The sequence below is a fragment of the Phaeovulum vinaykumarii genome, assembly GCF_900156695.1.
Classification (GTDB): domain Bacteria; phylum Pseudomonadota; class Alphaproteobacteria; order Rhodobacterales; family Rhodobacteraceae; genus Bieblia_A; species Bieblia_A vinaykumarii.
Genome location: NZ_FTOM01000002.1, coordinates 729368 through 785545 on the forward strand (window position 1 = coordinate 729368; position 56178 = coordinate 785545).

The window sequence follows — 56178 nt, forward strand, 5'->3', positions numbered from 1 at the left end:
GCGTGCGCGCCAGCGCCGCGCGTTGCCGCTCGCCCCCCGACAGCGTCGCAGGCCGCCGCCCCGCCCGATGCGCGATCGCGCACAGATCCAGCGTCCGGTGGATGCGCGCGGTCTGCTCGCGTCGGCTCAGCCCCGAAAAGAGAAGCGGAAGCCGCAGGTTGGCGGCCACGCTCAGATGCGGGAACAGATGCAGATCCTGGCTCATGTAGCCGATCCGGCGGGCATGGGGCGGCACGCCGGTCAGGTCGCGCCCGGCGAAGATCACCCGCCCGCGATGCGGCAGAAGGCCGGCGATGATCTTCAGCAGCGTGCTCTTGCCCGCGCCAGAGGGGCCAAGGATCGCCAGCGCCTCGCCCGGCGCCAGGCTCAGGTCCAGCGGCGCCAGAACCGCGTTGGACACGGCCTCAAGCTGCAATCCGTGCATGGGGATCCTCGTCGTGCAGGGGGTCGGGTTTCTCGGCGCTGAGCAGGCGCAGCGCCAGCAACAGCGCAAAGGCCAGCGCCAGCAGCACCAGCGCACAGGCAATGGCGATGTCGATGCGCCCGCTGGCCATGTTCAGATAGACCGCCATCGGCAGGGTCTCGGTGTGCAGCCTTGTCGCCCCGGCGACCATGAGCGTCGCGCCGAACTCGCCCAATGCGCGCGCCCAGCCCAGCACCGCCGCCGCCATCAGCGCGCGCCCCGCGATCGGGATCTCGACCAGAAGGAACCGCCAGAAGGGCGGCACGCCCAGGGTGGCGGCGCTGTCGCCATAGCCGCGGTCGACCGCGCCGAAGGCCGCGCGCGCGGCCCGCACGATCACCGAGGTGGCGATATAGGTCTGGGCCAGGATCACGCCCGCGGGCGAGAACAGGATCTCGACCCCCAGCCCCGACAGCGCGCGGCCTGCCGGGGCCTCGTGGCCCAGCAGAAGCATCAGCCCGATGCCCGCGACCAGGGGCGGCGTGACCATCGGCAGGTCCAGCACCGTCTCGACCAGCGCCTTGCCGCGAAACCGCCGGCGCGCGATCAGCCAGGCCGTGGGCACCCCCAGCAGCAGCGCAAGCCCCAGCGCCGTCAGCGAGGCCCGCAGCGACAAGCCGACCGCAAAGCGCGTCTCGGGGGCGGCCAGCGCCTCGATCAGGCTGGCGGGTGGCAGCTCGGCGATCAGGGCGCCCAGCGCGCCCAGGATCGTGGCCACCACCGCCACCAGCGGCACCCAGACCAGAAGGGCCAGCCCTGGCATCGGCCTAGTCCGCCGGCGCCGCAAAGCCTGCCGCGGCAAAGGCGGCCTGCCCGCGCGGCGAGGCCAGGAAGGCCACGAATTCCGCCGCCCGCGCGGGGTCGGTCGCGCTGGACAGGACGCCCGCGGTGATCTCCTCGGGGGTGTAGCAGGCCAGCGGGATGGCCACGATCCGGATCTTGTCGCCATGCGGGCGCGCGGCCGAAACCGACAGGATCGCGGCATCCACATTGCCTTGCGCCACATGCAGCGCCAGCTGTTGCAGCGTGGTGGTGCGCACCACCGTATTGGCGCGGATCGCGGCCGCGTCACCGCAGCGGTCCATGATCTCGTCGGCGGTGCGGCCCAGCGCCATCGCCTGCGGATCGCCCAGCGCCAGCCGCAGCCCCGGCTGCGCCAGATCGGCCACGCCGGTGATGGCACCGGCGCGTGCGGGCGTCACCCCGATCGCGGCGGCATGGATGCCCAGCGCGACCACCCCCGAGATCCGCCCCTCGGCCGCCAGCTTGTCCGAGAAGAACCGCGTTCCGGCCAGGAAGACATCGCCCCGTCCGGTGGTGCGCGCGCGCGCCAGGATCTGGCCGGTGCCGCCGTATTCCAGCGCGATCCGGGTGCCGGTCTCGGCCTCGAAGGCCTGGGCCAGGGGCTCGACCGCGGGGCGCAGACCGGCGCCGGAATAGACGTGGAGCACCGGGCTTTCGGCCCATGCGCCCGCGGGCAAAGCCAGCGCCAGCGCGACCGAGAAGAGGGCGGCCAGCCGCAGGACCGCGCGGCGGGATGTGGCGCGCGGGCGGGGGGTCTTCAGGCGGGGGGAACCGGGGGCGGGGGGCGTGGTTTGCATCGGGAGCGGTCCTTCGGGTTGGGGCGGCGCATGTCAGGCGGGCACAGCTTGCGCGTGCATGCCCAGGCCGCAACAGCCCTGCGGCGGGGCCTTGGGCCATCACCGGGGCGGGAGGGGTCGGGAGATCGGGGAGCGCCCGGAGCGGGGCGCGCGCAGAGTGCCTCAGGGCGGCGGCACAGGCTCCGAAGGCGCGATGTCGCGCGCGGGATCGGCCAGAGACACCGCCTTGAGCCGGGCCACGACCGTCTCGCCCGCGCGCAGCGCCAGCCGGTCCCAGGACTTGCGCGACACCCGCGCCAGAAGGGCGGCACCGTGGCCGTCCTCGCCCAGCCGCAGGCGCACCGTGACCTGATGATCCGAGGTCTGTTCGGCCCCCTCGATGCGGGCGGGCAGCGCGTTCAGGATGGTGGTGTCGGCCGGCGCATGGCGGCCGAGGCTGACGTCGCTGGCCGGCACCCGCACCCGCCGGCGCATCCCCAGCGGCCCGAGATTTCCGGGAACGACCAGGCTGCCGCCCGGCACCGAAATTTCCGAAAGGCCATAGTCGGGGTCGGTCCCGATCACCGCGCCCTCCAGCACCGCGGCCGGCTCGGGCATGTGGATCAGCGGCAACGCCGGGTCGGCCAGAAGCTCGGCCAGCGGGCCTTGCGCGCGCACGCGCCCGGCCTCCATCAGCACCAGCGTATCGGCCAGCCGCTCGACCTCGGCGATGTCGTGGCTGATGTAGATGACCGGGATCGACAGGCTGGCATGCAGCCGTTCGAGATAGGGCAGGATCTCGTCCTTGGACATGCGGTCGAGCGCCGAGAGCGGCTCGTCCATCAGCAGGAGACGCGGCTGGGACAGGAGCGCGCGCCCGATCGCCACGCGCTGACGCTCGCCGCCCGACAAAAGCGGCACCGGCCGGTCAAAGAGCGGCGCGATCCCCAGCAGATCGACCACCTCCTCAAGCCCGATCTGCGCCGGGCCGCGATGGCGGCGCAGCCCGAAGGTCAGGTTGGACTGGACCGACAGATGGGGAAAGAGGCTGGCCTCCTGAAAGACATAGCCAATGGCGCGCCGATGCGGCGGCACGAAGCGGCGGCCGTCCTGCCAGACCTCTTCGTTGACGCGCAGCCGGCCCCCCGGCAGCCGCATCAGCCCGGCGATGCCGCGCAGGACGGTGGTCTTGCCGCAGCCCGACGGCCCGAAGAGCGCAGTGATCCCGCGCGCCGGGACGCGGAAGGCGGCGTCCAGCGCGAAGCTGCCCAGACGGCCCGAGAAGGCGGCCTCGATCATCGCTTGCCCCCGTTCAGCCGCCGCTCGATCAGCATCATCGCCAGGATGACCACGAAGGACAGCCCCAGCATGCCGCCGGCCAGCACATGCGCCTTGCCCCATTGCAGCGTCTCGACATAATCGAAGATGGTCACCGACAGCACCTTGGTTTCACCGGGGATGCCGCCCCCGATCATCAGCACCACGCCGAATTCGCCGACCGTATGGGCAAAGCCCAGGATCGCGCCGGTGAAGATGCCGGGCGCCGCCAGCGGCAGCGCCACGGTGAAGAACGCGTCCCAGGGCGAGGCCCGCAGCGTCGCGGCCACCTCCATCGGGCGCGGGCCCATCGCCTCGAAGGCGTTGCGGATCGGGTTGACCACGAAGGGCAGCGAATAGACCACCGAGCCCACCACCAGCCCCTCGAAGGTGAAGGACAGCTTGCGCCCCAGGATCGCCGTCAGCGGCGAATGCGGGCCCATGGCGATCAGCAGATAGAAGCCCAGCACCGTGGGCGGCAGCACGATCGGCAGCGACACGAGCGTGGCGACGACCTCCTTCCAGAGGCCGCCCGCCCGTGACAGCCACCACGCCAGAGGGGTTCCCACCAGCAGCAGGACCAGCGTCGTGACCGTTGCCAGCTTCAGCGTCAGCAACAGCGTCTCGATCATGGCCGCGTCGAAGAGAACCCCTTCTGTCATCCGTCTCTCACTCGCCCGTGCCGTAGCCGTATTTCTCGATGATGGCCCGCGCTTGCGGCCCCTTCAGGAAGTCGACGAAGGCCAGCGCGGCCTCGCTGTCGGCGCCCTTGTTCAACAGGACCGCATCCTGACGGATCGGGCTGTAGAGATCTTGCGGAATCGTCCAGCGCGAACCGGTTTCATCGCCGACCACCTGCGAAAGCGCCACGAAACCCATCGTCGCATTGCCGGTCGCCACGAATTGATGCGTCTGGCTGATGCTCTTGCCCTGCACGAGACGCGGCGCCAGCGTCTGGGCCACGCCCAGCGCCTCCATCACCTCGACGGCGGCCGCGCCATAGGGGGCGGTGACCGGATCGGCCAGGGCGATGTGATCGGTCCCTTCGGCCTTCAGCGCGGCCTCGGTGCCGTCGATCAGGGTGGGGTCGGCGCTCCACAGCACCAGCTTGCCCACCGCATAGGTGAAGCGCGAGCCGGGCACGGCCAGCCCGTCGGCCTCGGCCTTTTCGGGGCGGGCCTGGTCGGCGGCCAGGAACACCTCGAAGGGCGCGTCCTGGGTGATCTGGGCATAAAGCTGGCCGGTCGAGCCGAAGCTGAAGGTGACCGCGTGGCCCGTCGCGGCGGTGAAGGCGGCGCCGATCTCGGTCGCGGCATCGGTGAAATTGGCGGCCACGGCGGCGATGGTTTCGGCCGCGCGCGCCGGCGCACCCAGGACGAGGAGGGCGGCCAGCGCGGCGGAACCGGCCCGCAGGGAGAGCTTGGCGAAGGTCATGAACATTGTCCTTTCTGTCGGGGGAAGGAGGGGGGCGATTTCGGAGAACGGCTTCAGCGTTCGGCGTTCGGCGTTCAGGGCATGGCCAGGATGACGTGGCTGGCCTTGAAGAGCGCGGTGGCCGCGGTTCCTTCGGTCAGGCCCATCGTCTCGGCGCTGTGGCGGGTGACGATGGCGGTCAGGGTCTTGCCCGCGCCCAGATCCAGCGTGATCTCGCTGTTGATGGGGCCGTCGGTGCGCCCCGCGACGGTGCCCGCCAGCCGGTTGCAGGCCGACACGCGCCCGCCATCGCCCGTGGCCAGCATCACGAAGCTGGCCTTGATCAGGGCAAAGACCTCGGTTCCGGGCGCCAGGCCCATGTCCTCGGCGCTGCGCTCGGTGATGACGGCGCGCAGCTCCTGGCCGTCGCTGAAGGCCAGGTCGATCTCGGCGTTGACGGTGCCCTGGCGGACCCCGGTCACGGTGCAGCGGAAGGTGTTGCGGGTGCTGGTCTGCATCATCAAGCTCCACAAGGTGTCGATCGTGCCGCCCGGCTGGCGCGTCAGCCCCCTGTCAAAGGCGGCAAGGCTTTTCGACAGCGACGCCTCGAGCAGCACGAAGCCCTCGATCAGGGCGCGGCCGGCGCCGGTGACGCGCGTGCCGCCGCCTGCGCGCCCGCCGGGGGCGGCCTCGACCAGCGGTTCGGCAAAGAGGTTGTTGAGCGTGCCCACCGCGTCCCAGGCGGCCTTGTAGGACAGGCCCAGCTCGCGCGCGGCGCCCGCGATCGAGCCGTGGGTCTCGATGGCGCGCAACAGCCGGATGCGCTCGCTGCCGACCTTGCCGGCGCCTTCGCGCTGGAGCGACAGCCCCGCGCGCAGACGGCTTTCGGGCAGGGAAACGGGGGTGGGGCGGTTCATGTGCGGTGTCACGGTGTCGTTGTATGGTTCGCCTATATCGCGGTGGCTGCGGCGGTGAATGCAAGCCATCCGCTGTGAGTTTGGACTATATAGCGTTTCGAGGTGACGTTCCGACGCAGCAAACCGGGGGCGCGGGGGCAAGAATTGGGCGCGTTCCCGAAACGTGCCCAATTCCTGGGCGGCACCGGAATGGCCCGTGCGATTCCCCCGCCCCGCGTGCACCGATCACGACAGCCGCCGCAGGCCCCGCGCCGCGCCGCCGCCGGGCGTTATGTAAGTTTTTCTCATATTGCAAAGCAGGTTGCGGGGCAGAAGATGTCCGCAGGCCGCCCTGTCGCGGCCCGGTCTGCCGGTTGGGCCGGCAGGCCCGATGAAAGGAGAATTCCCATGAAACTCAGCGCACGCAACACCCTGGCCGGCAAGGTCGTGGCCATCGAGAAGGGCGCGGTGACCTCGCATGTGCAGATCGACCTGGGCGGGTCGATCCTGACCGCGGCCATCACCAACGAAGCCGTGGCCGATCTGGATCTGAAGGTCGGCGATGCGGCCAGCGCGATCGTCAAGGCCTCGGATGTGATCATCGGCAAGTGAGGGCGCGGGCGGCGGGCCCGCCGCCCCCCTTTCGCCCCCATCCGGGCGCGCGTGTTCCGTCTGCGCCGATCCTTCTGCGCCCGCTGGCCCCCGCGCGGCCGGTGGGCGTTTTCATGTCGGCCGCCGCGCGCCTTGTCCTTGGGGCCTTGTCCTTGGGGCTTTGTCCTTGGGGCCTTGTCTTCGCGGGGGGCTTGTCTCCGCGCTGGCGATGCCGGCCGCTTCGCGCTAAGACGGGACGCGCCAGACGAGAGTTGTGCCAGACGAGGGGCGTGCCAGACGAGGGGGCGACCGGAGAAGGCCCATGACCACAAGCGCGACCCCGCCGGGGCTGAGAAGCTCGCTGATGATCGAACGTTCCGGCGCGCGCATGGGCGGCGACCGTGTGGCGCTTCTGGCGGCGGTCGGGCGCACCGGCTCGATCTCGGCGGCCGCGCGCGAGGTGGGCCTGTCCTACAAGGCCGCCTGGGATGGCGTGCATGCGATGAACAACCTCTTTGCCACGCCGCTGGTGACCGCGGCGCCGGGCGGGCGGTCGGGCGGGGGCGCGGCGCTGACCCCGGCCGGCGAGAAGGTGATCGCGGCCTATGGCGCGCTTCAGGAGGGGCTGGAACGCGCGGTCTCGGCGCTCGAGACCCAGATCGACTTCGACCCCAATGACCTGCTGTGGAGCCTGATGATGAAGACCTCGGCGCGCAATTGCTACCGCTGCACGGTCACCGCCGTCACCGAAAGCACCGTCAGCGCCGAGATCGAGATGTCGATCGGCGACGGTCAGAGCATTGCCGCCGTCATCACCGGGCGCAGCGCCGCCGAGATGGGGCTGGCGCCGGGGGTCGAGGTCTTTGCCCTGATCAAGTCGAGCTTCGTCATCCTGGCCACGGGCGATCCGGGGCCGATGTCGGTGCGCAACCGGCTGACCGGCATCGTGGCCGGGCGCACCGACGGTCCCGTCACCAGCGAGATCCTGCTCGATCTGGGCGGCGACAAGACGCTTGCGGCCACCATCACCCGCGAAAGCGCCGAGACCCTGGCGCTCTGTCCGGGCGACACCGCTACCGCGCTGGTCAAGTCAAGCCACGTCATTCTGGCGCTGCCCTGATCTGCGGCCCTGACCGGCTGCCATCTGCGGCCCCTGCCGCGTCGGGCTGTGTCGGCATGTCGCAGCCCGCGCGGGCGGGCAAGGCCCGCGCCGCCACGCCCGCCCGCCGGGTGGCATTGCCGGTGAAATTCCATTGCCCGCCATGATGTTGCCCCTGCGCCTTGGGTGGTTCTTCGGGGCGGCGGGCCGCGTCCTTCCGGGCGGGGCGGGGCCGGGCTGCGGCCCGCGGCGCTGGCCGTTCGCCTTGACAATCCGGGCCCCGTGACAAAAATTCCGCGGGTTCAAGTTCCGGCCCGCAAGCCGGATGAAAAGGGAACACGGAACGGCCCCCTTGGGCCTAAGCCGTGGCTGCCCCCGCAACTGTGAGCGGCGAGCGACGTCATCCATGCCACTGGGCCGAATGGTCCGGGAAGGCCGACCGAGCAACGACCCGCGAGCCAGGAGACCTGCTTGAACCATCACCCTTTCCGGGCGCGGGGCGCGCCATGGAAGCGGAGTTCCGCAGTGGTGAGCGTCGCTGTCCGGGAGGGTCTGCCTTCCCGGGCGAGAAACACTCTTGCGGGCCTTCGACCCGCCACAGGGAATGGAAACCATGGGTTCCAATCGCGTCTTTCGTCATGGGCTGCTGGCATCGGCGGCCGTGCTCACCCTGCCTGTTGCCGCCGGCGCGCAGGACACCGGCTTCGATCTGGGCGAGATCGTCGTTTCGGCCGGTCTCGAGGCGACCGAGGCCGACCGCACCGGCAGCACCGTCGATGTGATCGACGCCGAGGCGCTGTCCGGCGCGGCCGTGCGTGTCAGCGATATCCTGACCGCGGTGCCGGGCGTCACGGTGCGCGGCAACGGCCCGATGGGCACCACCACCGCGGTCGTGTTGCGTGGCGCGCCCGCGGCCTATGTGCCGGTGCTGATCGACGGCATCGAGGTGGGCGACCCGACCGCGATCAGCGGCGACTTCGACTTCGGCGGCATGATCGGCGCCGACCTGAGCCGCATCGAGGTTCTCAAGGGCAGCCAGTCGGCGATTTACGGGGCCAATGCCGTGGGCGGCGTCATCGACATCACCTCGTTCCGGCCGACCGAGATGGGCACCAGCCAGCAGATCCGCCTGGAATTCGGCTCGAACGAGACCGCGCTGGCCAGCTATAGCCTGGGCCACAAGACCGAACGGGCCGAGCTGGCCTTCACCCTGTCGCGGGTGACGAGCGACGGCTTCTCGGCGCTGGACGAGAACGACGGCAACTTCGAGGCCGACGGCTATCGCGCCACCCGCGCCAGCCTGCATGCGCGCTATACGCTCGACAATGGCACGCTGATCGGCCTCAATGCCTTCCGCGAGGTCAGCCGCGGCGAATTCGACGATTGGGTCGGCGACGTTCTGGGCACGCCGGGCGACGATTACACCGACCGCAAGGCGACCGGGGTGCGCGCCTTCACCGAATTCTCGACCGGGCGGATCGACCACACGCTGTCGCTGACGCATTACCGCTCGGACCGCCAGAGCACGTCGAACGGCGCGGTCAGCGATTTCGACGGCCAGCGCAGCAAGGCCGCCTACAAGGGCGCGATGGATCTGGGCGCACGGACGCGGCTGGTCTTCGGCGCCGATTCCATGCGCGAATCCGCCGCCGGGTTCCGGTCGACCACGATCTCGGGGGTCTTTGCCGACCTGGCTTTCGCCGCGACGCCGGATCTCGATCTGGACCTGACCTACCGCCATGACGACCATTCGCGTTTCGGTGGCTTCGACACCGCGCGCCTGACCGCCGTCTACCGCCCGCGCGAGGATCTTCTGTTCCGCGCCGCCATCGGCAACGGCTTCCGCGCGCCCAGCATCTATCAGCTGTTCAGCATCTACGGCGACGCGGGCCTTCAGCCCGAGGAAAGCCTGACCGCCGAACTGGGGGTCGAGAAACGCTGGGGCACGCGCGCGTCGCTCAAGGCCACGGCCTTCTATCTCGAGGCCGACAACCTGATCGGCTTCGACCCGCTGGCGGTGGCCTGCGGCCAGCCCTGGGGCTGCTATGCGCAGGTGCCGGGTGTTTCGCGGCGTTCGGGGGTCGAGATCGAGGGCCGTCTGGCCCTGCGCGAGGGCCTCGATCTGAGCCTGGCCTACACCTATACCGACAGCGCGCGCTCGGGGCCGGACTGGGCGCAGGTGGCGCTGCATGACCTGCGCGTGACCGCCGAGGCGCAGTTGACCCCGCTTCTCAGCGGCTCGCTGGCGGTCCAGCATGTGGCGGGCCGTCCCACGGGCCTTGAAGACTATACCGTGGTCGATGCCGGGATGGCGTATGATCTGGGCACGGGCCGGTCGGCCTATCTGCGGGTCGAGAACGTCTTTGACACCGAATACCAGACCGTCCGCACCTATGGCACGGCAGACAGGACGGTTCATGTCGGTCTTTCGGCAACATTCTGAGCGGGGCATGGGCCCGTCCGCGCATCTGTCCGGGCGGGTCTTGCGCGCCGGCATCGGGGGGGCTGCATCCGCGGCCCCCCTTGCGCGCTTTGCGGGCGGGGGGGCGCTTTCGTGCCGCCGCCACCGGGGCGGGCGGTTTCGCGCCGCCGCCGCGGGCTTTCTGGCGTTGGGCCTTTCCATGGGGGCTGCGGGCGGCGCGGCCGCGCAGGCCGAACCGCCCCGGCGCGTCGTCTCGATCAATCTGTGCACCGACCAGCTGGCGCTGATCCTGGGCGCGCCGGGGCAGTTGCGCTCGGTCACGGCGCTGGCGCAGGATCCGCGCATGTCGGTCATGGCGCGCCAGGCGCAGGCACTTCCCGCCAACCATGGCCGCGCCGAGGAGGTGTTTCTCCACGCCCCCGATCTGGTTCTGGCGGGCAGCTACACCAACCATGCCACCGTCGACATGCTGGAGCGGCTGGGCGTGCCGGTCCTGCGGATGGCGCCCGCCACGACCCTTGCGCAGGTGCGCGAGCGGCTGCTGGAAGCGGGCAGGGCGCTCGGCCGCGAGGACCGCGCCGCCGAGGTCGTGGCCGCCTATGACCGCCGTCTGGCCGCGCTGAGCCCGCCCGCGGGCCCGCGCCCCACGGCGGCCAATTACGCTGCCAACGGTTATGCCGCGGGCCGCGACAGCCTGAGCGCCGAGTTGCTCGAGGCGGCGGGCTTCGATCATCTGGCCGACGATCTGGGGCTGAGCTTCGGGGGCTTCCTGCCGCTCGAGCTGCTGGTGATGGCCGACCCCGACCTTCTGGTTCTGGCGCGCGCCAATCCCGGCGCCGCGCGGGCCGAAGACATCCTGCGCCATCCCGCGCTGCACCATCTGGGCGGCCAGCAGGTCGCGCTCGAGGATCGCGACTGGATCTGCGGGCTTCCGGCGGTGCTGGACGGGGCCGAGCGCCTGGCGGCGCTGCGCCGCGAGATGGAGAAGAAACCGGCGCTGCGCCGCGAGATGGAGAAGAAACCGGCGCTGCGCCCCCATACGGACAAGGAACCTGCGCTGCGCCGCAATAGGGACGAGGAGGCCGCGCGATGAAGGCACTTCATATCGGGCTGGGCCTGTCGGTCGCGGGCCTCTTCGTGCTGTCGCTTCTGGTGGGGCCGGCGGGCATTGCTGCGCCCGAGGCGCTGTCGGCGCTGGTCCGGGGCGACGGGCAGACCCCGGTCGAGCTGGTCATGCGCGAGATCCGCCTGCCGCGCGCGATCCTGGCGGTGCTGGTCGGCGCCAGCCTTGGCCTGTCGGGCGCGGCCATGCAGGGCGCGCTGCGCAACCCGCTGGCCGAGCCCGGCGTGATCGGCGTCTCGGCCTCGGCGGCGCTGGGGGCGGTGCTGGCGCTTCAGACGGGGCTGGCGGCGCTGGTGCCGATGGCGCTGCCGGGGGCGGCGCTGCTGGGCGCGGCGGTCTCGGTGCTGATGTTGCATCTTCTGACCCGCGGGGCCGGCACGCTCGAACTGATCCTGGGCGGGGTTGCCATCTCGGCGCTGGCCTCGGCGCTGACGGCGCTGGTCCTCAACCTCTCGCCCAACCCCTTTGCCGTCCACGAGATCCTGTTCTGGATGCTGGGCTCGCTGGCGGATCGGTCCTTCGTCCATGTCTGGACCGCGGCGCCGGTCATGCTGGCGGGCTGGCTGGTGCTGCTGCGCCTGGGGCCGGGGCTTGACGCGCTGACGCTGGGCGAGGATGCGGCCGCCTCGATGGGGGTCGATCTGCGCCGGCTGCGGCTGGGGCTGGTGCTGGGGGTGGCGGCCTCGGTCGGGGCGGCGACGGCGGTTGCGGGCGCGATCGGCTTTGTCGGGCTGGTGGTGCCGCATATGCTGCGCCGCGCGGTGGGGGCGCGGCCCTCGGCGCTGCTTCTCGCCTCGGCGCTGGGGGGGGCGGCGCTGGTGCTGGCCGCCGATCTGGCCGTGCGCGTGATCCTGCCCGAGCGCGACCTGAAGCTGGGCGTGGTCATGGCGCTTCTGGGCGCGCCGCTTTTCCTGCATCTGATCCGCAAGAACCGGAGCCTGTCATGAGCCGCGCCGCCCCGCATCCTCAAGGCTTGGCCCAGGGCCTGGCCCAGCGCCAGCCCGGCCTGCATTTCGAGGCGCTGACGCTCAAACGCGCTGGCCGTGCGGTGCTCGAGAACGTGTCCTTCGACCTGCGCGCGGGCGAATGCCTTGGCCTGATCGGGCCCAATGGCGCGGGCAAGTCCACCTTGATGCGCGCGGCGATGGGGCTTCTGCCCACGGCGGGCCATTCGGATCTGGCGCGCCTGCCGGTCGGTGCGCGCGCGCGCCACGCCGCCTTCCTGCCCCAGGGCCGCGAGATCGCCTGGCCGGTCGCGGTGGCGCATCTGGTCGAGCTGGGCGCGCGCGCCGCCGGCCGCGGCCCCGATCGCGCCGCGGCGGCGCTGGCGCGGCTCGATCTGGCCGCGCTGGCCGCCCGCCCGGCCACGGCGCTGTCGGGGGGCGAGCAGGCGCGCGTCCTTCTGGCCCGCGCGCTGGCGCAGGACGCGCCCTATCTTCTGGCCGACGAGCCCATCGCCGGGCTCGATCCCGCCCAGCAGATCCGCACCATGCGCCTTCTGTCCGATCTGGCGACCGAAGGCCGCGGGGTCATGGTCTCGATCCATGACATCGGCCTGGCGGCGCGCCATTGCGACCGGCTTCTGGTGATCGCGGCGGGCCGCATCGTGGCCGAAGGGCCCCCGCGCGCGGTGCTGACGGCCGATCTTCTGGCCCGCGTCTTCCGCATCGAGGCGCGGATATCCGAGACGCCCGAGGGCCTGGACATCCGCCCGACGAGGGCGCTGTGAGCGCGCCGCCCGCCACCGGCGCGGGGCGCCGCGGGGCGCAAGCGTCTGATGCCCCGCCGCCCGAGGTCCAGCCCCCGGCCGCCGGGGCGCTGCGGCTTGACCGGCCCTGGCTCGACTGGGATCTGGGGGGGGCGCATCGGGTGCTGAGCTTTGCCCCCCATCGCCCCGGCTTCGTGACCGCCACGCGCCTGATCTGGCGCGAGGTCCGCAATGCCGACCTGCCGCCGGGGCGCGATGTGGACGCCTGGCTGCGCGGGGCGTTGCAGGCGCGCGGCGCGCTCGATGCGGTGGTCATGCTGACCGCGCGCGACATCGCCTGCCACGATCTTCTGCGCGTCGAGGTCGAGGGCATCGCCGTGACTTGCCTCGCCACGGTCGGTCTGACCAATGCCGAAAGCATCGGCCGGCGCCGGGTCTTTGCGACCGATGCCTTCGGCACCATCAACATCGGCGTGCGGATCGAGGCCGACCTGACCGCGCCCGCCCAGATCGAGGCGCTGAGCATCGCCGCCGAGGCCCGCACCGCCGCGGTGATGGCGGCCGGGCTGCATCTGGAGACCGGGCTTGCCACCGGCACCGGCACCGATTGCATCGCTGTGGCGGCCCAACCCGGCGCCGCTGCTTCCGGCGGATTGGCGCATGCGGGGCTGCATACCGCGCTGGGCGAGGCGCTGGGCGCGGCCGTGCACGGCGCGGTGGCGCGCGGGGTTGCGGCCTGGCAGGTGGAGAATGCGTCATGAGGGGCGGCCTTCGGGGCGGGACCGGCCGCAGCCGGTTCGCGGATCAGGGAGGGGGGCGAAATGGATGAGATTTCCGTGCCGCTGTCGGCATCGGCATCGACTTCTGCATCGGCGGACGCGGTGACGCCGGCGCTGGGGCGGTTGCTGGCGCTTCTGGATCTGGGCGGTCCGGTGATCTGGGCGATCGCGGCGCTGTCGGTGCTGACGCTGACGGTGGTGCTGTGGAAGCTGTGGCATCTGATGCGGCTCGGGGCGTGGTCGGGGGGGGCGGCCACGGCCCGGGCACTGGCGCTGTGGCAGAGCGGCGCGGCCGAGCCCGCGCTGGCGGCCCTTGAGGCGCGGCGCTCGCTGCGCGCGCGGGTGACGCGGGCCGCCATGTGCGCCTGCCGCGACCCCGATCTGGACGACGAGGCCGCGCGCGAGGAAACGACGCGCACCGCCCGCACGCTTCTGGCCGAGGCGGGCGCCGGGCTGCGGGTGCTGGAACTGGCCGCTACCATCGGCCCGCTTCTGGGGCTGTTTGGCACCGTCACCGGCATGATCGGCGCCTTTCAGGCCTTGCAGGAGGCGGGCGCGCAGGCCGACCCCGCAACGCTGGCCGGCGGCATCTGGCAGGCGCTCCTGACCACGGCGGCGGGCATGGCGGTGGCGATCCCGGCGCAGATCGCGCTGACCGGCTTCGAGGGTGTGCTCGACCGGCTGCGCCATGATCTCGAGGATCGGGCGACGGCGGTCTTCCTGGCGGCGCGGCGCGCGCAGGCTCGGGCGGCGGCGTGATGTTCCGCTTTGCCCCGCCCCGGACGCGCCGCCGCCCCGACCTGACGCCGATGATCGACGTGGTGTTCCTGCTGCTGGTCTTCTTCATGCTGGTGGCGCGTTTTGGCGTGGAACGGCACGTGCCGCTGGTCACGGGGGGCGCGGGGGCGGGCGAATGGACGGGGCCTGCGCGTCTGGTCGATGTCGCGCCGGGGGGGGCGCTGCGGCTCAACGGTGCGGCGGTGGCGCCTGCGGATCTGCCCGCGCGGCTGGGTGCGCTGATGGCCGCACCCTCCGACCCGGTGATCTTGCGCGCGCGGGAGGCCACGCTTCAGGATCTTGTCGCCGCGATGGATCTGCTGACGGCGGCGGGGTTCACGCAACTGGTGCTGATGGATTAGGCCGATGGATTTCGCCCCCTATCCCCGACGACCGCGCGGTGGGCTCACGCTCTTGCCCATGATCAACGTGGTCTTCCTGCTGCTGATCTTCTTCCTGCTGGCCGCGCAGATCCGCCCCGCGCCGCCCTTCACGACCGAGCTGCCGGAACTTTCCGACCCCGCGCGGCTGGCCGAGGAGGCGCGCGGGCGCTTCACGCTCTATCTGGGCGCTGACGGGCGTCTGGGGTTTCGGGATCGGGCCGGAGAGGCCGCGCGCGTGCTGGCCGATCTGGCCGCGGCGCGCAGGGCCCATTGCGCGGTGCACGACTGCACGGCCGAGGCGCCCCAGCTGATCCTGCGCGCCGATCGGGCGGTGCCGGCCGCGCGCCTGGCCGGGCTTCTGCCCCGGATCGCGGGCGCGGGCTTCGGGCGCATCGCGCTGGTGGCGCAGGGGCGGGCCGCCGTGGATCGGACCTCGGGCGGGCAGGGGGGCGGGCAGGGGGGCGGCTGATGGCGGGACGGCTGGTCGAGATGACGGGCTTTGCGCTGCTGGCGATCGGGGCCCATGTGGCGGTGATGGCCGCGCTGCCGCCGATGCCCGGTGGGGCCTCCGGCGGCGGTGCGCGCGGCGCCGGCGCGATCACGCTGGTGGCCGCCGATGCCGCGACGGCCGCGCAGGTCGCGCGCTGGGAACGGGTGCAACTGCCCGAACCCGAACTGGTCCTGCCCGACACCCCGCCGCCCGTGGCGGTCGAACCTGCCCCCCCGCCGCCTGTGGCGGCAGAGACTTCGACGCCGCCCGTCGCGGCCCTGCCTGTCGTGCCGGTTCCCCCGGCTTTCGAAGCCCCGGCGTCCGAAGCCGCATCTCTGGACGCCCCAGACCCCGAGACTGCGGCCCCCGAGATTGCGGCCCCCGAGACTGCGGCCCCCGAGACTGCGGTCCCTGAAGCCCCGGCCCCCGATCCGGGTCTTGCGACCGCCCGCCCGCGCCCCAAGCCCGCGCGGCAAACGGCACCGCAGCGTCCCCGCTCCGATCCCGCGGCGAAGGCCGCCCCTGGAAAGACGGAGCCGGCGAAGGCGCCCCCCAGCGTGGCCGAGATCGCCCGCGGGCAGGGCGGCGCCGGTGCGCGCGGCGCGCAGGCGGGGGCGGCGTCGGCCCTGTCCGAGGCGCGCCGGCAGAGCGATCTGGCTGCCTGGGGGGGCAAGATCCGCAGCCGGATCGAGCGCGCCAAGCGCTATCCCACCGGCGCGCGCGGGCTGCGCGGACAGGTGACGCTGGTGCTGACGGTCACGCCCGCGGGCCAGATCGCGGCGGTGCGTGTGGCGCGGTCATCGGGTCATGCGCTTCTGGATCAGGCCGCGTTGCACGCCGCGCGCCGCGCCGGGCAGCTGCCGCGCGCCCCGGCCTCGCTGCGCGCGGCCAGCTACACCTTCACCCTGAAGATGAGCTTTTCCGGCTGACCGGCGCAGACACCGGCCCTTTTCCCCTCTGCGCATAAAAATTTGTAAACAATTTCAAGTTATTGTGCAGCAATAAGAACTTTTGGCCGGTCCGCGTCTTGTCCAACGCCACGATCACGGGAAACAACGGAAGCAATGCCGCGACGGTGACGAACGCGACAGACGGCGCCGGCGTGCCGTCTCAATCGGGGGCAAGCGTCACCGTCCAGACCACCAGCGCGACCGTTTCCGACACCGGCCATTTCTACGACGTCAACTTCGTGGACGGCGATGACACGCTGATCGGCGTGAACATGCCCTGGCCCAATCCGGCCAGCGGCGACACGCTGGGCTTTGACCATATCAACATGGGCTCGGGGCAGGATTTCGCCTCGCTCAGCCGCAGCGGCTTTTACAGCACGCTTGACATGGGCGGCGGCGACGACCGGCTGATCCTCGACAATTCCGGCGGCCGCGACGTCCTTCTGGGCGACGGCAACGACTTCACCCGTCTCGACATGAGCGGCGCCGACCGTGCCTCGGAGGAAGAACTGGCCCAGAAGGTCGGGCATGCGCCGATGGATCTGGACGGCGGCACCGGCAATGACACGCTGAACCTGGTGGGCGACTGGACGCTGACGCTTTCGGCGGGCAATTTCACGCTGGACACCGACGGCAACGGCTTTGGCGATACCACCACCTCGATCCTGCGTTCGGATCAATATGATCAGGTGGTGGGGATGCCGGCGCTTCTGGCCGGAACCGTGCGCTGGGGCGACACGATCACCCTGTCGGGCGGCGATACCGTCCTGGCCCAGGCGACCTTCGCCAATTTCGAGGATCTGAACGCCGTCTGCTTTACCGCCGGCACGCCGATCGCCACGCCCGCGGGCCCGGTCGCGGTCGAGACCCTGGCCGAGGGCGATCTGGTGGTGACGCGGGCGGGGGTGCGGCCCATCCGCTGGATCGGGCGGCGGCGGCTCGATCTGGTCGATCTGATGGCCAATCCCAAGATCCTGCCGATCCGGGTGGCGGCGGGGGCCTTTGCTCCGGGGCGGCCTGCGCGGGCCTTGCGCTTTTCGCCCCAGCACCGGCTGGTGGTGCGCTCGGCCATCGCGCAGGCCATGTTCGGCGCCCCCGAGGTGCTGGTCGCGGCGCGCCATCTGCTGGGGCTCGACGGGATCGAGGTCGACGGCGAGACCCGCACCGTGACCTATGTCCAAATGCTGCTTGACGAACATGCCGTCCTCGCCGTCGAGGGGATCGAGGCCGAGACGCTGTTTCCCGGCCCCCAGGCGCTGCGGGCGCTGCCCGCCGACGCCCGCGCCGAGGTCGAGACGCTTCTGCCCGGCTCCGGTGATGCTCCGGTGCGCCCGGCGCTGCCGCTTCTCAAGGGGCGGGACGCGCGGGCGCTGGCCGCACGGCACCGGCAGGCGGGCGAACCCCTTTGGTCCTGAGCGGGCGGGATCGCCTATGGTGGCTGCAAGGGCCGGTCAGAAGGACCGGGGCCGCAGAACGACAGGAGCATCGGGCATGGAAAGCAGCCTTCCCGAGGAGGAACGCCGCAAGGTGGTGATCCACATCGGCCAGGAGGTGGCCGATATCCCTCAGGTGCTGCCGCTGGTGCAGCAGATGCACAAGGAAAGCCTGTTTTCCGATCTGCCCTTCGATCAACCCCAGTTCGAGCGCATCTGCGGCTTCATCCGCGACAACCCGGGCTTCAACGGCGGGCTCTATGCCGAATATGACGGCGCGCCGGTGGCCTTTGCCTATTACGTCTTCCGCCCCTTCATGGGCAGCCGCAAGAGCTGGGTGACGGTGATGCATACGCTCTATCTGCGCGCCGATGTGCGCGCCACGCCGCTGGGCGGCTATATCTGGCAGCGCATCCTGATGGCGGTGCGGGCCTGGTCGGCGCCGCGCGGCTCCAGGGGGATCATGTTCAACGTCACCTCGGGCATCGCCATCGAGGAAACCGACACCGTCCTGCGCACCGGTGGCGCCACCCATCTGGGCGGCAATATTACACGACTTTGACTAGCCGACCTATAGATCATTAACCGACGTTTTTTGGGGCGTAAGTGGTTGCTGGTGTTAGATTATCAGAGATCTAAGACAGCTTCCCGGTGTAATGACTGTAAGCCTTACGGTGTCACAGGGTCACAAAAGGGGCACACCAGGGTCACAGCATGTGTCACGTCGCGTGACCCTGGTGCTCTTGCGCTAGTTCAGCTTCGAGGACGGGCAGCGGGCCTTGGCTTCCCAGCCTGCGGTGAAGGCGCGGAGCAGGGCCTCTTCCGCAAGCTCCCGATCAAGTGGCTCGAGCGGCAGAGGGATGTCGGGATCTTCCATCCAGAGATCGAAGGCGTCCTTGAGTTGGTCTTTGGTCATCTCAGCAAGGTCTCCAACTTGAAGATGTCGGTGGGGGTGAGCTTGGCGTATCGCAGGGTGGTGGATATGTTAGTGTGCCCCATCCAGTGCATGATACGCCGCAGGTCTGCACCACGTTGCACAAGGCGCGAGGCGCATGTGTGACGCATGGTGTAAAGCACGACGTCATCAAGGCCAAGGTGTTCGGCGGCCTGTCGGACATGTTCCGACGCTGTATCAGTCGTCAGGCCACCGAAAGGTCTGCTTTCACCTCTCTCCCGTGAGGCGAGGAACGCGGCCTTCGCTCGATCAGTGAGTGGCAGCACCCTTTGCCCCTTGCTCTTGGTCTTGGTGCGCATCAGGCTGATGACGGCCCGTGCAGTTCCTGTGGCAGGGTCGTTCACGTCCGGTGCCGTCCCTCCTGCGCTCTTCGATACCTCGGACCATTTGATAGGCAGGCCCTTGGTGCGCCCTACGAGCAGTTCTCCGGGGCGGCAGCCGGTGTCGATGAGAGCTTCAACAGCCTGGGCGGTGATCTCGCGGCCCCAGTGACGCAGTAGGGCGAGGATCTGTTTCTCCTCTTCGACGGTCAGAAAGCGCATCCTCGCGTTGTCTTCGGGTTTTTCCCCAATTCATGTGCGCAGTCGAGCTTTTGCAAAAGCGGCGCGACGACTTTCACACGCTGGTTCTGGCGCAGGACGCCGTGGCCTACGGCGACAAGCTGGCCGCGGGGCAGGGCTGGGGGCAGCGCGCGCTTCAGGCGCTGGATCTCGACCGTGACCGGCTGCATCTGCACGGGATGAAGCCGCGGCCGGACTATCTGCGCGTGCTCCAGGCCTCGAGCGCGCATGTCTATTTCACCGAACCCTTCGTCACCTCGTGGTCGCTGTCCGAGGCGCTGGCGGCGGGCTGTCTGGTCATCGGGTCGCTGACGCCGCCGGTCGAGGAGCTGATCACCGACATGCAGACCGGCATCCTGGTCGACATGGACGACCCCGAGGAGGTGGCCGACATGATCGAATGGGCGTTCGACCACCCCGCCGAGGTGGCCGCGATCCGCGCCCGCGCCCGCGCGATGATCTGCGATCGCTACGCGGCCGAGGGGGGCTTTGCCGACAAGGCCGCCCGTCTGGCGGCGCTGATTGCGGGCACGCGGACCGGGTGAACGCCAGCGTCCGGGCTACACCCATGGGGCGAACGGCGCGGTATCTGCTAAGGGGGCGAAGCGGCGAATGACGTCACGTCAAACCTGCGCGATCTCGGCGGGAGGGGGGCGGTTCACGGCACCCGTGCATCGCGGTGAATATCCGGAATAGTCATTTTAAAACATTTGTTTGACTGTAAACCCTAGTGCGCCCCCGAGACCCCGCCTGTCTGTCCTGCACCCCGCTGGGCGCCGGGCCGCGGGGGTCGCTTCTGGGTGGAAAGTGAACGGACCGGGTCGAATCCACCCTTGCAAACGCCCCGGCATCGGCATTTCATGCGGCCCGCGTCGTCGTCCGGTTCCAGAAGGCGATACGCCCAACTTATGGAGGTTTACCCATGAAATTCGCGCATCTCGTCGCGGCGTCCTCGCTGGCCGTGATGGCGGCCGCCGGAGCGCATGCCAAGACGCTGGTCTATTGCTCGGAAGGCTCGCCCGAGGGCTTTGACCCCGCGCCCTATACCTCGGGCACGACGTTCGACGCGACCGGCAAGGCGGTCTACAACCAGCTGGTGCAATTCGTGCCCGGCTCCACCGAGATCATGCCGGCGCTGGCCGAAAGCTATGACGTTTCGGACGACGGGCTGGAATACACCTTCCATCTGCGCCCCGGCGTCAAGTTCCATACCACGTCCTTCTTCACCCCCACGCGCGATCTGAACGCCGATGACGTGATCTTCTCGTTCGAGCGTCAGGGCGATGCGGACGATCCCTGGCACCAGTACGTTCCGGGGCTGAGCTACGAATATTACAGCGGCATGGAGATGCCCTCGGTCATCAAGTCGATCGAGAAGGTCGACGACCTGACGGTGAAATTCGTCCTGACCCGCCCCGAGGCGCCCTTCCTTGCCAACCTGGCGATGGATTTCTCCTCGATCCTGTCCAAGGAATACGCCGACAAGTTGCAGGCCGAAGGTCACATGGAAGACCTCAACAACCTGCCCGTCGGCACCGGCCCGTTCCAGTTCGTGGCCTATCAGAAGGATGCGGTGATCCGCTATCAGGCCTTCGACGCCTACTGGGCCGGCCGCGAGAAGATCGACAACCTGATCTTCGCCATCACCCCCGATCCGGCGGTGCGCATGCAGAAGCTGCAAGCGGGCGAATGCCATATCATGCCCTATCCGGCGCCGGCCGATATCGCGGCGCTGAAGGCCGATCCGAACCTCAAGGTGATGGAACAGGCCGGGCTGAACGTCGCCTATCTGGCCTATAACACCACCATCGCGCCCTTCGACAACCCGCAGGTGCGCACCGCGCTGAACATGGCCATGAACAAGCAGGCCATTCTGGATGCGGTGTTCCAGGGCACGGGCCAGGTGGCCAAGAACCCGATCCCGCCGACGATGTGGAGCTATAACGACGCGGTCGTGGACACGCCCTATGACCCGGAAGCGGCCAAGCAGATGCTGGCCGATGCCGGCGTCAGCGACCTGTCGATGGAAGTCTGGGCGATGCCCGTGCAGCGGCCCTACATGCCCAATGCGCGCCGCACCGCCGAGCTGATCCAGGAGGATTTCGGCAAGATCGGGGTCAATGTGGAGATCGTCTCGTATGAATGGGGCGAATACCTCAAGAAATCGACCGACCCGGCCCGCAAGGGCGCCGTGATCCTGGGCTGGACCGGCGACAACGGCGACCCGGACAACTTCCTGGCCGTTCTTCTGGGCTGCGCGGCTGCCGGCGACGGCGGGGCCAACCGTGCGCAATGGTGCAACAAGGAGTTCGACGACCTGATCCAGCAGGCCAAGGTCGCCGCCGATCACGAGACCCGCGTGAAGCTCTATGAAGAGGCACAGCTGGTCTTCAAGCGCGAGAACCCCTGGGCCACCATCGCCCATTCGACCGTGTTCATGCCCATGTCGGCCAAGGTGTCGGGCTATGTCATGAACCCGCTCGGCTCGCATTCCTTCTCGGGCGTGGATATCGCCGAGTAAGGCGGGGCACTTGAATGCAGGCGCGTCCGGGGGTAGCCCCGGGCGCGCCTCGTATGTTTCGGGAAATCCATGATCAGATTCATCCTCGGCAAGATCCTCTATCTGGTGCCGACCTTCATCGGCATCACCATCGTGGCCTTCGGCTTCGTGCGGCTGTTGCCGGGCGACCCGGTGCTGTTGCTGGCCGGCGAACGCGGCATCACGCCCGAGCGCCACGCCGAGCTGTCGCATGCGCTGGGCTTCGACCGCCCGATCTGGGTGCAGTATCTCGACTTCGTGTCGGGGCTGTTCCAGGGCGATTTCGGCCTGTCGCTGACCACCAAGAAACCCGTGCTGGACGAATTCCTGACGCTGTTTCCCGCCACGATCGAGCTGGGTCTCTGCGCCATCGTGCTGGCCACGTTGATCGGCATTCCGCTGGGCGTGCTGGCGGCGATCAAGCGCGGAAGCTGGTTCGATCAGATGTCGATGGGCACCGCGCTCGTGGGCTATTCGATGCCGATCTTCTGGTGGGGGCTTTTGCTCATCATCCTGTTTTCCGGCATCCTGAAATGGACGCCGGTCTCGGGGCGGATCGACCTGCTCTATTACTTCCCGAACGGCACCGGCTTCATGCTCTATGACGCGCTGATGTCGGGACAGAAGGGCGCCTTCGTGTCGGCCCTGCGCCACCTGATCCTGCCCTCGATCGTGCTGGCCACGATCCCGATGGCGGTGATCGCGCGGCAGTCACGCTCGGCCATGCTCGAGGTGCTGGGCGAGGATTACGTCCGCACCGCCCGCGCCAAGGGGATGAGCCCCTTTCGCGTGGTCTCGGTCCATGCGCTGCGCAACGCGCTCATTCCGGTGGTGACCACGATCGGCCTTCAGATCGGCATGCTGATGGCCGGCGCCATCCTGACCGAAACCATCTTCTCGTGGCCCGGCATCGGCAAGTGGATGATCGATTCCATCTCGCGGCGCGACTACCCCTCGGTGCAGGGGGGGCTTTTGCTGATGGCCGGCGTCGTGATGGTGGTGAACCTGATCGTCGATCTTCTCTATGGGGTCATCAACCCCCGCATCCGACATTCCTGAGGGCGCCATGACTGACGTGACCCCGACCCCCACCCGATCCGAGCGCGCGCGGCTCCTGCGCGATTTCTGGTTCTATTTCTCCGAAAACCGCGGCGCGGTGATCGGCCTTGCGGTCTTCGTGGCGCTGGTGCTGCTGGCGATCTTCGCGCCGCTGATCGCGCCGCATTCGCCCACGCTCCAGCACCGCGACCTTCTGCTGACGCCGCCGGCCTGGGTGGCGGGGGGCAATCCCGACTTCCTGCTGGGCACCGATGCGGTGGGGCGCGACATCCTCTCGCGGCTGATCTTCGGGGCGCGGCAATCGCTGTTCATCGGCTGCGTGGTCGTGTCGATCGCGCTGTCGGGGGGTATCCTCCTGGGCCTTGTCGCGGGCTTCTTCGGCGGCTGGGTCGATGCCGTCATCATGCGGGTGATGGACGTGATCCTGGCGTTTCCGTCGCTGCTGCTGGCGCTGGTGATGGTGGCGATCCTGGGGCCGGGGCTGATGAACGCGATGATCGCCATCGCCATCGTGCTGCAACCCCATTTCGCGCGGCTGACCCGCGCTGCCGTCATGGCCGAGAAGAACCGCGAATATGTCATGGCCGCGCGCGTGGCCGGGGCGGGGCGGCTGCGGCTGATGTTCCGCACCATCTTGCCCAATTGCCTGGCGCCGCTGATCGTGCAGGGCACGCTGTCGTTCTCGAATGCGGTGCTCGATGCCGCGGCGCTGGGCTTTCTGGGCATGGGCGCCCAGCCGCCGACGCCCGAATGGGGCACCATGCTGGCCGAGGCGCGCGAATTCATCCTGCGCGCCTGGTGGGTGGTGACCTTCCCCGGCCTGGCCATCCTGATCACGGTGCTGGCGATCAATCTGGTGGGCGACGGGCTGCGCGATGCGCTCGATCCCAAGCTGAAGCGGAGCTGAGACCATGGCCCTTCTCGAAATCCGCAATCTCTCGGTCAGCTTCGCCACCTCGACCGGCCTCTTCCACGCCGTGCAGGGCATCGACATGTCGGTCGACCCGCGCGAGGTGCTGGCCGTCGTCGGCGAAAGCGGATCGGGCAAGTCGGTGGCGATGCTGGCGACGATGGGCCTTCTGCCCGACACCGCCACGATCACCGCCGATGCGCTGCGCTTCGACGGGCGCGACATGCTGAACCTGAGCGCGGCCGAGCGGCGCCGGATCATCGGGCGCGACATCTCGATGATCTTTCAGGAGCCGATCGCCTCGCTCAATCCGTGCTTCACCGTGGGCTACCAGATCGAGGAAGTGCTGCGCGTCCATCTGGGGCTGGGCAAGCGCGAACGCCGGGCCCGGGCGATCGAGCTTTTCGCGCAGGTGGGCATTCCTCAGCCCGAGGCGCGTCTGTCGAGCTATCCCCACCAGATGTCGGGCGGGCAATGTCAGCGGGTGATGATCGCCATGGCGATTGCCTGCAAGCCCAAGCTGCTGATCGCCGACGAGCCGACCACCGCGCTCGACGTCACGATCCAGAAGCAGATCCTGGATCTGTTGATGACGCTTCAGGAGGAAACCGGCATGGGCATGATCATGATCACCCATGACATGGGCGTGGTGGCCGAGACCGCCGACCGCGTGGTGGTGATGTTCAAGGGCCGCAAGATGGAGGAAGCGGGCGTGCTGGAGATCTTCGAGGCGCCGGCGCATCCCTATACGCGCGCGCTGCTTGCGGCGCTGCCGGAACTGGCCACGGGCGACCGGCTGCCCACGGTGTCCGATTTCGTCGATGCCGAAGCCCTGGCGGGGGGTGCGTGATGATGGAGACCCGGACCAATCCCCCCGTTCTCGAGGCCTCGGGCATCGTGCGCGACTATCCCGGCGCGGGGGGCCTGTTCCGTCGCGCCCGGCCGGTGCGCGCGCTCAAGGGGATCTCGTTTGCCGTCGAACAGGGCCGGACGCTGGCCGTGGTCGGCGAAAGCGGCTGCGGCAAGTCCACGCTGGCGCGCATCATCACGCTGATCGACCCGGCGACCGAAGGCACGCTGAGGATCGACGGCCAGCCGGTCGATATCGCCCGCGAGACGCTCTCGCGCGAGATGCGGCGCAAGGTGCAGATCGTGTTCCAGAACCCCTATGGCTCGCTCAACCCGCGCCAGAAGGTGGGCGACATGCTGATGGAACCGCTGATCCTGAACACCGCCGACAGTGCCGCCGAACGGCGCGAGAAGGCGATGGCAATGCTGGTCAAGGTCGGCCTGGGCACCGAGCATTTCCACCGCTATCCGCACATGTTCTCGGGCGGGCAGCGCCAGCGGCTGGCCATCGCGCGGGCGCTGATGGTCAACCCGCGGCTGCTGGTGCTGGACGAGCCGGTCTCGGCGCTGGATCTGTCGGTGCAGGCGCAGGTGTTGAACCTGCTGGCCGACCTTCAGGAGGAATTCGACCTGACCTATGTCTTCATCAGCCACGACCTGTCGGTGGTGCGCTACATCGCCGACGAGGTGATGGTGATGTGGCTGGGCGAGGTGGTCGAATACGGGTCGCGCGATGCGCTCTTCGGCGATCCGCAGCATGACTATACGCGCACGCTTTTCGCCGCGACGCCGGTCACCGATCTTGCCGCGATCCGCGCCCGCATCGCGCGCCGCCGTGCCGCCGGGATCGGGACGGCCGGGATCGGGGCCTGAGGCCCCTCGGGCCGGGCCGGCAGGGGGCGGCGGAAACGCGCGCGCGGATGCTGTGATGCAGTGATGCTGTTCGGCGGCCGGGCCTGTCAGCCGAACAGCATCCGCGCCACGTCGCGCTGTTCGGCCCAGGCCATGTCCAGCCCCGCATGCAGGCTGTCGGCCTCGTCCTCGATCCACAGCCGGATCGCCTGACCCGTGACCCGCATGGCCCATTCCGCCAGCATCTGCGACAGATGTTCGGGGGCGGTGGGCATCCGCCGGGCCAGGGTGGCGGCCAGATCCTCGGACAGGTTCAGAAGCAAGGTCTCGAGCAGATGCTTGAGCCGGGGCGAGCTGTGCCCCAGCGCCGTCAGATGCTGCAAGATCTCGCGGTCTTCGCGCAGCTGGTCGAGATGCACCCCGAGGAACGTCTTGAGATCGGCGCCCAGATGGCCGGTGCCCTGCGCCAGATCGGCCAGCGCGTCCTCGGGGAACCCCGGCGGCACGCCCATCGCCGCGGCTTCCTTGTTCGGGAAATAGTTGAAGAAGGTCCGCGTGCTGATGCCCGCGCGTTCGGCGATGGCCTCGGTGGTCACCTCGTCAAGGCCGCGCGCGTCGGCCAGCCGCAGCGTGGCCAGCTGAATCTCGCGCGCGGTCTGCAACCGGCGGCGTTGACGTAACGAAAGCGTCATGCGTCTTTCCTTGCACACTGTGCAAAGTATGCACATAAAGAAGCAAGTTGCAAGATTCCCCCGCGTGCCCAGTTCCCACGCGTGCCCCAGTTCCCACGCGTGCCCCAGTTTCCCCGCGTGCCAGCTCGCCGCACCCCGGAGCCCCTCATGACCCTGACCACAACCGCCCCTGCCTGCCGTTCCGAACGGCCCGCCGCCGCCCTTCTTCTCCTGTCCCTTCTGCTGCCGCTTTTCCTGGCGCTGAGCGGGGCCGCCGCCGCCCAGGAGGGGGCCCCGCCCGCCAAGGTGGGCGTGATGGAGATGACGCGGGCCGAGGTGGCGCAGACCACCGTCCTGCCGGGGCGCGCGGTGGCGTTCCAGAAGGTCGATCTGCGCCCGCGCGTCGAGGGCGTGGTCGAGGACATCCTCTATACCCCCGGCCGTCCGGTGAAGGCGGGCGACCCGATGTTCCGCATCGACGACGCGGCCTATCGCGCCGAGGTGGCCGCGGACCGCTCCGAGCTGACCAAGGCGCGCGCGGCGCTGGAGCTGGCGCGCTCGGCCTATGCGCGGGCGTCGCAGCTCGAGGGCAGCGGCTACACCGCCGCCGAGGTGGAAAGCGCGCGCGCCGATCTGGCCGAGGCCGAAGCCAGCGTCGAGGCCGCCGAGGCCGCGCTCGATTACGCGCAGACGCAGCTGTCCTGGACCACCATCACCAGCCCGATCCACGGGGTGCCCGATGTCGCCGCGGTGTCGGTGGGCGATCTGGTCACCGCGGGTCAGGCCGATGCGCTGACCACGATCACGCGGCTGGACCCGATCTATGTCGACATGATCGAGGCCAGCGCGCGCATGCTGTCCCTGCGCAGCCGCATCGCCGGGGGCGAGCTTCACCGCTCGAACCGGCTCGAGGCGCGGCTGGTGCTTGAAAACGGGCAGGTCTACGAAGGCGCGGGCGAACTGGTCACGCCGGGCGTCAGCGTGGCGACCTCGACCGGGACATTCACCGCGCGGTTCCGCTTCGACAACCCCCGCCGGATGATCCTGCCGGGCATGTTCGTGCGCGGCGAAGTCGTGGTGGGCTCGGTCGATGCCTTCCTGGTGCCCCAGCGTGCCGCGACGCGCGCGGTCACCGGGGCGCTGACGGTCTATGTCGTCGATGACACCGGCCACGCGCGCCAGCTCAGCCTGACCGAGAGCGGCAGCAGCGGCAATGCCTGGATCGTCGAGGACGGCCTCGAGGAGGGCGCGCAGCTGATCGTGGACGGGCTCAAGAGCCTGCGCGACGGCCAGGCGGTCATCCCCGAGCTGTCGGTGATCGACGCCGAAGGTCTGGTGCAGCCGGCGCCCGAAACCCCCGACAAAGCCGCAAACCCCGACACTGCCGCAACCGGCACAAAGGACTAGACCCGTGGCCCGTTTCTTCATTCACCGCCCGGTCTTTGCCTGGGTGCTGGCCATCGTCACCATGCTGGCGGGGCTCTTTGGCGTGCTCAGCCTGCCGATCTCGCAATATCCCGATATCGCGCCGACCACGGTGCGCATCTCGGCCAGCTATTCGGGCGCCTCGGCCGAGACGGTCGAGAATTCCGTCACCCGCGTGATCGAGGACGGGATGACCGGCCTTGACGGGCTGATCTACATGACCGCCTCGTCTTCGGAAGGCTCGGCCAGCGTGTCGCTGACCTTCGACGACAGCGTCGACCCCGACATGGCCCAGGTCGAGGTCCAGAACAAGTTGCAGCTGGTGCAGTCGCGCCTGCCCTCGAGCGTCACCCAGCAGGGCGTTCGGGTCAGCCGCTCGACCTCCTCGATCCTGATGGTGGGGGCGCTGGTGTCCGAGGACGGGCGGATGACCACGCTCGAGCTGGGCGACCTTCTGGGCGCGTTGATCGAAGACCCGGTGCAGCGCACCGAAGGGGTGGGCTCGATCAATGTCTTCGGCACGCAATATGCGATGCGGATCTGGCTCGACCCGTCCAAGCTCTATCGCTATCAGCTCACGCCCTCGGACGTGACCGCGGCGGTCTCGGCGCAGAACACCAACGTCACCGTGGGCGCGCTGGGCGCCCAGCCCGTGGTCACGGGGCAGCAATTCACCGTCTCGATGTCGGCGCAGTCGCAGCTGACCTCGGTCGAGGATTTCGAACGCATCCTGCTGAAGACCGAAACCGACGGTTCGAGCGTCTATCTGGGCGACGTGGCGCGGGTGGAGCTGGCCGAGGAAAGCTTTGGCACCACCAGCCGCTTCAACGGCAAGCCCGCCGCGGGTTTCGGCGTCAACCTGGCCACCGGCGCCAATGCGGTGGAAACCGCCGAACGGGTGCGCAGCGTGATCGCGGGGCTGTCGAATGCGCTGCCCGAGGGCGTGCGCGTCGAATATCCCTATGACACCTCGCCCTTCGTCGAGAATTCGATCGAGCAGGTCTATCACACGCTGATCGAGGCGGTGATCCTGGTCTTCCTGGTGATCTTGCTGTTCCTGCAAAGCTGGCGCGCGACGATCATCCCCACGCTGGCGGTGCCGGTCGTGCTGCTGGGCACGTTTGGCGTGCTGGCGGCCTTTGGCATGTCGATCAACACGCTGAGCATGTTCGCGCTGGTGCTGGCGATCGGGCTTCTGGTCGATGACGCGATCGTCGTCGTCGAGAACGTCGAACGGGTGATGGAGGAAGAGGGGCTCGGCCCGCTCGAGGCCACCGAGAAGAGCATGGACGAAATCTCGGGCGCGCTGGTCGGCATCGTCACCGTGCTGTCGGCGGTGTTCCTGCCGATGGCCTTCATGTCGGGCTCGACCGGGGTGATCTACCGGCAGTTCTCGGTCACGATCATCTCGGCGATGGTGCTGTCGCTGCTGGTGGCGCTGATCCTGACGCCGGCCATGTGCGCCCAGCTCCTGCGCACCGGGCAGGGGCATGCGCGCCGCGGGCCGCTGGCCGCCTTCAACCGCGGGATCGAACGTCTGACGCGCGGCTATGGCGGCGCGGTGGGCCGGCTGGCGCTGCGTCCGTTCCGCATGCTGGTGGTGCTGGCGGCGGTGGGGGGCGCGACCTGGCTGGTCTATGAGCGGGTGCCAAGCTCGTTCCTGCCGGGCGAGGATCAGGGCGTGCTGATGTCGATGATCGAGCTGCCCGAGGGCGCGACCACCGCCCAGACCCGTGCCGCGGTCGCCGCCATCGAGGACTATTTCCTGAACACCCGCGGCGACGTGGTGCAATCGGTCTTCGGCGCGGTCGGCTTCAGCTTCGGCGGCAGCGGCCAGAACAAGGCGATGATGTTCATCAAGCTCAAGGATTACGCCGAGCGCCCCGATCTGGATGCCGCGACCCTGGCCACCGAGGCCAACCGCACCTTCTTCGGCAACCGCTTCGGCCAGATCTTCTTCATGCAGCCCCCCGCCATTCCGGGCATGGGGACCAGTTCGGGCTTCACCATGTATCTGGTCGATCAGGCCGGGACGGGGCAGGCGGCGCTGAAGGCGGCGGCCGATGCGCTGGTGGCGGCGGCCACGGCCGACGGGCGCGTGACCAACCTGCGCGGCAACGACGACGCGACCAAGCCCTCGCTGCGGCTGGACATCGACCAGCAGAAGGCCGAGGCGCTGGGCGTCGCGCTCTCGGATGTGAATGCGATGCTCTCGACCGTCTTCGCGGGCACCTATGTCAACGACTTCCCGCTGGGCAACGACCTGCGCGAGGTCATCGTGCAGGGCGACGCCCCCTTCCGCATGCAGCCCGAGGACATCGACGCCTGGTATGTGCGCAATTCCACCGGCGAGATGGTGCCGCTGGCGGCCTTCGTCACCCGCGTCTGGGACGAGGTGACCCCCTCGCTCGACCGTTTCGGCGGCACCCGCGCGATGGAGATCTCGGGGGCGGCGGCGCAGGGTGTCAGCTCGGGCGTGGCGATGGAGGTCATGGAAGAGCTGGTGGCGGATCTGCCGGGCGGCTATGGCGCGGCCTGGACGGGGCTGTCCTATCAGGAACGGCTGTCGGGCCATCAGGAGCCGCTGCTCTATACCCTCTCGGCGCTGGTCGTGTTCCTGTGTCTGGCCGCGCTCTATGAAAGCTGGAGCGTGCCCTTCGCGGTCATGCTGGCGGTGCCGGTGGGCGTGCTGGGGGCGCTGGTGGCGACCTGGGGGTTCGATCAGTCGAACGACGTCTACTTCAAGGTGGGGCTGCTGACCACGATCGGTCTGGCCGCGCGCAACGCCATCCTGATCGTGGAATTTGCCCAGACCCTGCGCGCGCAGGGCCAGGAGCTGGTCGCGGCCACCACCACCGCCGCGCGCCAGCGTCTGCGCCCGATCCTGATGACGTCGCTGGCCTTCGGCTTCGGCATCCTGCCGCTGGCGCTGGCCACCGGCGCCGGCGCCAATGCCCAGAACTCGATCGGCATCGGCATGCTGGGCGGGATCATCTTCTCGGCGGTCATCGGCATCGTGATGGTGCCCGTCTTCTATGTCGCGGTCCTGACCGCCATTGCCCGGCTGCGGGGCAGAAAGGCTTTAGCGTGAAACCCGTTCTTCTTCTCAGCGCGCTGGTTCTGGCCGGCTGTGCCGTGGGGCCCGATTTCCGCCGCCCCGAGGTCGCTCTCGAGACCCGCTTCGTGGGGGGCGATGCCGCCAGTATCGGCGCGGTGGCGCGTCAGGCCTGGTGGCAGGACTACCGCGATCCGGTCCTGTCGGATCTGGTGGCGCGGGGGCTGGCGCAGGGGCTTGACGTGATGGCCGCGAGCGAGCGCCTCCGCGAGGCCGAGGCCAACCTGCGCGCCACCGGCGACAGCGCGCTGAGCGGGTCGCTTGCGGCGGCGCAGACGCGCGCGGGGGGCGATGGTCTGGTCAATACCGACACCGCCAGCGCAAGCCTGGGCGCGGCCTATGTGCTTGACCTCTTCGGGGGGGTGCGCCGGGCGCGCGAAGGCGCGCGGGCCGATGTCGTCTCGGCGCGTGCGGCCGAGGAAACCACGCGGCTGGCCTTCCTGGCCGAGCTGGTCGCGGCCTATTCGGATGCCCGCTACTATCAGGAAGCGCTGGCGCTTTCCCGCCAGACCATCGCCGCGCGCGCGGAAACGGTCGAGATCACCCGCCGTCAGTTCGCCGCCGGGGCCGCCACCGAATACGAGCTGGCCCAGGCCGAGGCGCTTCTTCAGACCGCGCGGGCCGATCTGCCCCAATATGCCGCGCAATTCGACGCGCGGGTCTTTGCCATCGCCACGCTTCTGGCCGAGCCCGCAGGCCCCCTGCGCACCCGGCTGCAACGCGGGGCGCCGCAACTGCGCATTCCGGGCGGCAGCCGGACGGGCGTGCCCGCCGATCTTCTGCGCAACCGCCCCGACGTGCGCGGCGCCGAGGCCGATCTGGCCTCGGCCGTGGCCGCCGTCGGCGTGGCCGAGGCGGACCTTTATCCGGCGCTGACGCTGTCGGGGACGCTGGCGCGGGCGAACGGGGCCGATACCTGGTCCTTCGGGCCGGGGCTGTCGCTGCCCGTCCTGAGCCAGGGCAGCCTGCGCGGCGCCCGCGATGCGGCGGTGTCGCGCGCGCGTCAGGCCGAAATCGACTGGCGCGCCGCGATTCTGGCCGCGGTCGAGGATGTGACGGTGGCGCGCTCGAACCTCGATCGCTATCGCCAGCGCGCCGCCGCGCTGCGCCGCGCCGCTGACAGCTATGACCGCGCGCTGAAACTGGCGCAGGCGAATTACCGCAACGGCGCGATCACGCTTCTGGACCTGCTGGAAACCGACCGCAGCGCGGCTTCGGCGCGGATCGCGGCCGCCTCGGGCGTCAACGAGGCCGCCAAGGCCTGGGCCAGCCTGCGCATCGCCACGGGCGCCGGCGCCGCGGTGGCCGCGGGCGGCTGAGGCGCGCGGGGGCAGGGGCGTTCGGGGCAGGGATGAGAGGTTCAGGAAGGACGGGTGGTTGAGCCCGGCCCGCGAAATCCTCTAAACCGCCGCCAGGGGCCCCGCCGTGCGGGCGGCGGCCCCCCGATCGTGGAGCCGTTCGATGACCCAGACGCCCGATACCCCCACCCCACCTCCCGCCGCGCCCCCTGCCGGTCCGGCAAACGCGGGGGCAGCCGTGGGGGCAGCCGGGGGGGCGGCACCTCTGGCCGGGCTCTTGTCGATGCTGCTTCTCGGCGCATTGGTGCTGGGCCGCGTGGGCGAAGGCTGGCTGCCCGGCGCGCAGGCGTTGACCGTTCTGGCGGCGGCCGCGGCGGTCACGCTGACGGCGCTGCGGCTGGGGCGGGTGTCGCGGATCGCGCAGATCTTCGTGGCGGCGGCGCTGGTGGCGCTGGCGGGGATCGCGCTGATGCTGCCCGCGGCACTGCCCGCCATGGGGCGGGCGCTGATGCAGGGCACGGCCTTTGCCGCCTTTCTGACCGCGCTGGGGCTGATCCGGGCGCCGGTGCGGGCCTCGCGGGCCATCGCGCTGGCGGCCGAGGCGCTGTTTGCCCATGCCGCGCGGGTGCGGGTGGTGGCGGTCAGCCTGGGCGCGCAGTTCATCTCGGTGCTGTTCAACATCGGCACGATCGGGATGATCTCGGACATTGCGGGCGATCATGACGCCCAGCGCGCGGCCGCGGGACGGCGGCGGATCGACACGCGGGCGATGACGCTGGGGGCGCTGCGCGGCACGCTGATGATGACGGTCTGGTCGCCCATCGGGCTGGGCTTTGCCATCGTCACCAGCTCGATCCCCGCGCTCGATCCGGTGGCGTTCCTGGCGCTGGCCTTCGCGGCGGCGATGGCGGTGGCGGTGGCCTCGGCGCTTCTGGATGCCCGTCATGCGCCCCCCGCCGCGGGCCCGCCCGAGACCGCCCCGCCGGGCGCGCGGGGCGCGCTCTGGGCGGTGCTGGCGGCGGTCGCGGGGCTGGTGGCGGTGACCGTTCTGCTGCACCGCGTGCTTGATATCTCGTTTCTGATCGCGGCCTGTCTGGTGCTGCCGGTCCTGGCGCTGGCCTGGCCGCGGATCGAACGCGGCATGGCCCGCCCGACGGGCCCGGCGCTGGGACGGATTGCCTCCGCCTCGGAGGGGATGGCGACCGAAAGCACGATCTTCCTGGCCGCGGCGGTGATCGGGGCGGCGGTGGCCCAGGCCGCGCAGGCCGCCGGGATCGACGCGCTGATCGAAAGCGGGCAGTTGCCGGCGCTGGCGGTGATCCTCGGCTGTCTGGTGCTGATCCCGGCGGTGGGCGCGGTGATGATCCCCCACACCATCGTCATGGTGATGGCGGCCCAGCTTTTCGGCCCGAGCCCGGTCGGCGCCGATCATCCCTATGCGCTGGGGCTGGCGCTGTGCATGGCCTGGGCGCTGGCGATCTCGGCATCGCCGATCTCGGCGATGTCGATCATCACCGGCCGCCAGTTGGGGCTGCCCCCCCATCGCGTGACCTTCGCCGTCAACCGCGGCTTCACCCTTTTCGCGCTGGCGGCGGCGCTGGCGCTGACCACGGCGGTCTATCTGCTGGAATGAAGGCGCGCGCCGCTGCGGTCTTGCGTGCCGTGCGCCCGCCCGATATGGCCGAAAGGAGAAAACGCGCGCAAAGAAGACATCGCGCGCGTGGAGAGAGCATCATGAGCGATATCCTTCTGGCCCTGGGGCTTGCGGCGGGCGTGATCGTGGTGGGGCGCTGGCTCGTGCATCTGGCGCTTCTGCGCGGGCTGGCGGCGCCGCGGGTTGCGCATGATCTGGGGCCGTCCGATCTGGGCCTGCCGGCCGAGCGCGTGCGCGAACTCACGCTGGAGGGGCCGGGCGGCAAGCGGCTCTTTGCCTGGCTGATCCTGCCCGAGGGACATGACGCCGGCCCGCCGGTCCCGGCGGTTCTGGTGATGCACGGCTGGGGCGCCAATGCGTCGATGATGCTCGAGGTGGCGCCGCCGCTGGCGGCCGCGGGGCATGCCGTCCTGCTGATCGACGCGCGCTGCCACGGACGCAGCGAAAGCGACCGGTTCACCTCGATGCCGCGCTTTGCCGAGGATGTCGCCGTGGGGCTTTCGACCTTGCGCGCGCTGCCGGGGATCGACCCTGCGCGCATCGCGCTGCTGGGGCATTCGGTGGGGGCGGGGGCGGTGCTCTTGCATGCCGCGCGCGCCGGCGATGTCTGTGCCGTCATCAGCCTGTCGGCCTTTGCCCACCCGCGCGAGGTGATGCAGCGCTGGATGGCGGAATTCCACATCCCCTTCCGCGGGATCGGCGCCTATGTGCTGCGCCATGTCCAGCGCGTGATCGGCGTCAGCTTCGACGAGATCGCCCCCGTCAACACCGTGGCGCAGGTGCGCTGTCCCGTGCTTCTGGTGCATGGCCGCGAGGACGAGACCGCGCCCTTTGCCGATGCGCTGCGCCTGAAGGCCGCCGCCCCTGACGCCCAGCTTCTGGCGATTGCGGGTGACCATGATCTGCGCCAGACGCTGGCGCCGCATGCCGATGCGCTGGTGGCCTTTCTGGCGCGGGCCTGCCGCGGCTGCGCCCCCGCGGCCTGAGCCCCCGCGGCCTGAGCCGCAAGACCTAGCGGATCAACCGGCGCAGGTCGTGAAAGGCCGGGTGCTCGGCGCTTTCCAGCCATTCGAACAGCACCATTTCGGTGGTCACGATCCCGGCGCCGTTGCGCGCCATCCGGTCCAGCGCGCGGGTGCGGTTCTCGGGCGCGCGGGATCCGACCGCATCGGCCACCACCTGCACCCGATAGCCGGCGTCACGCAGGCCCAGAACGCTCTGGGTGACGCAGATATGGGCCTCGCAGCCGCAGACGATGACGGTGCGCGCGGGGGCCAGACGCGCGGGCAGCGCGGGGCAGGCCAGCGCGTCGAAGGTCATCTTCTCGATGGTGTCCTCGGGGGCCGGGGCCAGTTCGGGCAGCGTGGGGCCCAGCCCGCGGGGGTTCTGCTCGGTGAAGAGAAGCGGCACCGCCAGGCGCCGCGCCGCCGTGATCAGGGTGGCGGCATTGCGCGCGACCTGATCGCCCCGGTCGATGGCCGGCATCAACCGCGTCTGGAGGTCGATGACCAGAAGCTGGCTGGCGGCGGCGTGCATCCGGGGCATGGCTTTCTTTCTCCGTTCGGGCAGGCTGTGCCGCATTCTGCGGCGTGGTTCATCTTGCGTCAAATCTTCGCAGCTATCTCAGGGGGCAACGGAGGCCTTTTCCATGCGTCATGTCCTGAGTGTCCTGTTCTGTCTTCTCGCCCCTCTTGCCGCCTGGGCTGCCCCGCAGGTGGGCCTGCCCGAAGGGGGGCGCGCCCCGCGCTCGATCGCGCTGATCCTGTCCGACCGCGCGGCGCTGCCCGACGCCCGCGCCCTGATCGCGCGGCTGCACAAGGTCGAGGCGATGACCATCCTGCTCTCGGCCGAAGATCTGGCAGGGCAGGGGTGCGACGGCATCGGGGAGGCGGTGCGCGCGGTGGCGCATGACAGTGCTGCGGCGAAGGGGGTTCCGGCCTTCCTGCCGGTGCTGGTGGGGCTGGGGGCGGGGGCGGATCTGGCGCTGGCTGCGGCCGGCAGCCAGCCGCAGGCGTTCAAGGGGCTGGCCACGCTCGATCATGCCGCCCTGCCTGCGGGCGGGTGCTGGCAGCCGCGCGCCGGGGCCAAGGCGCCCGTGCGCTGGCATGCGGCCGCAGCGGCGCAGCCCTTTCCCGGCGTGGCGGGCATTCGGCATTATCCCACCGACAAGGGCCGGACCGGGGCGCTTCTGGGGGCTTATCTGGCGCTCGCGGGCACCGATCACGCGCTGCCGCCCGGCCCGTCGGCGCTGCCGGGCTTTCCGCTGACGCTGCACCACGACCCCGCAGCGCCCGCGCGCGACACCTATGCGATCTTCCTGTCGGGTGACGGCGGCTGGGCCAATTTCGACCGTGAGGTGGCCGACCGGCTGGCCGCGGCGGGTGTTCCGGTGGCGGGGCTGTCCACGCTCAAATACCTCTGGTCCGCGCGCACGCCGGCGGACATCGCCGCCGACATGGCGCGGATCGACGCGCATTTCGCGCCCCGCTTCGGGCGCCGGCGGGTGCTGCTGGTGGGGTTTTCCATGGGGGCCAATGTCACCCCCTTCTACGCCCGCCACCTGCCGCCCGAGATGCAGGCGCGGCTTGCAGGGCTTGCGCTTCTGTCGCCCGAGCGGCGGACGGGGTTCGAGGTTGTTCTGGGCGGCTGGCTGGGGCGGGCCACCGGCGCCCAGGATGTCGCCGCCGCGATTGATGCCGCTGCGCCGATGCGCGTGGCCTGCCTTTACGGCGCGCGCGACGACACCTCGGCATGCCCCGATATCACCGCGCCGGTCGCGCTGCATCGCTTCGAGGGCGGCCATCATCTCGACAAGGATTACGACGGTGTCGCGCGCCATCTGCTGGCGCTTATCGACAGCGCGCAGGCCGAATGATCCGGCAGAGTGATCCGACCAGCCTGGCAACGCTGTTTTCCGGTTCCTCGAATGAGTCCCTATAGATATTTGTTTGTTCCGCGGTGCGTGCGACAGGGTGCCGCCACCGGGGCCTGCGCGGCCGGAAAATACCTTCAATTTGAGCGACAGCGTCCGGCATCTTTGCCTGTCCCCAACCAGACCCTCCGGCTTGGCGCTTGATTCCCCGACCTTTTCCGCGCCGCCGCCCCGTCCGCTACGCCGCCCCCTGCGAAAGAACATGCCAAAGATGTTTTCATAAATCAGGCGCAATCTGAACGCGTTTAATCGGTGGAGCGTTTTCCATGAAGATCCGTCATCAGGTTCTCTTGCTGCCCAGTGTGCTTGTGCTCGTCACCTGTGCCCTGCTCGGCGCGGCCATGCTCTATCTCAGCCGCGTCACCATCGACAGCGCGCTCAAGGGCGAACGCGACGTGGCCGTGGCGGCGGTCCGTGCTGCGGTCGATGCCAAGCTGGTCGAGGCGCTGGCCCTGGCCGAGACGCTGGCCAGCATTCCCGATGTGCAGCGCGCGGTGGCCGCGGGTGACGACAGGACGCTCGAGGCGATGTTCGGCGGCGGCTACCCCGATGTGGCCGCGCGCATCGGCCTGAGACAATTGCAGTTTCACACGCCGCCCGCGACCTCGCTGATCCGGGTGCACAAGCTCTCGAAACGCGGCGATGACCTCTCGGCCTTCCGGCAATTGGTGGTGGACGTCAACCGCACCGGGCAAAGCGCGATGGGCCTCGAACGCGGTGTCGCGGGGATCGGTGCGCGCGGTGTCGCCGCCATCCGCCACGCGGGCCGCCATGTCGGCACGGTGGAATTCGGCTTCGATATCGACGCAGGCTTCCTGCGCCAACTGGCCGAGCGCACCGGCTATGACCTGGAATTCTACGTCCTGCCCAAGCCCGAGATCGGTGCGCGCGCGCCCGCCGAGGTGCGCCGGGTCGCGGCCACCTTCGACGGCGCAGAGCTTCTGGACAGCGCCACGATCGCGCGGGTCTCGACGGGCGAGGAGGTCGATATCGACCTGCCCGGCGCGGAAGGGAACGCGGTCGGGCGTGCGATCCCGGTCCGCGATGCCGCGGGTGATGTCGCAGGGATCTATGTCGTGACCCGCACCAGCACGCTGGCCGCCGAACTGGCCGCGCTGGAGCTGAAGGTGATCGTGGGCGCCACCGCGGCGGCGCTGGCCATCGCGCTTTTGCTGGCCTGGGTGATCGGGCGGCGCATCGTCAATCCGATCTGCCAGCTGACCCGCGCCACCACTGCTCTTGCGGCGGGCGATCACGACCAGCCCATCCCCTCGACCGACCGGCGCGACGAGCTGGGCGAGATGGCGCGCGCGCTCGAGGTCTTTGCCGGCAATCTGGCCGAGAAGGCCCGGATCGAGGAAGACCTCAAGCGCGAGGAAGCCCATGCCCGCGCGGCCGAGGCCGCCCAACGCGCCCGCGAGGCCGATCTGGCCGAGGAGCACGCCGCCCGCCAGCGCCGTCAGGAGGAACGCGCCCGCGCCCGCGAGGAAGAGGAACACCACCTGGCCGAGGAACGGGCCGAGGAGGCCCGCGCGCGCCTGGCCGTGCAGGAACGCCTGGTTGCGGCGCTGGCGCAGGGTCTCGAGGCGCTGGCGCAGGGCGATCTGACCCAACGTATCGCGGAATTGCCGCCCGAATACGAGAAGCTGCGCGAGGATTTCAACGCCGCCATGGCCAAGCTGACCGACGCGCTGGGCGAGATCGAAAGCACCAGCGGCCGGATCGATTCGCATGCGGGCGGGCTGGCCGACAGCGCCCGCACGCTCAACCGCGACATGGAGCGCAACGCCGCGATGCTCGAGCAGGCCGCCGCGGCGCTCAGCCAGCTGACCGCGGCCGTCCAGTCGTCGGCCGACGGCGCCCGGCAGGCGCGCGAGCTGGCCCAGAAGGCGCGCAGTGACGCCGAGACCGGGGTCGAGGTCGTCAATGATGCCGTTGCAGCCATGAAGCGGATCGAAACCTCGGCCGGCGCGATTTCGCGGATCACCGGGGTGATCGAGGAAATCGCCTTCCAGACCAATCTTCTGGCGCTGAACGCAGGCGTCGAGGCCGCGCGCGCAGGCGAGGCCGGGCGCGGCTTTGCGGTCGTGGCCTCGGAGGTGCGGGCGCTGGCGCAGCGGTCTTCGGAGGCGGCCAAGGAGATCTCGGGTCTGATCGAAAGCTCGGACGCCGAGGTGAGCACCGGGGCCGAGATGGTCGTGCGCTCGGGCACGGCGCTGGGGCGGATCGTCGATTCGGTCGTGGCGATCGAGGCCCGCATCGCCGAGATCGCGGCCTCGTCGGGGGAACAGGCGACGGGGGTTTCCGAGGTGAACGCCGCCGTCAGCGCGCTTGAGCGGTCCACGCAACAGACCGCGACGGCCTCGGAACGCGCGGCCGAAGTCAGCGCGCTTCTGCTTGAGGAAAGCTCGGGGCTGACCCATGCGGTGAACCGCTTCCACCTGCACGGGCCCGAAACGGCGCGTCGTGTCGCCTGAGGGGCGTGGCCAGGGGGGGGCGCCGCCCGGCCGCGCGAATGGTCCCGGCCGCCTGAGCGCCGCGCGCCGTCAAGGTGGCGACGGGGCAGGGCGGTCCCCCAAGGCACGGACGCCGGCCCTCAAAAGCGCCGCAAAGAAAAACGCCCCCGCAGCGGAAACCGTGCGGGGGCGTTCGGAATTTTCGGATCGCCTGCGGATCAGTGCAGGCGACGCGACACTTCGTCGATGGCGTCGTCGATCAGCGCGGCCTTGCGGTCGGCGCCCATCTGATTGGTCAGCACCTCGGCCGCGGCGGCAACAGCCACGGTCACGGCGCGGTCCTTGACCTCGCGCAGCGCACCGGCTTCGGCCGAGGCGATCTGGTCTTCGGCGGCCTTCACGCGGCGCGCGATGGCGACCTGAAGATCGGCCTTGGCCTGTTCGGCGGCGGCTTCCGCGTCACGCTTGGCGGCGGACACGATTTCCTCGGCCTGGGCCTTCACTTCGCGCGACTTGCGCTCGTAATCGGCCAGCACTTTCTGCGCTTCCTCACGCAGGAGGCGCGCCTCTTCCAGCTCGGCGCGGATCGCGGCGGCGCGCTTGTCCAGCATCCCGCCCAGCAGGCCGGGAACCTTGTAATAGATCACCACGCCCAGGAAGACGATGAAGCCCAGCGTCACCACGAAGTTGGTGTTGTGGAGCGAGAAGAACGGACCGCTTGCGGCCAGCGCAGGCACGGGCGCAAGAAGCGCAGCGCCAAGAACGGGTTTCAGCAGTTTCATGGCCTTACCCTTTCAGTCGCTGGGCGACGGCCTGCGCCACCGCCTTTTCATCCGGCGAGCCGCCCAGGGCCGACACGATCGCGACCGCGGCTTCACGGGCGACCTGATCCACAGCGGTCAGGGCACCGGCGCGGATCTCGGCGATGCGGCGCGCGGACACGTCGGCACGCTGCGCGATCTCGGCATCGGCCGCGGCGGTCGCGGCGTCGAGGTCACGCTGGATCTCGGCGCGGGTCTGCGCCACGATCTTCTGCGCTTCGGCACGCGCGTCGGCGAGGGCCTTCTGATAGGTCTCCTCGGCCTCGCGGGCCTTCATCTTGAATTCTTCGGCCGCGATCAGGTCGCCCTGGATCGTGCCCTGGCGGTCGGCCAGAACCCCGCTGATGCGCGGCAGCGCGATGCGGGTCAGAACCCACCAGATCGCGCCGAGCGTCACGAGGAGCCAGAAGATCTGGTTCGGGTAGGTCCCGAAATCCAGTTGCGGCATGCCCGCGCTTTCGGCGGCATGCCCGGCCGCAGCGGCGGCCGCATGCGCGGCTTCGGTCGCGGCGTCGTGCGTTTCGTTTGCCATGTCGTCCCCCTGGACCCTTCGTCAAAGCCTCTCAAAGAGGCCCGGATGGACCCCGCGAAGGGATCCATCCGCCCACAAGGATATGATCCGGGATCAGACGGCGAACATCAGCAGAAGCGCGACCAGGAACGAGAAGATCCCGAAGGCTTCGGCGAAGGCGATGCCGATGAACAGCATGGCGGTCTGGCCGGGGGCGGCCGAGGGGTTGCGCAGGGCGCCCGACAGGAAGTTGCCGGCCACGTTGCCCACGCCGACGGCGGCGCCGCCCATGCCCATGCAGGCCAGGCCCGCACCGATGTAGGCACCCATTTGAACGATATCGCCTTCCATGTTCGTCACTCCTTGAGGTTGGAATTGGCAGATTGGGGTCTTGATCCTGCGTCAGGATCAGTGGTGGGGATGCAGCGCATCCTTGAGGTAGACGCAGGTCAGGATCGTGAAGACATAGGCCTGGATGAAGGCCACCAGCACTTCAAGGCCATACATCGCGCTGATGGCGATCACCGAGACCGGCGACACGACGGCGATGGCGGCGAAGGCGGCGAACACCTTCATCACGGCGTGGCCCGCCATGATGTTGCCGGCAAGACGGATCGAATGGCTGAGCGGACGCACGAAATACGAGATCACCTCGATGATCGCCAGCACCGGGCGCAGCGCCGCCGGCGCCGAGGTCACCCAGAACAGGCCCAGGAAGCTCGTGCCGTGCTTGATGAAGCCCAGCGCGGTCACCGAGCAGAACACCAGAAGCGCCAGCACCGCTGTCACCGCCACATGCGAGGTGGTCGAGAACGACCCGGGCAGCAGCGCCAGGAAGTTCGAGAAGACGATGAACAGGAACAGCGTGAAGATGTAGGGGAAGTATTTCAGACCGTCCTTGCCGGTCACGTCTTCCACCATCTTGTGCACGAAGCCATAGGCCAGTTCCGCCACCGATTGAGTGCGGGTCGGCACCACGGCGCGACCGCGGGTGCCGATCACCAGAAGGCCGATGATCGAGAGCACCGCCAGCGCCATCCACAGCGTCACGTTGGTGGGCGTGTACCAGTGGACCGCACCGTCACCGAACAGGGGATGAACGATGAACTGGTCAACCGGGTGAAACACCAGACCGCCGGCTTCTTCCGTCGCGTTTTCCGTGGACACTGTCGTCTTCCCTCATTCCCGCCGGCCGTCAGCTCCGGCGCTCGTTTCCGTTTTCCTCGGGGGGCGTCCCCGCCTGAGGTTGCGCGGCCCCGTCGGGCTGCGCGGGTTGCGTCGGGTTCGGGGCGCTGGCCCTTGCAGCAAGGGCCTGGGCCTGCGCCATCTTGAAACCCAGCTCCTGTGCGGTGCGCAGCATGACCCGCACGCCCGCGGCAAGACCGAAGAGGGTGAACAGCACCATGAACACGGGCAGCGTGCCGAACAGCGCGTCAAGCCCGTAGCCGATGCCGAAGCCGATCCCCAGCCCCGAAACCAGTTCGATGACCATCCGCCAGGCGACTTCGCCCTGGGCCAGAGTGCCATCTTTCCGTTGGGGCGCCTTGGCGGCCTTGGCTCGGGCGATCTTCTCTTCCAGCGCCTTCAGGCGGTCGGGGTCGGGCAGATCGTCGGGTCGGTGGCTCATGAGGCGTTTTCCCGCAGGACTTGGGCAGCTTGGTAAGCATCTGTTGGTCACGAGTCAACCCGACTCCGGCGGTCGAGTTTTGCTCGCAAATTGCTGATATAGAAGGAATTTTAAAATTGCCCGCAGTTTGTGCAGCCGCTGTTGGCGCTATCACCCGGCGGGGCGATATTCAACTGCGCGGTTGAATGTGGCCGCGCTTGACCGCGACGGGCGGGCCGGGCAGTCTGCGCGCATGGATCTGGATCACGTTCTGGCCGCGGCGCGGTCGGCTGCGCTTGACGCGGTGTTCTCGGCCCTGGCGGACCCGACGCGCCGGGCGATCCTGACCATGCTTCTGGAAGACGACATGGCCGTCACCGATGTGGCCGCGCCCTTCGAGATGTCGCTGGCGGCGATCTCGAAGCATCTGGCGATCCTGGCCGAGGCCGGGCTGATCGCGCAGGAGCGCCGCGGCCGGGTGAAATGGTGCAAGCTCGAGCCCGGCGGGCTGCGCGCGGCCTCGGTCTGGATGCAGGGTTTCGGGCAGTTCGATCCGGTCGATCTGGATGCCTTCGAGGCGTTTCTGGTGCGCGAGGGGCTGGCGCGCGAGGTGCTGCCCGACACCGATACCGACATCGAGCTCGCCCCGTCGCCGGCGCCCGAAAAAGGGTGATGTCCGCGCGCCCCGCGGCGCTCAGAGCCAGTCGGCCCGGCCCGTCCCCACCGCCTGCGCCACATTCGAGAACCCGTCGCGCGCCAGCAGCGCATCGAGCCCGCGCGCGATCCGCGGCACAAGGCTCAACCCCTCGCGCGCAAGCGCCGTGTAAAGCTGCACCGCCGAGGCCCCGGCGCGGATCTTGTGATAGGCGTCCTCGGCCGAGCCGATGCCCCCCACGCCGATCAGCGGCAGATCATCGCCCAGCATCTGCGACAGTTGCGCCAGAACGCGGGTCGAGTGTTCGAAGAGCGGGGTGCCCGACAGACCGCCCGCCTGATGCGCCTGGGCCGAGCGCAGCCCCGTGCGCGACAGCGTGGTGTTGGTGGCGATGACCGCATGAACGCGGGCCGTGCGCGCGACCTCGGCCACATCGGCCAGCTCGTCGGGGGACAGATCGGGCGCGATCTTGAGAAAGACCGGGATCGGGCGGGCCAGCTCGGCGCGGGCTTCCATCACGCCGGCCAGAAGTGCGGCCAGCGCGGCGCGGCCCTGAAGGTCGCGCAGCTTCTCGGTATTGGGCGAGGAAACGTTGACGGTGGCGAAATCCACATGCGGCCCGGCGATGCGCAGCACGCGGGCGAAATCGGCGGCGCGGTCGGGGCTGTCCTTGTTGGCGCCGAGGTTGAGCCCCACCGGCACCGACCGGCGCACGGCGGCCAGGCGCGCGGAAATGGCCTCGGCGCCCTCGTTGTTGAAGCCGAAGCGGTTGATGACGGCGCCGTCCTCGGGCAGGCGGAAGAGACGCGGGCGCGGGTTGCCGGGCTGCGGGCGGGGCGTTGCGGCGCCCACCTCGAGAAAGCCGAAGCCCGCGCGCGACAGGGCCGCGACCGCGACCGCGTTCTTGTCAAAGCCCGCGGCCAGGCCCACGGGGTTGGGCAATTCGAGCCCGGCGATCTGCGTGGCCAGCCGCGGCGTGCCCACCGGCCCCGGCAGCGGCACCAGCCCCGCGCGCAGCGCCATCAGCGCCAGCCCGTGGGCGCGTTCGGGGTCGATGCGGCCAAGGACGGCCAATCCCAGTTTCTCGATCATACCAGCCCCTCGGGGAAGATGTGGCCGGTCGCGCCGAGCGGCAGCGAGCGGTCCCAGACAACGTCGTCGATATCGAGCGCGCGGAAGAGATGCGGAAAGAGCGCCCCCCCGCGCGAGGGTTCCCATTTCAGCGCGGGCCCAAGGATGTCGGCCTCGACCGCCACCAGCACCAGGTCGCTTTCGCGGGCGAAATGGCGCGCGGCGGTCTCGACCACCTGGGCGGCCGTCGAGAAATGGATGAAGCCATCCGCCAGGTCGACGGGGGCGCCGTCGGTGCGGCCCGCGGCGCGGAAGGCATCCCATTCGGAGCGGCGGAATATCTTGTAGATCAGCATGGGTCTGACATGCACCTGCGCGCGCGCAGGGTCAATGGCCGCGCGCGCGGCCGAGGGCTGCGGGGGCTGCGGGGGCTGCGGAAGGGGGCAGGATGGCCGCAGGGGGGGGGGGAGCCCGCGCGGCCCCCATCGAGGGGGCCTTGCGGGCGGGCTGCGCCCCGGCGCCGGGCCCCGGCGGCGGCGCGAGGCGGGCGGGCCGGGGAAAGGGGCGCGGGGAAAGGCGTGCGGGGAAGGGGGCGTGCTGGCGATGGCGATGCGGGCGCCTCTTTCGCGGGGCGCGCCCCGGCGCTATCCTGCGCCCGAGGGAGGAGCCGCCATGGCCAAGGAAATCACCCGTCAGATCGCGCCCGGCGCGGCGGCCTTCTCGGACGCGGTCTGGATGGATGTGCTTTCGGCCGTCGACCGCACCTATGCCGATCTTGTCGATTATCAGGAGCAGCTCGAACGCCAGAACGCCGAGATGGAGCGGCTGCGGTCCTTTCTGGGCTCGGTCCTGGCTTCGGTGTCGGATGTTCTGGTCGTGGCCGGGCGCGGCGGTCTGGTCGAGGAGGTCTCGGCCTCGCTTGTCGCGCAGCTGGGCGCGGGGGCGCCGGCGCCGGTGGGGCGCGCGCTGGCCGATCTCTTCGTGGCCGACGACCGTCCCGCGCTCGAGGCCGCGATCGCCCGCATGAGCGTCGAGCGGCGCCCGGCGATGCTGGAGGCCAAGCTCGATGCCGCCCAGGGGCCGGTGCCGGTCGAGCTGAGCCTGTCGCCGCGCTTCGATGACCGCGGGCGGATGGCGGGCATGGTGCTGACCGGCCGCCCCTTGGGCGAGTTGCGCCAGGCCTATGCCGAGCTGGCCGAAAGCCACGACGAGCTGAAACAGGCCCAGGCGCAATTGGTGCGCAACGAGAAGCTGGCCTCGCTGGGCCGCCTTCTGGCCGGGGTGGCGCACGAGCTGAACAACCCGATCAGCTTCGTCTATGCCAATGCCCATGCGCTGGAACGCTATGCCACCCGTTTCGAGACCTATTTCGCCCGCGTCGAGGCCGGGGCCAGCCGCGCCGAGCTGGTCGCCCTGCGCGAGGATCTGCGGCTGGACCGCACCATGCGCAACCTGCGCGATGCGGTGATCGGCGCGCGCGAGGGGGCCGAGCGGGTGCGCGACATCGTCGAGGATCTGCGCCGGCTGAGTTCGGACGGCGCCGGCGAGATGGTCGATTTCGACCTGGCCGCCACCGCCAGCGTGGCCACCCATTGGGTGCTGCGTGGCGCCGAGCGCCCGGTCGAGGTGACCTATGGCGGTCTTGACAGCCTGGTGGTGCGCGGCCGGCCCGGCCATGTGCAGCAGGTGGTGATGAACCTGGTGCAGAACGCCGTCGATGCGCTTGAGGACGTGCCCGACCCGCGTCTCGAGATCGTGCTGGGCTGCGAGGGCCCGCTGGGCATCCTCGAGGTGCGCGACAACGGCCCCGGCGTGCCCGAGACCCAGGCCGCCTCGATCTTCGACCCGTTCTTCACCACCAAGCCCGCGGGCCGCGGCACCGGGCTGGGGCTGTCGATCTCGCACAAGATCGCGCAGGAGCACGGCGGCCGGCTGCGGCTGTGTCCCGGCGGACGCGGTGCCTGCTTCCGGCTGGAGCTGCCGCGGGGGACGACGGGCGGGAACGATGACGCGAAAAGATGACGGCGGAAGATGACGGGGCATGACGAGCGGGGGCGCATGAATATCCTGTGGCTTCAGGCCTCGGGCTGCGGGGGCTGCACCATGTCGCTCCTGTGCGCCGAAGCCCCCGGTCTCTTCGACCTGCTCGCGGGCGCGGGCCTCGAGATCCTGTGGCATCCCGCCCTCAGCCTCGAGAGTGGCGCGGAGGTCACCGATCTCCTCGAGGCGCTGGCGACCGGCGCGCGCCCGCTCGACATCCTGTGCGTCGAAGGGGCGGTGGCGCGCGGCCCGGCCGGCACGGGGCGGTTCCAGATGCTGTCGGGCACGGGCGCAAGCCTGATGGACTGGGTGCGCCGGCTGGCCCCGCGCGCGCGCCATGTGGTGGCGGTGGGCTCCTGCGCGGCCTTTGGTGGCGTGACCTCGGCGGGGGGCAACCCCTCGGATGCGGCGGGGCTCCAGATGGAGGGCACCCATCCCGGCGGGATCCTGCCGCCTGCGTTTCGCGCGCAAGGCGGGCTGCCGGTCGTCAATGTCGCGGGCTGCCCGGTCCATCCCGGCTGGGTCGTCGAGACGCTTCTGGCGCTGGCCGAGGGCGCGCTGGGGCCAGAGGGGCTCGACAGCGTGGCGCGGCCGCGCTTCTATGCCGACCATCTGGTGCACCACGGCTGCCCCAAGAACGAATTCTACGAATACAAGGCCTCGGCGATGGAACTGTCCCAGATCGGCTGCATGATGGAGCATCTGGGCTGCATCGGCACGCAGGCGGCGGGCGATTGCAACATTCGCCCCTGGAACGGCGAGGGCTCGTGCACGCGGGCGGGCTATCCCTGCATCGGCTGCACCGAACCCGAATTCGAGGAACCCCGCCACCCCTTCACCCGCACGCCCAAGGTCGGCGGCATTCCCGTCGGGCTGCCTTCGGACATGCCCAAGGCCTGGTTCATGGCGCTGGCCTCGCTGTCCAAGGCCGCCACCCCCGAGCGCGTGGCCCGCAACGCCGTGTCCGACCGGGTGCGGATGCCGCCGGCGCCGCGCGGCCGGCGGCGCTAGAGGGGGGCGGGGATGGCACGATCGCAGACGGGGCAGGGGGGTGCACGCCGCGTCCTGGGGCCCTTCAACCGGGTCGAGGGCGATCTCGAGGTGCGCCTGACGGTCGAGGACGGCCACGTCCGCCGCGCCGAGGTCAACGCGCCGCTCTTTCGCGGCTTCGAACCGATGCTCGAGGGCCGCGCCCCCGAGGATGCGCTGACGCTGGTGCCGCGGATCTGCGGCATCTGCTCGGTCAGCCAGTCGATGGCGGCGGCCCGCGCGATCGCCGCCGCGGCCGGGCAGGGGCCGACGCCGCAGGGGGCGCTGGTCGCGGCGCTGATCCATGCGGTCGAGAACGCAGCCGACCACCTGTTTCACTTCAACCTGTTCTTCATGGCCGATTTCGCCCGCCCCGCCTATGCCGACCGCGCCTGGGCGCGCGCGGTCGAGGCGCGCTTCCTGCCCCAGCGGGGGGAGGCGGTGCGCGCGGCGGTGGCGGCGCGCGCGCAGCTGATGCATGTGCTGGGCATGCTGGCGGGGCGCTGGCCGCATACGCTGGCGGTGCAGCCCGGCGGCGTCACCCGCGCGCCGGGCCTGCGCGAACGGCTGCGCATCCTGGCCGAGCTGACCGCCTTTCGCCGCCATCTCGAAAGCGCGCTCTTCGGCGCCCCGCCCGAGGCCTTTGTCGCCCTCGAGACAGTGCCGGACCTTCTGGCCTGGGAGGGGGGCGACGCGGGCCTTTTCCTGCGCATCGCCGCCGATCTCGATCTTGCGCATCTGGGTCCGGGGGGCGGGCGCTATCTGTCCTTTGGCGGCTATGCGCTGGCCGATCGCACGATCTTCGCGCCGGGCCTGTGGGAGGGGGGCGTTCCTGCCCCCGTCGATCCCGGCGCGATCACCGAAGACCTCAGCCATGCCTGGATGCGCGGCGCCACGGCGCATCCCTTCGCCGGCATGACCCTGCCCGACCCCGAGATGGCCGCGCCGGGCTATTCGTGGTGCAAGGCGCCGCGGCTTGCGGGCCGTCCGGTCGAGGTGGGCGCGCTGGCCCGGCAGGTGATCGACGGCCATCCGCTGGCGCGCGATCTGGCGCGGGACGGGGGTGTGCTGGCGCGGGTGGCGGGGCGGCTTCTCGAACTGGCCCGCCTGATCGGCGTGATGGAGGATCTGGCCCGCGCCATCACCCCCGAGGCTGCCTTCATGACCCCCGTCACCCCGCCCGAGGACGGCACCGGTGCGGGCCTTGTCGAGGCCGCGCGCGGCAGTCTGGGCCATTGGCTGCGCATCGAGCGCGGCCATATCGCCGGCTATCAGATCATCGCCCCCACGACCTGGAATTTCTCGCCGCGCGACGCGTGTGGCGTGCCCGGCCCGCTCGAGGCCGCGCTCGAGGGGATCGCGCTGGCCGACGCGGACGGCACCGACACGGGCACGCCCCTGGCCGTCCAGCATGTGGTGCGCAGCTTTGACCCCTGCATGGTCTGCACGGTGCATTGACATGCGCACCCGCCCGACCCGCCGCGTCCAAGCCCTTGCCGCTCGGCGAAAACTGGCGGCCCGGCCATGAGCAACGCTTGGGCGATCCGCGTGCGCGGCCAGGTGCAGGGGGTGGGGTTTCGCCCCTTCGTCTGGCAGCTTGCGCGCGAGATGGGGCTGGCGGGGCAGGTCCTGAACGACCCCGAGGGCGTGCTGATCCATCTGGCCTGCGCCGATCCCGCGCGCTTTGTCGCCGCGCTGCGTGATCGCGCGCCGCCGCTGGCGTGGGTCGATGCGGTCGAGCTGGCGCCGCATGTCCTTGACCCCGTGCCGGCCGATTTCAGCATCGCGCCCTCGCAGGGGGAAGGCGCCGAGACCCGGATCACCCCCGATGCCGCCACCTGTCCCGAGTGCTGCGCCGAGATCGCGGCGCCGGGCCGGCGGCAGGGCTATGCCTTCACCAATTGCACCCATTGCGGGCCGCGCTATTCCATCCTGGCGGGGCTGCCCTATGACCGGGCGCGCACCTCGATGGCGGGCTTTGCCCTGTGCCCGGCGTGCCGCGCCGAATACGAAGACCCCGGCGACCGCCGCTTTCACGCCCAGCCCATCGCCTGTCCCGAATGCGGGCCGCGTCTGTGGCTGGAGGGGGGCGACGGCGCCGCGGTTCCCGGCGATCCGATCGCGCGGGCGGCCGCGATGCTGCGGGACGGCGCCATTCTGGGGGTCAAGGGCCTGGGCGGGTTTCACCTGGCCTGCGACGCGACTGCAGCGCCGGTGCTGGTGCGGCTGCGCGCGCGCAAGCGCCGCCCGGCCAAGCCGCTGGCGGTGATGGCGCCCGAGGCGCTGCTTGCGGATCTGGCCGAGCTGACGGCCGCGGACCGCGCGCTTCTGCGCGATCCGGCCGCCCCCGTCGTTCTGGTGCCGGCGCGCGCGGGCCGCCTGCCTGCGGAGGTGGCGCCGGGGATGACGACGCTGGGGGTGATGCTGCCCTATACGCCGCTGCATCATCTGCTGCTTGCGGCCTTCGGCGGGCCGCTGGTGATGACCTCGGCCAATCTCTCGGGCGCGCCGCAGGTGATCGGCAATGCCGAGGCGCGCGCGGCTCTGGCCGGGATTGCCGACGCGCTTCTCCTTCACGACCGCGAGATCCTGCGCCGGCTGGATGACAGCGTCGAGCGCGCCCGCCCGCCGGCGGTGCTGCGCCGGGCGCGGGGGCGGGTGCCGGGCACGCTGGCGCTGCCGCCGGGGTTCGAGGGCTGCCCGCAGATCCTGGGCATGGGCGGGCAGATGAAGGCCGCGATCTGCCTTCTGAAGGGCGGACAGGCGATGCTGTCGCAGCATCTGGGCGATCTGGATGACGCGCGCACGGCGGCGGAATTCGATCTGGCGCGGGCCGACATGGCGCGGCTGTTCGAGCACCGCCCGCAGATCCTGGCCGCCGATCCGCACCCCGGCTACCGCGCCACGCAGGCCGCCGAGGCCACCGCCCGCGCCCATGGCCTGCCGCTGGTTGCGGTGCACCACCACCACGCGCATCTGGCCGCCTGCCTGGGCGACGCGCTCTGGCCGCGCGACGGCGGGCCCGTGGTCGGGCTGATCCTCGACGGCACCGGGCTGGGCGCGGATGGCACGATCTGGGGCGGCGAGGTGCTGCGCGGCGGCTATTCCGACGCCGAGCGGGTCGCGCATCTGGCGCCCGCGCCGCTTGCGGGGGGCGACCGCGCCGCGCGCGAGCCCTGGCGCAACGCGCTGGTGCGGCTCGATGCGGCGGGGCTGTCGGATCTGGCCGACGGGCTCTTTGCCGATCACCCGCGGGCGGCGCTGCGTGCGGCGGTGGCGGCGGGGGTCAATGCGCCGCTGTCGTCGTCGGCGGGGCGGCTCTTCGATGCGGTGGCGGCGTGCCTGGGGCTTTGCGCCGAGGGGCAGAGCTACGAGGGCGAGGCCGCGATGCGCCTCGAGGCGCTGGCCGAGGCCCTGCCCGTGGGCGCGGCCGACCCCTATCCGATGGCGCGGGCGGGGGCGGTGCTGGACCCTGCGCCGCTCTTTCACGCGCTGGCCGCGGATCTGGGCAGGGGGGCGGCGCCGGGCCTGATCGCGGCGCGGTTCCACGCGGGCCTCGCTGCCGCGCTGGCCGCGGTCGCGCGTGCCGAGATCACGGCCGGGCGGGCCGTGGCGGTGGCGCTGTCGGGGGGCGTGTTCCAGAACGCCCGGCTCGCGGCGGAATGCATGCATGGGTTGAGCGGCCTGCGCGTCCTGCGCCATGCGCGCGTGCCCGCCAATGACGGCGGTCTGGCCTTCGGACAGGTGCTTGTCGCTGCGTCGCGGCATTTCGACGCGCGGGAAATGCGCCCGGAAAGCGACTGACCGCCCACCCCCGCAGATGGCAAGTCCGTTACCCCGCAGCGGCGCGGGGTGCCGCAAGAATTCGCGTCAAGCAGCTGTAATTAAGTGATAATTTTCTTTTCGGTCGCGGGGGGCTTTTGCTTTGCCGCCGGCCCCGGCTGCCGTCACCCTTGATCCACAATGCCCGAACTGCGCGGGTTCGGACCAGCCGGAGGGAGGACGACTTGCCCCAGATCGAAACATTCTACGACGTGATGCGTCGCCAGGGGATCACCCGGCGCAGCTTCATGAAATATTGCTCGCTGACCGCTGCGGCGCTGGGCCTGGGCCCGGCCTTCGTGCCCAAGATCGCCCATGCGATGGAAACGAAGCCGCGCACGCCGGTGATCTGGGTGCACGGGCTTGAATGCACCTGCTGTTCGGAAAGCTTCATCCGCTCGGCGCATCCGCTGGCCAAGGATGTCGTGCTGTCGATGATCAGCCTGGATTACGACGACACGCTGATGGCCGCGGCCGGCCATGCCGCCGAGGCGGCGCTGGCCGACACGATCGAGAAATACAAGGGCAACTACATCCTGGCGGTCGAGGGCAACCCGCCGCTGAACGAGGACGGGATGTTCTGCATCATCGGCGGGCGTCCCTTCGTCGAGCAGCTGCGCGAGGCCGCCCAGCACGCCAAGGCGATCATCAGCTGGGGGGCCTGTGCCTCCTATGGCTGCGTGCAGGCCGCCGCCCCCAACCCGACCCGCGCCACCCCCGTCCACAAGGTCATCACCGACAAGCCGATCATCAAGGTGCCGGGCTGTCCGCCCATCGCCGAGGTCATGACCGGCGTCATCACCTATATGCTGACCTTCGACCGGCTGCCCGAGCTGGACCGCCAGGGCCGCCCGGCGATGTTCTATTCCCAGCGCATCCACGACAAATGCTACCGCCGCCCGCATTTCGACGCCGGCCAGTTCGTCGAGGAATGGGACGACGATTACGCGCGCAAGGGCTATTGCCTCTACAAGATGGGCTGCAAGGGCCCGACCACCTACAACGCCTGTTCCACCGTGCGCTGGAACGAGGGCGTCAGCTTCCCCATCCAGTCCGGCCACGGCTGCATCGGCTGTTCCGAGGACGGCTTCTGGGATCAGGGCGGCTTCTATGACCGGCTGACCACGATCAAGCAATTCGGGGTCGAGGCCACCGCCGATCAGGTGGGCTTTGCCACCGTGGGCGTGGTGGGCGCGGGCATCGCGGCGCATGTCGCGGCCTCGGCGCTCAAGCGCGCGCAGAAGAAGTCGCAGGACGCGGCACAACACGAGAAGACGGAGGCCTGATAGATGGGCGCGACACCGAACGGCTTCAATCTCGACAATTCCGGCCGGCGCATCGTCGTGGACCCGGTCACCCGGATCGAAGGCCACATGCGCTGCGAAGTGAACGTGGACGATCAGGGCGTGATCCGCAACGCGGTCTCGACCGGCACGATGTGGCGCGGTCTTGAGGTCATCCTCAAGGGGCGCGACCCGCGCGATGCCTGGGCCTTCACCGAGCGGATCTGCGGCGTCTGCACCGGCACCCACGCGCTGACCTCGGTGCGTGCGGTCGAGGATGCGCTGGGGATCACCATCCCCGACAACGCCAACTCGATCCGCAACATCATGCAGCTGAACCTTCAGGTGCATGACCACGTGGTGCACTTCTACCACCTGCATGCGCTGGATTGGGTGAACCCGGTCAACGCGCTGCGCGCCGACCCCAAGGCGACCAGCGAATTGCAGCAGATGGTCAGCCCCAGCCATCCGATGTCCAGCCCCGGCTATTTCCGCGACGTGCAGAACCGGCTGAAGAAATTCGTGGAATCGGGCCAGCTGGGCCTGTTCAAGAACGGCTACTGGGACAACCCGGCCTATCTGCTGCCGCCCGAGGCCGACCTGATGGCCACGACCCACTATCTCGAGGCGCTGGATCTGCAGAAGGAGATCGTCAAGGTCCACACCATCTTCGGCGGCAAGAACCCGCATCCGAACTGGCTGGTCGGCGGCGTGCCCTGTCCGATCAACGTCCATTCGACGGGCGCGGTCGGCGCGATCAACATGGAACGTCTGAACATGGTGTCGTCGATCATCGACCTGTGCCAGACCTTCGTGCGCGACGTCTATCTGCCCGACGTGGTGGCCATCGGCGGCTTCTACAAGAACTGGCTCTATGGCGGCGGGCTGTCGTCGAAGGCCTGCCTGGCCTATGGCGACATCCCCGAGAACCCCAACGACTTCTCGCCCGAGCAACTGCATCTGCCGCGCGGCGCGATCATCAACGGCAACCTCTCCGAGGTGCATGACGTCGATCCGCGCGACCCCGAGCAGGTGCAGGAATTCGTGGACCATTCGTGGTATACCTACGGCGAGCCGGGCAAGGGCCTGCACCCCTGGGATGGCGTGACCGAGCCGAACTACGAGCTGGGCCCCAACGCCAAGGGCACCCGCACCCGGATCGAGGAGCTGGACGAGGCCGCCAAGTATTCCTGGATCAAGGCGCCGCGCTGGAAGGGCCATGCGATGGAGGTCGGGCCGCTGGCGCGCTACATCATCGGCTATGCCAAGGGTCACGAGGACATCAAGAACCAGGTCGAGGGCCTGCTGGGCACGATGAACCTGCCGGTCGATGCGCTGTTCTCGACGCTGGGGCGCACCGCGGCCCGCGCGCTCGAGGCCGAATATTGCGCCCGGCTGCAAAAGCACTTCTTCGACAAGCTGGTCACCAACATCCGCAACGGCGACGAATCCACCGCCAACGTGGACAAGTGGGAGCCCAAGTCCTGGCCCAGGGAATGCAAGGGCGTGGGCATGACCGAGGCGCCGCGCGGCGCGCTGGGCCATTGGGTCAAGATCAAGGATGGGCGCATCGAGAACTATCAATGTGTCGTGCCCACCACCTGGAACGGCAGCCCGCGCGATGCCGCCGGCAACATCGGCGCCTTCGAGGCCAGCCTGCTGGACACCAGGATGGAACGCCCCGACGAGCCGGTCGAGATCCTGCGCACGCTGCACAGCTTCGACCCCTGTCTGGCCTGTTCCACCCATGTCATGGCGCCCGACGGTCAGCAACTGACCTCGGTCAAGGTCCGCTGAGGGGGAGGGAAGGATGAGCAAACCTGCACTGACAACGGCGGTCCCGCCCGCCCCCGTGCCCGGTTCCGGGCGCGGGTCGGGGGGGCGCCTTGCGCGCCCGCCGGGCCACGGGATGAGGGCGGCGCGATGACCGATACCAAGATCAACATCCACCAGCCCAACCCCGAGGCGCCGACCCCGCTCGAGGCGGCGCGCCTGACCGGGGGCGCCCGCCCCGAGGACATCGAGAGCCTGCGTCTTCAGGCCGCCGTCTATGTCTACGAGGCGCCGGTGCGGATGTGGCACTGGCTCAATGCCGCAGCCATCACCGTGCTGATCGTGACGGGCTATCTGATCGCCAGCCCGCCGCCCACGATGGAGATCGCCGAGGCCACCGACCAATTCGTCTTCGGCTATATCCGCTTTGCCCATTTCGCCGCCGGCATGGTGCTGACCGTCGCCTTCCTGGGGCGGATCTGGTGGGCCTTCATCGGCAACCGCCATTCGCGGCAGATGTTCTACGTGCCCGTGTGGAACCCGCGCTGGTGGCGCGAGCTGTTCTTCGAGCTGCGCTGGTATGTCTTTCTCGAGAAGGAGCCCAAGAAATACATCGGCCACAACCCGTTGGCGCATGCGGCCATGTTCACGTTCATCACGCTGGGCATGACCTTCATGATCGTCACGGGCTTTGCGCTTTATGCCGAAGGAACGGGCCAGGGCTCGGTTCCCGACCTGATGTTCGGCTGGGTGCTCGAGATGGCGGGCAATTCGATGCGGCTGCACACGCTGCATCACCTGGGCATGTGGGCGATCACGCTCTTTGCGATCATCCACATCTATGCCGCCATCCGCGAGGACATCATGTCCCGCCAGTCGATGATTACCACGATCATCTCGGGCTGGCGGACCTTCAAGGATGACCGGGTGGAATGACCCCGATCCGGGCGGCGGGGCCCTGTGCTCTGCCCTTCCGAGGGGCGCGGCGGATCGCCGCGCCCTTTTGCATTGTGGAGGCCTGTCTTCCATCGCTGCATGAAGGTGGAAGTTTTCTTTCCGGTTTGGCGTGGAAATTCCTGACGCGCTGACATGATTTCAGGTGCAATTTCAACGCGATGACAAAATGCCGCAGAAACTGTGGATCGGTGCTTCCGGCGCCAGGTGCAAAGTCTATTGTCGTTGGAAAGAGAGGGCGCAAGCCCCGCTGCCACAGCGCCAGCACCGGGCCGAGGGAGGGACCCATGCCAGCCGAAGACCTGCGCCTTGCCGCAACTTCCCCCACCACCGCAACCGTCACCGACGATGCCGCCTCCGCGCCGGACGTGCCCGCGCGCATTCTGGTGCTGGGCATTGGCAACCTGCTCTGGGCCGACGAGGGCTTCGGGCCCCGCGCGCTCGAGGCGCTGGCCGGCCAATATGCCTTTCCCGACCATGTGCGGCTGCTCGATGGCGGCACGCAGGGCATGTATCTGCTGCCCTTCCTCGAGGAGGCCGACGCGCTTCTGATCCTCGATGCGGTCGATTTCGGGCTGCCGCCGGGCAAGCTGGTCGTGCGCCGCGACGCCGAGGTGCCGGCCTTTCTGGGCGCCAAGAAGATGAGCCTGCACCAGACCGGCTTTCAGGAGGTGCTGGCCACGGCGGATCTGCTGGGCCGGCTGCCGCGCCGGATCACGCTGATCGGCTGCCAGCCCGAGGAGCTCGAGGATTACGGCGGCGGGCTGCGCGCCTCGGTCGCCGCGCGCATCCCCGAGGCGATCTCGGCCGTGCTGTCGGAACTCGCCGATTGGGGCGTGCAGGCCGAACCGGGCCGTAGCGATGGTGCCGAGCTGGCCGATCCGGCGATCCGCCGCGCCGCCTACGAGGACGGCCGCCCCCCCGCCGAGACCGCCTGCCGCCTGGGCGATGACCGTTTCTTCCCGAGTGCGGGGGCCGACGATGTGCGTGGGTGATCCCGTGCAGATCGTGGCCATCGACGGGATTGCGGGACGCACCGCCGAGGGCGGGCTGGTCGATCTGTCGCTGACCCCCGATGTCGCGCCCGGCCAATGGGTTCTGGCCTTTCTGGGTGCGGCCCGCGAGATCCTGCCCGAGACCGAGGCGCTGCGCATCCGGGCCGCGCTCGAGGGGCTGCGCGCGGTCATGGCGGGCGGCGATCCTGGCGACGCCTTCGCCGATCTCGAGGCCCGCACGCCGCGCCTTCCCCCCCATCTTCAGGCCGCGCTCGATGCCGGCCGCAGCCAGGGATGACCTTGATGCAGGACCCTCTGACCCAGCCGCTGCTGGCGCGCCTTGAAACCGACCTGGGCTGGCCGCGGCTCTGCTCGCTCTCGGATGTGGCGGAATTCACCCACCGGCCCGGCGCGCATTGCCTGCTGGTGCCGGGCGATCCGCAACGCAACCTCGAGACCTCGGACGCCTGCGTGATCCTGCCCGAGCTGCGCAGCGCCTTCCAGAACGCCTTTGACTGCGCGCTGGTCGATGACGCGATCGAGGCCCAGATCCGCGAAGCCTACCGCGCGCTCAAGACGCCGGGCTTCCTGTTCTTCCGCGACGGCCGCTTCCTGGGCGCGATCGAGAAGATCCGCGACTGGGACGATTACCTGAGCCGCATTCCCCACATCCTTGGCCGCGACGCCGCCTGATCGGAGGATTTCCAATGGTTTCCGGGTTCACCCAGCCGCCCACCGGATTCGGTCCGGGCTCGCAACCGCAGGATGAAGACGCCGAGCTGAACTTCCTGGCCATGCCCTCGGGGATGCGGACCTATTCCGCCCATGTCCCCGAGACCCGCGACACCGCGGCCGAGGCGCCGGCGCTGGCGCTTCTGGGCCAGATCGCCGAGGCCTGCGCCGAAGCCGCGCGTTCGGG

56 protein-coding genes and 1 riboswitch (2 of these 57 only partly in view) are annotated in these 56178 nt (G+C 69.8%); of the genes, 38 read left to right on the forward strand and 18 right to left on the reverse strand.

Features of this window, described 5'->3' with window-relative positions; all coding sequences use genetic code 11:
* From BW949_RS07685 to BW949_RS07715, 7 genes are all read right to left on the reverse strand, one after another.
* Positions 1-424, reverse strand: the 5' portion of a protein-coding gene (locus tag BW949_RS07685; protein WP_083947637.1) for an ABC transporter ATP-binding protein. 338 nt of this gene lie to the left of the window's left edge; only the first 424 of its 762 coding nucleotides appear in the window; it begins with the start codon at positions 422-424; its stop codon lies beyond the left edge, outside the window.
* Positions 405-1226, reverse strand: a complete 822-nt coding sequence (locus BW949_RS07690) for an ABC transporter permease (protein WP_076364631.1) — start codon at positions 1224-1226, stop codon at positions 405-407. Before BW949_RS07690 ends, BW949_RS07685 begins: the two co-directional genes overlap by 20 nt.
* 4 nt (positions 1227-1230) lie before the next feature.
* Positions 1231-2064, reverse strand: a complete 834-nt coding sequence (gene modA / locus BW949_RS07695) for a molybdate ABC transporter substrate-binding protein (RefSeq protein WP_083947638.1) — start codon at positions 2062-2064, stop codon at positions 1231-1233.
* 162 nt (positions 2065-2226) lie between these two features.
* Positions 2227-3342, reverse strand: a complete 1116-nt coding sequence (gene modC / locus BW949_RS07700; protein WP_076364633.1) for a molybdenum ABC transporter ATP-binding protein — start codon at positions 3340-3342, stop codon at positions 2227-2229.
* Positions 3339-4022: a molybdate ABC transporter permease subunit gene (gene modB, locus BW949_RS07705; RefSeq protein ID WP_076364635.1), complete on the reverse strand. Its 684-nt coding sequence runs from the start codon at positions 4020-4022 to the stop codon at positions 3339-3341. Before modB ends, modC begins: the two co-directional genes overlap by 4 nt.
* 7 nt (positions 4023-4029) lie before the next feature.
* Complete coding sequence (gene modA / locus BW949_RS07710; protein WP_076364931.1) at positions 4030-4794, reverse strand: molybdate ABC transporter substrate-binding protein; 765 nt, start codon at positions 4792-4794, stop codon at positions 4030-4032.
* A 74-nt stretch (positions 4795-4868) separates the two neighbouring features.
* Positions 4869-5690 (reverse strand): TOBE domain-containing protein, encoded by an 822-nt coding sequence (locus BW949_RS07715; RefSeq protein WP_235816230.1) that lies wholly within the window; start codon positions 5688-5690, stop codon positions 4869-4871.
* A gap of 387 nt (positions 5691-6077) precedes the next feature.
* On the opposite strand from BW949_RS07715, the gene BW949_RS07720 reads away from it, so the two are divergent.
* The 13 genes from BW949_RS07720 (at position 6078) to BW949_RS07780 (ending at position 17986) form a co-directional block, all read left to right on the forward strand.
* Positions 6078-6281, forward strand: coding sequence for a TOBE domain-containing protein (locus tag BW949_RS07720; RefSeq protein WP_076364637.1), 204 nt, complete (start codon positions 6078-6080; stop codon positions 6279-6281).
* 301 nt (positions 6282-6582) lie between these two features.
* Entirely contained in the window at positions 6583-7380 is a 798-nt protein-coding gene (locus BW949_RS07725; RefSeq protein ID WP_076364639.1) for a TOBE domain-containing protein, read from the forward strand.
* Positions 7381-7646: 266 nt separating this feature from the next.
* Positions 7647-7848, forward strand: a riboswitch (cobalamin riboswitch).
* Positions 7849-7972: 124 nt separating this feature from the next.
* Entirely contained in the window at positions 7973-9802 is a 1830-nt protein-coding gene (locus BW949_RS07730) for a TonB-dependent receptor plug domain-containing protein (RefSeq protein WP_159440051.1), read from the forward strand.
* A 7-nt stretch (positions 9803-9809) separates the two neighbouring features.
* Positions 9810-10874, forward strand: a complete 1065-nt coding sequence (locus BW949_RS07735) for an ABC transporter substrate-binding protein (RefSeq protein WP_235816231.1) — start codon at positions 9810-9812, stop codon at positions 10872-10874.
* On the forward strand, positions 10871-11851 hold the full coding sequence (locus tag BW949_RS07740) for a FecCD family ABC transporter permease (RefSeq protein WP_076364645.1): 981 nt from the start codon (positions 10871-10873) through the stop codon (positions 11849-11851). The genes BW949_RS07735 and BW949_RS07740 overlap by 4 nt, the downstream gene beginning before the upstream one ends.
* Positions 11848-12633, forward strand: a complete 786-nt coding sequence (locus tag BW949_RS07745) for an ABC transporter ATP-binding protein (protein ID WP_083947639.1) — start codon at positions 11848-11850, stop codon at positions 12631-12633. The genes BW949_RS07740 and BW949_RS07745 overlap by 4 nt, the downstream gene beginning before the upstream one ends.
* 89 nt (positions 12634-12722) lie before the next feature.
* Positions 12723-13373 (forward strand): adenosylcobinamide amidohydrolase, encoded by a 651-nt coding sequence (locus BW949_RS07750; protein WP_076364937.1) that lies wholly within the window; start codon positions 12723-12725, stop codon positions 13371-13373.
* A 60-nt stretch (positions 13374-13433) separates the two neighbouring features.
* Positions 13434-14150, forward strand: coding sequence for a MotA/TolQ/ExbB proton channel family protein (locus tag BW949_RS07755; RefSeq protein ID WP_083947640.1), 717 nt, complete (start codon positions 13434-13436; stop codon positions 14148-14150).
* Positions 14150-14530, forward strand: a complete 381-nt coding sequence (locus BW949_RS07760; RefSeq protein ID WP_076364647.1) for an ExbD/TolR family protein — start codon at positions 14150-14152, stop codon at positions 14528-14530. The genes BW949_RS07755 and BW949_RS07760 overlap by 1 nt, the downstream gene beginning before the upstream one ends.
* Positions 14531-14534: 4 nt before the next feature.
* Positions 14535-15020 (forward strand): biopolymer transporter ExbD, encoded by a 486-nt coding sequence (locus BW949_RS07765; protein ID WP_076364649.1) that lies wholly within the window; start codon positions 14535-14537, stop codon positions 15018-15020.
* Positions 15020-15970 carry a TonB family protein gene (locus tag BW949_RS07770; protein ID WP_076364651.1) on the forward strand — a complete coding sequence of 317 codons (951 nt, stop codon included), beginning with the start codon at positions 15020-15022 and terminating at the stop codon, positions 15968-15970. Before BW949_RS07765 ends, BW949_RS07770 begins: the two co-directional genes overlap by 1 nt.
* 146 nt (positions 15971-16116) lie before the next feature.
* Entirely contained in the window at positions 16117-17406 is a 1290-nt protein-coding gene (locus BW949_RS07775; protein WP_143524422.1) for a Hint domain-containing protein, read from the forward strand.
* Positions 17407-17482: 76 nt separating this feature from the next.
* Positions 17483-17986: a hypothetical protein gene (locus BW949_RS07780; RefSeq protein WP_076364655.1), complete on the forward strand. Its 504-nt coding sequence runs from the start codon at positions 17483-17485 to the stop codon at positions 17984-17986.
* Between the two features lie 186 nt (positions 17987-18172).
* Here the strand turns inward: BW949_RS07780 and BW949_RS17030 are convergent, their stop codons facing one another.
* The gene (locus tag BW949_RS17030; protein ID WP_159440053.1) at positions 18173-18340 is read right to left on the reverse strand and encodes a hypothetical protein; all 168 of its coding nucleotides are present in this window, start codon (positions 18338-18340) and stop codon (positions 18173-18175) included.
* Positions 18337-18921 carry a site-specific integrase gene (locus BW949_RS07785; protein ID WP_076364656.1) on the reverse strand — a complete coding sequence of 195 codons (585 nt, stop codon included), beginning with the start codon at positions 18919-18921 and terminating at the stop codon, positions 18337-18339. Before BW949_RS07785 ends, BW949_RS17030 begins: the two co-directional genes overlap by 4 nt.
* Positions 18922-18953: 32 nt before the next feature.
* Here BW949_RS07785 and BW949_RS07790 point away from each other — a divergent pair, with 32 nt between their 5' ends.
* The 6 genes from BW949_RS07790 to BW949_RS07815 all read left to right on the forward strand — a co-directional run bounded on the left by BW949_RS07790 (position 18954) and on the right by BW949_RS07815 (position 25169).
* Positions 18954-19484, forward strand: coding sequence for a glycosyltransferase (locus BW949_RS07790; RefSeq protein ID WP_083947641.1), 531 nt, complete (start codon positions 18954-18956; stop codon positions 19482-19484).
* 377 nt (positions 19485-19861) lie between these two features.
* Complete coding sequence (locus BW949_RS07795; protein ID WP_076364660.1) at positions 19862-21460, forward strand: ABC transporter substrate-binding protein; 1599 nt, start codon at positions 19862-19864, stop codon at positions 21458-21460.
* A 69-nt stretch (positions 21461-21529) separates the two neighbouring features.
* On the forward strand, positions 21530-22537 hold the full coding sequence (locus BW949_RS07800) for an ABC transporter permease subunit (protein WP_076364662.1): 1008 nt from the start codon (positions 21530-21532) through the stop codon (positions 22535-22537).
* A gap of 7 nt (positions 22538-22544) precedes the next feature.
* On the forward strand, positions 22545-23444 hold the full coding sequence (locus BW949_RS07805) for an ABC transporter permease subunit (RefSeq protein WP_076364664.1): 900 nt from the start codon (positions 22545-22547) through the stop codon (positions 23442-23444).
* Positions 23445-23448: 4 nt separating this feature from the next.
* Positions 23449-24297 (forward strand): ABC transporter ATP-binding protein, encoded by an 849-nt coding sequence (locus BW949_RS07810; protein ID WP_076364666.1) that lies wholly within the window; start codon positions 23449-23451, stop codon positions 24295-24297.
* Between the two features lie 2 nt (positions 24298-24299).
* Positions 24300-25169 (forward strand): dipeptide ABC transporter ATP-binding protein, encoded by an 870-nt coding sequence (locus BW949_RS07815; protein ID WP_076364940.1) that lies wholly within the window; start codon positions 24300-24302, stop codon positions 25167-25169.
* An 86-nt stretch (positions 25170-25255) separates the two neighbouring features.
* Here BW949_RS07815 and BW949_RS07820 read toward each other — a convergent pair whose 3' ends face one another.
* Positions 25256-25840 (reverse strand): TetR/AcrR family transcriptional regulator, encoded by a 585-nt coding sequence (locus BW949_RS07820; protein ID WP_083947642.1) that lies wholly within the window; start codon positions 25838-25840, stop codon positions 25256-25258.
* Positions 25841-25987: 147 nt separating this feature from the next.
* On the opposite strand from BW949_RS07820, the gene BW949_RS07825 reads away from it, so the two are divergent.
* From BW949_RS07825 to BW949_RS07845, 5 genes are all read left to right on the forward strand, one after another.
* Positions 25988-27226: an efflux RND transporter periplasmic adaptor subunit gene (locus BW949_RS07825; protein ID WP_083947643.1), complete on the forward strand. Its 1239-nt coding sequence runs from the start codon at positions 25988-25990 to the stop codon at positions 27224-27226.
* 4 nt (positions 27227-27230) lie between these two features.
* Positions 27231-30335, forward strand: coding sequence for an efflux RND transporter permease subunit (locus BW949_RS07830; protein ID WP_076364670.1), 3105 nt, complete (start codon positions 27231-27233; stop codon positions 30333-30335).
* Entirely contained in the window at positions 30332-31678 is a 1347-nt protein-coding gene (locus BW949_RS07835) for an efflux transporter outer membrane subunit (protein ID WP_076364672.1), read from the forward strand. The genes BW949_RS07830 and BW949_RS07835 overlap by 4 nt, the downstream gene beginning before the upstream one ends.
* A 142-nt stretch (positions 31679-31820) precedes the next feature.
* Positions 31821-33290: a hypothetical protein gene (locus BW949_RS07840; RefSeq protein ID WP_143538935.1), complete on the forward strand. Its 1470-nt coding sequence runs from the start codon at positions 31821-31823 to the stop codon at positions 33288-33290.
* Between the two features lie 101 nt (positions 33291-33391).
* Positions 33392-34297, forward strand: coding sequence for an alpha/beta hydrolase (locus tag BW949_RS07845; RefSeq protein WP_076364675.1), 906 nt, complete (start codon positions 33392-33394; stop codon positions 34295-34297).
* A 25-nt stretch (positions 34298-34322) separates the two neighbouring features.
* Here BW949_RS07845 and BW949_RS07850 read toward each other — a convergent pair whose 3' ends face one another.
* Complete coding sequence (locus BW949_RS07850) at positions 34323-34856, reverse strand: hydrolase (RefSeq protein ID WP_076364677.1); 534 nt, start codon at positions 34854-34856, stop codon at positions 34323-34325.
* Positions 34857-34959: 103 nt separating this feature from the next.
* On the opposite strand from BW949_RS07850, the gene BW949_RS07855 reads away from it, so the two are divergent.
* Both BW949_RS07855 and BW949_RS07860 read left to right on the forward strand, forming a co-directional pair.
* Positions 34960-36186, forward strand: a complete 1227-nt coding sequence (locus BW949_RS07855; RefSeq protein ID WP_076364679.1) for an AcvB/VirJ family lysyl-phosphatidylglycerol hydrolase — start codon at positions 34960-34962, stop codon at positions 36184-36186.
* A gap of 323 nt (positions 36187-36509) precedes the next feature.
* Positions 36510-38720, forward strand: a complete 2211-nt coding sequence (locus BW949_RS07860; protein ID WP_076364681.1) for a methyl-accepting chemotaxis protein — start codon at positions 36510-36512, stop codon at positions 38718-38720.
* A 197-nt stretch (positions 38721-38917) separates the two neighbouring features.
* On the opposite strand, the gene BW949_RS07865 is transcribed toward BW949_RS07860, so the two are convergent.
* The 5 genes from BW949_RS07865 to BW949_RS07885 form a co-directional block, all read right to left on the reverse strand.
* Positions 38918-39472, reverse strand: a complete 555-nt coding sequence (locus BW949_RS07865) for a F0F1 ATP synthase subunit B (protein WP_407947253.1) — start codon at positions 39470-39472, stop codon at positions 38918-38920.
* Between the two features lie 13 nt (positions 39473-39485).
* Positions 39486-40052, reverse strand: coding sequence for a F0F1 ATP synthase subunit B' (locus tag BW949_RS07870; RefSeq protein ID WP_076364685.1), 567 nt, complete (start codon positions 40050-40052; stop codon positions 39486-39488).
* Between the two features lie 93 nt (positions 40053-40145).
* Positions 40146-40382, reverse strand: a complete 237-nt coding sequence (locus BW949_RS07875) for a F0F1 ATP synthase subunit C (RefSeq protein WP_076364687.1) — start codon at positions 40380-40382, stop codon at positions 40146-40148.
* A 57-nt stretch (positions 40383-40439) separates the two neighbouring features.
* On the reverse strand, positions 40440-41198 hold the full coding sequence (locus BW949_RS07880; RefSeq protein ID WP_076364688.1) for a F0F1 ATP synthase subunit A: 759 nt from the start codon (positions 41196-41198) through the stop codon (positions 40440-40442).
* A 28-nt stretch (positions 41199-41226) separates the two neighbouring features.
* On the reverse strand, positions 41227-41658 hold the full coding sequence (locus BW949_RS07885; RefSeq protein ID WP_076364690.1) for an AtpZ/AtpI family protein: 432 nt from the start codon (positions 41656-41658) through the stop codon (positions 41227-41229).
* A gap of 232 nt (positions 41659-41890) precedes the next feature.
* On the opposite strand from BW949_RS07885, the gene BW949_RS07890 reads away from it, so the two are divergent.
* The gene (locus BW949_RS07890) at positions 41891-42310 is read left to right on the forward strand and encodes an ArsR/SmtB family transcription factor (RefSeq protein WP_083947664.1); all 420 of its coding nucleotides are present in this window, start codon (positions 41891-41893) and stop codon (positions 42308-42310) included.
* Between the two features lie 21 nt (positions 42311-42331).
* Here the strand turns inward: BW949_RS07890 and BW949_RS07895 are convergent, their stop codons facing one another.
* Positions 42332-43384 carry a quinone-dependent dihydroorotate dehydrogenase gene (locus BW949_RS07895; RefSeq protein WP_076364692.1) on the reverse strand — a complete coding sequence of 351 codons (1053 nt, stop codon included), beginning with the start codon at positions 43382-43384 and terminating at the stop codon, positions 42332-42334.
* Positions 43381-43719, reverse strand: coding sequence for a DUF952 domain-containing protein (locus BW949_RS07900; protein ID WP_076364694.1), 339 nt, complete (start codon positions 43717-43719; stop codon positions 43381-43383). Before BW949_RS07900 ends, BW949_RS07895 begins: the two co-directional genes overlap by 4 nt.
* Before the next feature lie 316 nt (positions 43720-44035).
* Here BW949_RS07900 and BW949_RS07905 point away from each other — a divergent pair, with 316 nt between their 5' ends.
* From BW949_RS07905 to BW949_RS07955, 11 genes are all read left to right on the forward strand, one after another.
* Positions 44036-45385, forward strand: coding sequence for a sensor histidine kinase (locus tag BW949_RS07905; RefSeq protein WP_076364696.1), 1350 nt, complete (start codon positions 44036-44038; stop codon positions 45383-45385).
* A 36-nt stretch (positions 45386-45421) separates the two neighbouring features.
* A complete protein-coding gene (locus BW949_RS07910) occupies positions 45422-46414 on the forward strand; it encodes an NADH-quinone oxidoreductase subunit B family protein (protein ID WP_076364944.1) in 993 nt (330 codons plus the stop codon).
* 12 nt (positions 46415-46426) lie between these two features.
* Entirely contained in the window at positions 46427-47890 is a 1464-nt protein-coding gene (locus tag BW949_RS07915; protein ID WP_076364698.1) for a nickel-dependent hydrogenase large subunit, read from the forward strand.
* 66 nt (positions 47891-47956) lie between these two features.
* On the forward strand, positions 47957-50236 hold the full coding sequence (hypF, locus tag BW949_RS07920; RefSeq protein WP_076364700.1) for a carbamoyltransferase HypF: 2280 nt from the start codon (positions 47957-47959) through the stop codon (positions 50234-50236).
* Positions 50237-50439: 203 nt separating this feature from the next.
* Positions 50440-51540 (forward strand): hydrogenase small subunit, encoded by a 1101-nt coding sequence (locus tag BW949_RS07925; RefSeq protein ID WP_076364702.1) that lies wholly within the window; start codon positions 50440-50442, stop codon positions 51538-51540.
* 3 nt (positions 51541-51543) lie between these two features.
* Positions 51544-53334, forward strand: a complete 1791-nt coding sequence (locus tag BW949_RS07930; RefSeq protein ID WP_076364704.1) for a nickel-dependent hydrogenase large subunit — start codon at positions 51544-51546, stop codon at positions 53332-53334.
* A gap of 126 nt (positions 53335-53460) precedes the next feature.
* Positions 53461-54246, forward strand: coding sequence for a Ni/Fe-hydrogenase, b-type cytochrome subunit (cybH, locus tag BW949_RS07935; protein ID WP_076364706.1), 786 nt, complete (start codon positions 53461-53463; stop codon positions 54244-54246).
* Positions 54247-54644: 398 nt separating this feature from the next.
* Entirely contained in the window at positions 54645-55259 is a 615-nt protein-coding gene (locus BW949_RS07940) for a HyaD/HybD family hydrogenase maturation endopeptidase (protein ID WP_076364946.1), read from the forward strand.
* Positions 55246-55557: a HypC/HybG/HupF family hydrogenase formation chaperone gene (locus BW949_RS07945; RefSeq protein ID WP_076364708.1), complete on the forward strand. Its 312-nt coding sequence runs from the start codon at positions 55246-55248 to the stop codon at positions 55555-55557. The genes BW949_RS07940 and BW949_RS07945 overlap by 14 nt, the downstream gene beginning before the upstream one ends.
* A 5-nt stretch (positions 55558-55562) precedes the next feature.
* Positions 55563-55952, forward strand: coding sequence for a thioredoxin domain-containing protein (locus tag BW949_RS07950; RefSeq protein ID WP_179747530.1), 390 nt, complete (start codon positions 55563-55565; stop codon positions 55950-55952).
* 14 nt (positions 55953-55966) lie between these two features.
* A protein-coding gene (locus BW949_RS07955; RefSeq protein ID WP_076364710.1) for a hydrogenase expression/formation protein crosses the window boundary here: on the forward strand, positions 55967-56178 show its 5' end (the start). It continues 625 nt past the right edge of the window; only the first 212 of its 837 coding nucleotides appear in the window; the start codon lies at positions 55967-55969; the stop codon falls past the right edge of the window.

Excerpts from the sequence above, each read along its gene's own strand:
- BW949_RS07870 (WP_076364685.1), bottom strand. The coding sequence starts at position 40,052 with ATGGCAAACGAAACGCACGACGCCGCGACCGAAGCCGCGCATGCGGCC.
- BW949_RS07945 (WP_076364708.1), top strand. The coding sequence starts at position 55,246 with ATGTGCGTGGGTGATCCCGTGCAGATCGTGGCCATCGACGGGATTGCG.
- BW949_RS07900 (WP_076364694.1), bottom strand. The coding sequence starts at position 43,719 with ATGCTGATCTACAAGATATTCCGCCGCTCCGAATGGGATGCCTTCCGC.
- BW949_RS07825 (WP_083947643.1), top strand. The coding sequence starts at position 25,988 with ATGACCCTGACCACAACCGCCCCTGCCTGCCGTTCCGAACGGCCCGCC.
- BW949_RS07790 (WP_083947641.1), top strand. The coding sequence starts at position 18,954 with ATGTGCGCAGTCGAGCTTTTGCAAAAGCGGCGCGACGACTTTCACACG.
- BW949_RS07845 (WP_076364675.1), top strand. The coding sequence starts at position 33,392 with ATGAGCGATATCCTTCTGGCCCTGGGGCTTGCGGCGGGCGTGATCGTG.
- BW949_RS07795 (WP_076364660.1), top strand. The coding sequence starts at position 19,862 with ATGAAATTCGCGCATCTCGTCGCGGCGTCCTCGCTGGCCGTGATGGCG.
- modA (WP_076364931.1), bottom strand. The coding sequence starts at position 4,794 with ATGACCTTCGCCAAGCTCTCCCTGCGGGCCGGTTCCGCCGCGCTGGCC.
- BW949_RS07895 (WP_076364692.1), bottom strand. The coding sequence starts at position 43,384 with ATGATCGAGAAACTGGGATTGGCCGTCCTTGGCCGCATCGACCCCGAA.
- BW949_RS07875 (WP_076364687.1), bottom strand. The coding sequence starts at position 40,382 with ATGGAAGGCGATATCGTTCAAATGGGTGCCTACATCGGTGCGGGCCTG.
- cybH (WP_076364706.1), top strand. The coding sequence starts at position 53,461 with ATGACCGATACCAAGATCAACATCCACCAGCCCAACCCCGAGGCGCCG.
- BW949_RS07785 (WP_076364656.1), bottom strand. The coding sequence starts at position 18,921 with ATGCGCTTTCTGACCGTCGAAGAGGAGAAACAGATCCTCGCCCTACTG.
- BW949_RS07860 (WP_076364681.1), top strand. The coding sequence starts at position 36,510 with ATGAAGATCCGTCATCAGGTTCTCTTGCTGCCCAGTGTGCTTGTGCTC.
- BW949_RS07765 (WP_076364649.1), top strand. The coding sequence starts at position 14,535 with ATGGATTTCGCCCCCTATCCCCGACGACCGCGCGGTGGGCTCACGCTC.
- BW949_RS07910 (WP_076364944.1), top strand. The coding sequence starts at position 45,422 with ATGAATATCCTGTGGCTTCAGGCCTCGGGCTGCGGGGGCTGCACCATG.
- BW949_RS07930 (WP_076364704.1), top strand. The coding sequence starts at position 51,544 with ATGGGCGCGACACCGAACGGCTTCAATCTCGACAATTCCGGCCGGCGC.
- BW949_RS07780 (WP_076364655.1), top strand. The coding sequence starts at position 17,483 with ATGGAAAGCAGCCTTCCCGAGGAGGAACGCCGCAAGGTGGTGATCCAC.
- BW949_RS07810 (WP_076364666.1), top strand. The coding sequence starts at position 23,449 with ATGGCCCTTCTCGAAATCCGCAATCTCTCGGTCAGCTTCGCCACCTCG.
- BW949_RS07760 (WP_076364647.1), top strand. The coding sequence starts at position 14,150 with ATGTTCCGCTTTGCCCCGCCCCGGACGCGCCGCCGCCCCGACCTGACG.
- BW949_RS07815 (WP_076364940.1), top strand. The coding sequence starts at position 24,300 with ATGGAGACCCGGACCAATCCCCCCGTTCTCGAGGCCTCGGGCATCGTG.
- modC (WP_076364633.1), bottom strand. The coding sequence starts at position 3,342 with ATGATCGAGGCCGCCTTCTCGGGCCGTCTGGGCAGCTTCGCGCTGGAC.
- modB (WP_076364635.1), bottom strand. The coding sequence starts at position 4,022 with ATGACAGAAGGGGTTCTCTTCGACGCGGCCATGATCGAGACGCTGTTG.
- BW949_RS07820 (WP_083947642.1), bottom strand. The coding sequence starts at position 25,840 with ATGACGCTTTCGTTACGTCAACGCCGCCGGTTGCAGACCGCGCGCGAG.
- BW949_RS07735 (WP_235816231.1), top strand. The coding sequence starts at position 9,810 with ATGGGCCCGTCCGCGCATCTGTCCGGGCGGGTCTTGCGCGCCGGCATC.
- BW949_RS07950 (WP_179747530.1), top strand. The coding sequence starts at position 55,563 with ATGCAGGACCCTCTGACCCAGCCGCTGCTGGCGCGCCTTGAAACCGAC.
- BW949_RS07805 (WP_076364664.1), top strand. The coding sequence starts at position 22,545 with ATGACTGACGTGACCCCGACCCCCACCCGATCCGAGCGCGCGCGGCTC.
- BW949_RS17030 (WP_159440053.1), bottom strand. The coding sequence starts at position 18,340 with ATGACCAAAGACCAACTCAAGGACGCCTTCGATCTCTGGATGGAAGAT.
- BW949_RS07690 (WP_076364631.1), bottom strand. The coding sequence starts at position 1,226 with ATGCCAGGGCTGGCCCTTCTGGTCTGGGTGCCGCTGGTGGCGGTGGTG.
- BW949_RS07885 (WP_076364690.1), bottom strand. The coding sequence starts at position 41,658 with ATGAGCCACCGACCCGACGATCTGCCCGACCCCGACCGCCTGAAGGCG.
- BW949_RS07770 (WP_076364651.1), top strand. The coding sequence starts at position 15,020 with ATGGCGGGACGGCTGGTCGAGATGACGGGCTTTGCGCTGCTGGCGATC.
- BW949_RS07725 (WP_076364639.1), top strand. The coding sequence starts at position 6,583 with ATGACCACAAGCGCGACCCCGCCGGGGCTGAGAAGCTCGCTGATGATC.
- hypF (WP_076364700.1), top strand. The coding sequence starts at position 47,957 with ATGAGCAACGCTTGGGCGATCCGCGTGCGCGGCCAGGTGCAGGGGGTG.
- BW949_RS07850 (WP_076364677.1), bottom strand. The coding sequence starts at position 34,856 with ATGCCCCGGATGCACGCCGCCGCCAGCCAGCTTCTGGTCATCGACCTC.
- BW949_RS07800 (WP_076364662.1), top strand. The coding sequence starts at position 21,530 with ATGATCAGATTCATCCTCGGCAAGATCCTCTATCTGGTGCCGACCTTC.
- BW949_RS07915 (WP_076364698.1), top strand. The coding sequence starts at position 46,427 with ATGGCACGATCGCAGACGGGGCAGGGGGGTGCACGCCGCGTCCTGGGG.
- BW949_RS07720 (WP_076364637.1), top strand. The coding sequence starts at position 6,078 with ATGAAACTCAGCGCACGCAACACCCTGGCCGGCAAGGTCGTGGCCATC.
- BW949_RS07740 (WP_076364645.1), top strand. The coding sequence starts at position 10,871 with ATGAAGGCACTTCATATCGGGCTGGGCCTGTCGGTCGCGGGCCTCTTC.
- BW949_RS07840 (WP_143538935.1), top strand. The coding sequence starts at position 31,821 with ATGACCCAGACGCCCGATACCCCCACCCCACCTCCCGCCGCGCCCCCT.
- modA (WP_083947638.1), bottom strand. The coding sequence starts at position 2,064 with ATGCAAACCACGCCCCCCGCCCCCGGTTCCCCCCGCCTGAAGACCCCC.
- BW949_RS07855 (WP_076364679.1), top strand. The coding sequence starts at position 34,960 with ATGCGTCATGTCCTGAGTGTCCTGTTCTGTCTTCTCGCCCCTCTTGCC.
- BW949_RS07905 (WP_076364696.1), top strand. The coding sequence starts at position 44,036 with ATGGCCAAGGAAATCACCCGTCAGATCGCGCCCGGCGCGGCGGCCTTC.
- BW949_RS07745 (WP_083947639.1), top strand. The coding sequence starts at position 11,848 with ATGAGCCGCGCCGCCCCGCATCCTCAAGGCTTGGCCCAGGGCCTGGCC.
- BW949_RS07730 (WP_159440051.1), top strand. The coding sequence starts at position 7,973 with ATGGGTTCCAATCGCGTCTTTCGTCATGGGCTGCTGGCATCGGCGGCC.
- BW949_RS07715 (WP_235816230.1), bottom strand. The coding sequence starts at position 5,690 with ATGAACCGCCCCACCCCCGTTTCCCTGCCCGAAAGCCGTCTGCGCGCG.
- BW949_RS07755 (WP_083947640.1), top strand. The coding sequence starts at position 13,434 with ATGGATGAGATTTCCGTGCCGCTGTCGGCATCGGCATCGACTTCTGCA.
- BW949_RS07890 (WP_083947664.1), top strand. The coding sequence starts at position 41,891 with ATGGATCTGGATCACGTTCTGGCCGCGGCGCGGTCGGCTGCGCTTGAC.